The organism is Desulfocurvibacter africanus subsp. africanus DSM 2603, from assembly GCF_000422545.1.
Lineage (GTDB): Bacteria > Desulfobacterota > Desulfovibrionia > Desulfovibrionales > Desulfovibrionaceae > Desulfocurvibacter > Desulfocurvibacter africanus.
Genome location: NZ_AULZ01000008.1, coordinates 57,672 through 112,962, shown reverse-complemented (window position 1 = coordinate 112,962; position 55,291 = coordinate 57,672). Strand labels below are relative to the sequence as shown.

The window sequence follows — 55,291 nt, the reverse complement described above, 5'->3', positions numbered from 1 at the left end:
TACGGGCGCATCAATTCTATCGTGCCCAAGCTGGAGCGCGACAAGGACTTCAGCGTGGACGAGAAGGGCAAGTCCGTATCGCTGACCGAAGAGGGCGTGACCCACGCCGAACAGATCCTGGGCGTGGAGAACCTCTACGATCCCCAGAACATCACTTTCCAGCACCACATCCTGCAGGCCCTCAAGGCTCATAGTTTGTTCCAGAACGAGGTGGACTACATCGTCAAGGAAGGCGAGGTGGTCATCGTGGACGAGTTCACGGGCCGTCTCATGCCCGGACGCCGCTACTCCGACGGCCTGCACCAGGCCCTGGAGGCCAAGGAGGGCGTGGCGGTCAAGGCCGAGAACCAGACGCTCGCTTCCATCACCTTCCAGAACTACTTCCGCATGTACGACAAGCTGGCCGGCATGACCGGCACGGCCGATACCGAGGCGGTGGAGTTCAAGCAAATTTACAACCTGGACGTGACGGTCATCCCCACGCACAAGCCGATGGTGCGCAAGGACTTCGCGGATATCATCTACAAGACGCAACGCGAGAAGTTCGAGGCCATCTGCAAGGATATCGCCGAGCTGAACCGCAAAGGCCAGCCCGTGCTGGTGGGCACCGTGTCCATCGAGAAGTCCGAGCTTTTGTCCAAGATGCTCAAGAAGTCCGGCGTGCCGCACAACGTGCTTAACGCCAAGCAGCACGAGCGCGAGGCCGAGATCGTGGCCGAGGCGGGCCACAAGGGCAAGGTGACCATCGCCACCAACATGGCCGGCCGCGGTACGGACATCAAGCTCGGCGAGGGCGTGACCGACCTCGGCGGCCTGCACATCCTGGGCACTGAGCGCCATGAATCCCGGCGCATCGACAACCAGTTGCGCGGCCGTTCGGGCCGCCAGGGCGACCCAGGCTCATCGCGCTTCTATCTGGCCCTCGACGACGACCTCATGCGCCTGTTCGGCTCCGATCGCATCGCCGGTCTCATGGACCGCCTGGGCATGCAGGATGGCGAAGCCATCGAGAACCGCATGATCACCAAGGCCATCGAGAACGCCCAGAAGCGCGTCGAGGCGCATAACTTCGAAATCCGCAAGACGCTCCTCGAGTACGACGACGTCATGAACCAGCAGCGCCACGTCATCTACGACCAGCGCCGTGATCTCATGACCCTGGACAACCTGGAGGAGCACGCCCTGTCCTTCGCCGACGACCTGCTGGACGAGACATACGCCATGCTGGGCGGACCCAAGGACAAGCCCGACGAGGAAATTCTCAATTCAGTGCGTACACGCCTTGTGGAGGTCTTGGACCTCAGCCGCTTCGAGGAGTTCAAGCAGGATCTTCCGTCCCGCGAGCAGGCCGGCGAATGGGTGCAGGCCATACTGGATAACCTGAAGGGCCAGGCCGGCGACCATTACAACGAGGTGCTGCGTTTCTTCATGCTGGAAGCCCTGGACCGCAACTGGAAGGATCACCTGCTGCAGATGGACCATCTGCGCGAGGGCATCGGCCTGCGCGGCTATGGTCAGAAGGACCCTAAGCAAGAGTACAAGCGCGAGGGCTTCGAGCTGTTCCAGGACATGCTCTTCCGCGTCAAGGAGAACACCATGCGCGCCCTGACCCACCTGCGCATCAAGCAGGAAGTGCGCGAGGAGGAGTTCCAGCACAAGGAAGAGCCCAAGAACGTCCAGTACTCCGGGGCCGATAAGACTGCGGCCGGTAAGCAGCCGGTCAAGCGCGAGGCGCCCAAGGTCGGCCGCAACGACCCCTGCCCCTGCGGCAGCGGCAAGAAGTACAAGAAGTGCTGCGGCGCGGCGGGATAATGCCTGGACCCGCTCGGTTCGTGAGCGGGTTGGAATCGAGTCGTAACAGCGAGTAACGAGAGCAGGAACGGCCGGGAAAGGAAACCTTCCCGGCCGTTTTTATTGCGGCATCATCGAGGAGATCGTTTAGAGCATTTTGCTTTTGAAAATGCTCTGCAAGCCATGCGTCGGCATGGCTTGCCGCCGCGTAGGCGTAGGCGCAATTCACTTGCACTGTCAACGCCGGAGCGGGCGTCTTAAAAGCAATCTGCTCTATTGAGACAGTTCGGTATGCGCTCTATTCGATCGCGGAAAGGGTAGGCTCCAATCCGCTGGCTCCGTGGATGTTTCCCTGCCCTTAAATCTTGGCCAGATTGTTCGTGATGCGGGCATAGAGCGAGTTGTCCATGCCAAGGCGCTTGGCCGTATGCCGCTGGGCCAGGCGGAAGTTCGTTGCCGCCTGGTCGCGCAAGCCCTGGGCCTGCATGAGCAAGCCGAGGTTGTTGCGGATCTTGGCCTGCAGCACATCACTCCCGAGGGCCTCGGCTTTGCGCGCGGCCTGTATCAAAAGTTCAGTGGCGGTCAAGTAGTCGCCACGGTTAAGGGCTTCCATACCAGCTTTGTTCAGCTTGGTCAGGCAGACGCAGGCGCACACGGAGAACCTCCTGGGTTAGTCATTCGTCACGATTAAATTGATAATGAAAATCTTTATCATGGTCAAGCAGTAGAAACGCGGCGTATACTTTAGTCATTTGCGGCGGAAACGGAATGCTTGCGGAATGATGAAAGAAAACTTCATTTTGACAATGATAATCATTTTCATTACTACTCAAATTTAGCATGCAGGTGGGCAAATCGATTTGCCCAAGGAGGTCTTCGAATGAATAAGATTTTGAATTCTAAGAGAAATGAAATGATACCTGCCGAGCGCATAATGGCCAGGCTGGGATATAAGTTGGGCAAAACACCGGCTGGAATAACCGCCTGGCAGGGCGAGGCGCGTCTACGCGGCGAGCAGGTCAAGGTGCTGCTTATGGGAGCCCCTGGCTCGGGCGCGCCCATGTCCCTGACAAAGCCGGTCTGGGCCGGCTATTACGAGTTGGGCGACGGCGGCGAGATGCTCCATGACGAGCGTTTCCAGACTTTGGCAGAATACGTCACGGAACAGCTGCTCGATCATGAGGGCGGCAAGCTGCTGCTGTACGCCAAGCCTCAGGCTAACTGCCGCTCCGAGGACGACGAAACTGAGCATTGGGTGGCGGAATACGCGCGAGCCCGCTGCGCATAGCAGCCTGTTGGATAAAAAGGCCAGCCTTTCTGGCCGGATGCCCGCGAGCGCATTAGCCCGCAACGCTGGCCGGGAGATGCGACCCTGAATGCAATCCGCCAACGAACCGCGCGGTCAGGGGAGCGTCTTATCGAGAATAGTCCTGCTGGGTGAGGCCTGGTGAGGGCAACGCCTTCCCAGCTCTTATGCAATCTGCTCCAAACCTCACCTTCGCTTTCACCTGATATCTTCACGCCTTTTTATGCGGATAGGCTGCGCACGGCCTCGGATCAGGCGTGAGAGGCCGCGTAACGTATTTGCCGGGCGGCGTATTCCCTCCTGCGCCGTTCTAGGCCACAATGCGTGCGGGTAACCCTCCGGATTGGCAGCAAGGAGCCCCGCCGCGATGAAATATATGCCCTCGCAACTGATGTACTTTTTCCAGAGCAGGACCGCGCGGCGCAACGTAAGCAAGCTCCTGCAGTACCTGGCGATCATCGCGGTGCTGGTCGCCGTCTACAGCGTGGTCTTCCATTACCTCATGCGCCTGGAAGGCCGCGATCACACCTGGCTCACCGGCATCTACTGGACTTTGACTGTCATGAGCACCCTGGGCTTCGGGGACATTACCTTCACCACGGACTTAGGCAGGGCCTTCTCCCTATTGGTGCTGCTCACGGGCGTCATCTACCTGCTGGTCATGCTGCCCTTTTCCTTCATCCAGTTCTTCTATGCCCCTTGGCTGGATGCCCAGGCCAAGGCCCGTGCGCCTCGCGAGTTGCCGTCCGGCAAGGCGGGCCATGTCATTCTAACCAGCTTCGACCCGGTCAGCGCGAGCTTTGCGAAGCGTCTTATACAGTATGGCTACGACTATGCACTGCTTCAAGCGGACCTGCCACGAGCGTTGGAACTCTACGACCAAGGTTACAAGGTCGTGGTGGGCGAGTTGGACGACCCCGAAACCTACCGCCGCCTGCGCGTGGAGGGCGCGGCCATGGTGTTCGTCAACAACGACGACATGCGCAACACCAACATCGCGTTCACGGTGCGCGAGCTTACTTCCAACGCGACCGTAATCGCCACCGCGGATATGGATGACTCCCTGGACATTCTGTCCCTGGCCGGCAGCAGCCATGTCTTCCAGTTCACCAAGCTCCTGGGGCAGGCCTTGGCCCGGCGACTCATCGGCTCCAGCACCCGCGCCAACGTCATCGGTCGGTTGGACGGCTTGCTCATCGCCGAGGCCCCGGCCATGCGCACTCCGCTGCAAGGCAAGCGGCTGCGTGACAGCCGTTTGCGCGAGACCACTGGAGTGAGCGTGGTGGGCGTCTGGGAGCGCGGCAACTTCCACATCCCCGGTCCGGACACGCTCATCGGGCAGAGCACGGTACTCGTGCTGGCCGGCACCAACGAGCAGTTCGAACGCTACGACGCGGTCATGGGCAAGGACTTGCCGCACGATTCGCCGGTGATCATCCTGGGCGGCGGCAGGGTAGGCCAAGCCGCGGCCCAGGTGCTCGAAGAGCGCGGCATCTCTTATCGTATCGTGGAAAAGAACCCCAAGGCCGTCAGGGATGCCGACAAATACGTGCTGGGCAGCGCCGCGGACCTGGATACGCTGCTGGTCGCGGGCATCCGGGAAGCGCCCTCGGTGTTCATCTCCACCCATAACGACGACCTTAATATCTACCTGACCATCTACTGCCGTAAGCTGCGCCCGGACATCCAGATCGTAAGCCGGGCCACTCTGGACCGAAACGTGGGAACGCTGCACGCCGCCGGCGCTGATCTGGTCATGTCCGAGGCATCGCTCGGCGCAAATACCCTGATCAACCTGCTGCGGCCGGACAATCTGCTCATGCTGGCCGAAGGGCTGAACGTCATCCGTTTGGCTGTGCCGCCTTCCCTGGCGGGCAAGGTGCTGGCCGAGACCGACATCCGCGCCCGCACTGGCTGCAGCATCATCGCCGTGCAGACCAAAGACGGGCTGCAGATCAACCCTGACCCAAGCCTGCGTTTGGGTCCGCTAGACGAAATCATCATTATTGGAACTGCCGAGGCCGAGCGCTGCTTCTTGCGTGATTACGCGCCCGGAGGCGGGCAGGTGCAGCCGCGCTTGTAAAGCGGCAGCCTTTTCAGGATATCCATGGTGCGAGTTGGCGCAGATCATTTGCGCCAACTCGCGACTGAAGCCAGGCGGCCTCAATACTGTATTAAAGCACTTTGCAAATGAAATGAGAGTCCAGGGAAATCATTTCCCTGGCGGGAGAAAGTCTGAGAGAGGGCAGCGCCCTCTCTCAGGTTAAATGCAAACGGATCTAGATAAGCGAGTGCAGGTTGTCGCGGAGGAAGAAGAGCAGCTCGTAGCGCGAGGCCAGGGCGTCCCTGAGCTTGTTGAGCTCGGATTTTTCCATCTCGTCGATGCGGATGAAGGCTTTACGGTTGGGCTGGCCCTTGGGGTAGACGGTGATGATGGACAGGATTTTGGCTCCGCTGCCGGCGAGATCCTCAAGGATCGGCTTGAGCGCGCCGGGCGTGCGCGGGAGCTGAAAACCCATCTGTACGCCACCGTCGCGCACGCGGGTGATCTCGATCAGGATGTCGAACATATCCTTCTCGGTGATAATGCCCACCACCGAGTCATTGTCGTCAACAATGGGCAGGCCGCCGAGCGACTTTTCGGACAGGAGCACCGCGGCTTTTTCCACGCTGTCCTCCGCCTTCAGGCGCACGGGATTCTTGGTCATGATGTCTTTGACCTTGATCTCCGAGAGCAGATAGTACAACTCGTGGACGTCCAGGGTAGTAGCCTTGGAGGGCGAGGCTTCCTTGATGTCGCGATCCGAAAGGATGCCGATGAGCTTGCCAGTGTCATCCACAACGGGCAGGCGGCGAATGTTCTTGTCTTTCAATAGCTTGGAGGCCTTCATCATGGATTCGTCGGGACCGACGGTGATCACCGGAGTGTTCATCCAGTCCTTTATAAGCATAGTAGGAGCTCCTTCTTTAGCGCGGCCTGAGCAGCCGTGGGGCTGTTTGACTTCCATATCGCACATGATTTTTCTTTAATCAAGCCGGCCTGTTCCAAACACGGAGTCGGAAAGCGCACGGAGACCTCACATGCGAGCCATCTTCCTGGACCCGGCCGGCGGCATCGGCGGGGATATGTTCCTGGCGGCCTTGTGCCACTTGGGTCTTAATCCCGAGAACCTGGGGCAGGCGCTCAGCCAGGCCGGCGTTGAAACCAAGGTATGGGCCGAGCCGCGCAGAGTGGGCGGCCTGGCGGGCATGGGCCTGCGTATAGAGGCCGCTGCCGAACAGCCTCTGCGTCACCTGTCGGAGATAGAGGCCGTCATCGCGCGCCTGCCTCTGTCCGAAGCTGTGCGCAAACTCAGCCTGGAGGCCTTCCGCAGGCTGGCCGAGGTTGAGGCCGGTGTGCACGGCGTGGATATGGCGCAGGTGCATTTCCACGAAGTCGGCGCCGTGGACACGCTGGTGGACGTGGTGGGGGCAATCTGGGGACTGGAGGAACTGGGCGTGGCGCAGGTGGTCAGCGGCCCATTGCCCTGGTTTTCCGGAACGGTCTCCTGCGCCCATGGCCTGTTGCCTCTTCCGGCTCCCGCTACCGCCAGGCTCATGGCCGGCAAACCCGTGTACCCCACCGAGGCCCGTGACGAGCTTATCACGCCCACGGGCGCGCTCATCGTGGATCGCTTGGCGAAGGCCTTCGTTCCTGGGCCTTGCGGCACTGTGCTGGGCGTGGGCGTGGGTTACGGCGACAGGGTTGTTGAAGGCCGAGTCAACGGACTGCGCCTGTTTCTGTACGAGACGGAAGCAGGGCAAGAGACGGAATAGCCTCCGGCGACGCCTATTTCAGGTCGCAGGATTCGCCGCAGCAGGTTTTTAGGAAGCCGGTGTAGGCGTGCAGGATGCGCTCCTCGCGCTGGCGGGCCTCCGCGGACAGAGGACGCTGCTCCACGGCCTCGGCCTTGGCGCGCAGATCGGTCCAGGCCGGCAGGGCGGCCATGCCGTTGGCCAGGACGCGGCCTCGGGATGTCTCCAGCAGCACGGCGTCGCGGGTGTCGGTAACCACCACGAGCGGCGCGGGTCCGCCGTTTATGAGGCGGGCGGAGGCCACGGACTCGCGGTCATAGGTGCCGGGCGCGCCGGCGCAGAAGATGACCAGCAGCAACGGATGGTCGAATTCATCGTACGCGACCAAATCGGCCGTGCGGCTCTGCTGTTCACCATCGATATGGAAAGGAATCTCCACGCGGGGCCGCAGGCTGTCGGAGGGATAGCCTTTCTCTTCCACAAGCATGCGCGCCAGGGCCTGACGCAGATCCTCGTAAGTCGTACGCTCCACTTGCTCGCCGGTCAGGTAGTCGAGCAGGGTTCCACCCAGGCTGACTTCGTGCATGGCATGCCCTCCAGATAAGTATCAGGCCGGAGTGTCGCCGACTTTGCCGGGCTTGTCGGTCTTGCCGGTCTCGTCTGGCTCCTTGGGGAGCAGATCGGAAATGGTCATGAGCTTCTCACCGCAGTCCTCGTTTCGCGAAATCCAGGCAGTGATGCGCGTGAAGGGCCAGATGCGCTTCTTTGTCAGCCCGAAGCCGATGCGCGCAAGCACGTAGAGGGGTACGAACAGGGCCGGATAGCGCAACTCGAAGCCCCATAGGGGTACGACGATTGCGCCGAAGCGAGAGCCCATCCAGGCCAGCGCAAAAACAGCAGGCCAAAGGGAGGATGCGAACAGGGTGAAGCCCGAAAACAGATTGCGGCCAAAAAACTCGTTGGCCAGTCTGTTACAGGCCGTGTAGCTGACCTTGTCCTTCTGTGCCAGGGCCTGGAGGCTTAGGTTGTTGTGCGTGATCATGTCGCGGCGCAGGCTGGCGAAATGGCGGCGGTTTAGCCAATAGACCCCGGCCATGGTCAACTCACCAATGACGGTGGTGATGACGACCAGGGCCAGCGTGCCGAGAATGAAGGCGACAAGCGCATCGCCGCTCAGGGCCAGTGCGGCTTTGTAGGGTGCAATGAACACCGGGTCGAGGAAGCTGCTGACGTTTTCGAGCATGGCTGCAGTCCTAGTATGTTCCCGCTACGGTAGTAGTGTGGTGCAAAGAAAAGGGCAAGACCCGGCGAGCGGGCTTGCCCTTTTATCAGCAAGCTGTATGCGCTGGCCGCTTAAGGGATGATCTTCAGGAAGCCAATGTCGAACCCTCGGCCGATGTAACGCAGGCCCACGTAGAAGGCCAGGACGATGAACAGGATCTTGAGCCAGCGGTCCGGGATGTACTTGGAGGTCTTGGGGCCGATCACGGAGCCGATGACGATGCCGATGATCTCTATGCCCACCAAACCCCAGTCAACCAGCGCGCCCTGGGTGATATAGGTGATGATGGAGGTGATCATGCCGATAAGCACGGCCAGGGCCGAGGTGCCGGCGACCAGGTACATGGGCAGGCCGGCCACGGAGGTCAGGAAGGGCACGAGCAGGAAGCCGCCGCCCACACCCAGGAAGGCCGCGATGGATGCGATGACGAAGCCGCCCAAGATAGGGATGAGCGGGTTGAAGGAGAATTCGACGCCGAAGAAGGTGAACACGACCTTGGACGGCGAAAAGCTGACCACGCGCACGCCCTGGGCCGCCAAGTCGACCTTGCCGCCTTCCTTCTGCTTCTTCACGCTGTCCTGGAAGGCCTTGGCGGCTACCTTGGCCTTCTTCTGGCTGGCCGAGCCGGCCGGAGTGGTCTGGTAGAAGAGGAATACACCCAGCGCCAGAACGAACACGCCGAACCAGCCCTGGTATTGGGAGAAGCTCACCTTGCCTGCGGTCAGGAACGGAACGAGCCAGGAGCCCAGGATGGAGCCGATGGCCAGGGCCACGCCCAAAGGCAGCACAAGGCGCCCCATCTTGTAGTAGTTGAAGGAGGTGATCAGCGCCGAGGTGCCCACGAGGAACTGGTTGGATACGCGGATGGAGTCCGTGACCATTTTGTTGAGCGTGGCGCCCTTGCCGAAGCTCTTGCCGTAGTTGCCCAGGCCGTAGATCGTGATGTGACCAACGCCGGCCATGACGCCGCCGAAGGCGCCGACGGTGGAGAAAATCCAGCCTACCCATATCGCCCACACAAAGGCCAGGATGAGGTTCACATTGGGGGCTCCGGGGATGCCAAGATAACCGGGATCAGCAGTTGGATCGACCTTGCCGGAGGTGATTCCCTCCTGAATGGCGTCGGCCAGCTTATCAGCCCAAGCGGGTTGAACCAAGACCACTGCCACAACGAGCACTAGCGCTGCGACGAGAAAGGCATGTTTACCGATTCTCACGACTCACTCCTCCTTGATCTGAATCCATTTCAGCGTCGTATTCCGAACAGGCCTATTTCGGGCTTGCCTCCGCCGCCGGACCACGAGGCCACGTCAACGGAGGCTATCACTTAGCACAGGTAACTCAAGGATAGGGAACCGTCAGCCAGCACAACTAGCTTGTCGCTTCAGCCGGGCTTCCGCGCTGTGACCTTAGATAGCGACAGGATTATCGCGCCGTCGCGGTCTTAGCGCTCGATCATCTTCAGGCCGATGGCCTTGCGTGTCTTCTCGCTCTCGGTATTGGGCTCCACGAACTCCAGTGCCCGAGCCGTGCAGGCCGTGACACAAGCCGGCTTCAGCCCCTGATCGAGTCTGTCGCGGCAGAAGTCGCACTTGATGGCCCGGCCGGAGGTCTCGTCCCACTGCGGAATCTTCCAGGGACAAGCTACAATGCAGGCCTTACAGCCGACGCACAGTTCCGCATTGACATAGACGATGCCGTCTTTATCGCGTCTGGTCATGGCCCCGGTTGGACAAGCAGCCACGCACCAGGGCTGCTCACAGTGGAAGCAAGGCATGAACAGATTGAGAATCTTGGGATTGTCGCCTTCCTTAACCGGATTGGTGGAAACCAGAATGCCCAGTTTGGCGCCCTTGGGCACACGATTCTTGGCCTTGCAGTGAACTTCGCAGGCCTTACAGGATATGCACCGGGCCTGATTTGTGCGGATATAGTACTTGCTCATGACAAACTCTCCTGCACTATGCCAGGGATAGAACCCCTTTGTTTCAAAAAAAACTGAGATCAAAGCAACAATTACTTGATCCCAACGAATACGTCAAAGCCATTGAAGAAAATTACTTTTTTCACATTGAAGCCGTTATAGTCCTTGTGCAAAATAAAGACTCTGAGACTGCTATTTACAATCCTGCAAGGGGCTGAAATAGAATGAAAAGAGTAGCATTTTTGGATTGCGGATTGGCCTGAATCATTACCTCGTCTGGTTCGGAGTGGATTCATGATAATCTCTGCAGGGATCCACCAACGAAAAACGCGGGCTCAGGGTACCAACCCCAAGCCCGCGTATTAGCGGCTTAATGGGATGGACCCTTCTAAGGCATTAACTGCTGTCCAGCGGCGGCGGCCAGATTGAACATGGGGCTGGGCAGCACGCCCAAAGCAAGTACCACGGCTGCCAGCACCAGGCCGAAAGCATTGGCCCAGGCTGTGGGTCTTGCTAACTGCGCGACGCCGCCCTTTGATTCGCTGGGTTCGTCTGATTCGGCCGTATAGGCGTAGCGCACGAGGTTCAGGTAGTAGAAGATGGATATGGCCGTGTTCACGGCGGCGACCACCACCAGCCAATCAAAGCCCCTGCCCCAGGCCGCCGAAAGCAGGAACAGCTTGCCGGTGAAGCCGGCCGTTGGCGGCAGGCCTACCAGGGCGAAAGCGGCCACGGCCAGCACGAAGGCCAGTATGGGCGCGCGGCGATGCATGCCGGCCAAGTCGTCAAGTACAAGATTGCGGCCGCTCGGCGAGGTCCGGCAGACGACCCAAAAGATAGTAAGGTTCATTACGAGGTAGACAAGGGCATAGAAGGAGGCCGCGGCGAAACCTTCGCTGGTGCCGGCAACCAGGCCCAGCATGATGTATCCGGCATGGGCCACGCTGGAGAAGCCGAGCAGTCGCTTGATGTCCTTCTGAGCCAGGGCCATGAGGTTGCCCAGAGTCATGGACAGCGCTCCGAACACAGCCAGCACCATGGCCACTTCCGGGCCGGGTCCGAGCAGCGAAGCCAGACGCACGAGCACCACCACCGCGCCGAGTTTGGGCAGCGTGGCGATATAGGCCGCGGTCTCGTTGCTCGCGCCGTCATACACGTCCGGGGCCCAGAAGTGGAATGGGAACAGGGCCAACTTATAAAAGAAGCCCACGGCGAAGAGCACCAGGCCCAGAGCCGCCAGGGGAGCGCCGGCAAAGCCGAAATCGCGACCGACCAAGGCCGGCAGGTAGGTGGTTTGGTGCGCTGCCATGATGTAGGCCAGGCCGAACAGCGCCAAGGCCGTGGCCACCGCGCCGAACATGACGTACTTGATGCCCGCCTCGACCGCCTCGGGCTTTTCCGCGCGCAGTGGGACGATGGCATAAAGGCAGAAGGAGGATATTTCCAGCGAGATGACGATGGTGATGAGTTCTACGCTGGAGGCAAGCAGCATGAGGCCGAAAGCGCTCAGGGCCAGGAACAGGTAGTAGTCCGAGCGCTTGTCCTGTGCCAGTTCGGGCGTGCCGCCAAATGATGCGTTGTGCGTGGCGATGGCCAGGCCCACGGAAATCAGTAGTTTGAAGAACTGTGACAGGGCGTCGATCTGGTATGCACCGTAAAACATGAGCCCGGACAGACCCAGTGTGGCGGCGGAAGCCACGGCTGACGCCACGGCCGCGTAGGCCAGCCAGCCGCCGTAGAGGAATCCCCCGCCGGTCCTTGGCTCAGCCGTTTTCCGGGTCGTCAGGGTTTGCACGAACAGGGCCAGCAAGGCCAAGCCGAGCACCAGTTCGGGGGCGAGGAGATCGAGTCTCAGGTTCACCGTGCGTTCTCCTTAGTTCTCGGAATCGCGACGTGCTGCGTCGTGCAGGCCTAATCGGCTAGCGGTGCGCCTGTCGCGCCGGCCTTGTCAATTTCAACGACGGCCAACTCCATGGGCAGCGGGCGGTCGATTTCTTCAACCTGGGCCACAACCGCTTGGCTTTTGGCCTGGAAATCGGCCAGCAGCCGCTCGATGGCAGGGTCTATCGTGCGCAGGACCATGCCCGGCGCAACTCCTAGCCAGATGGTCAGCACGGCCAGCGGCGCGAGATAGACCCATTCGCGGGAGTTCATGTCGCGCCAGCTCTTGCCTGCGGGCGAAGCCGGGCCACCCCAGGCCATGCGCAGGGACAGGCGCAGCATGTAGGCCGCGGCGAGCATGGCGCCAGGCACCACCAGCGCGCCCACCAGCCAGCTGTGCTGGAACGCGCCCGTCATGACCGCTGCCTCGCCCACAAAGCTGTTCAGGCCGGGGAAGCCGAAGCTGGAAAGGGCGAACAACCCCCAGAAGCCCATGTAGGCCGGCAGGAATTTGCCCAGCCCCTGGTTGGCCGTGATCTCGCGGCTATGGCTGCGTTCGTAGATGAGTCCGATCATCATGAACAGCGCGCCGGTGACGATGCCGTGGTTGAGCATAACCAGCAGCGTGCCTTCCACGCCGCGCTGGTTGAACAGGAAGATGCCCAGCATGGCGAAGCCCATGTGGCCCACGGACGAGTAGGCGATAAGCTTTTTGATGTCGCTCTGGCCCAGGGCCACGAAGCCGCCGTAGATGATGGAGGCGATGGCGAAGGCGATCATGACCGGCGCGAAGTAGGCGCTGGCCGCGGGAGTCAGCGGCAGACAGAAGCGCAGGAAGCCGTAGGTGCCCATCTTGAGCAGCACCGAGGCCAGGATGACCGAGCCGGCCGAGGGCGCCTGCACGTGGGCCGCGGGCAACCAGGTGTGGAAGGGGAACATGGGCACCTTGATGGCGAAGGCCAGGGCCATGGCCAGGAAGGCCCAGAACTGGAAACGGAAGGAGTAGCTGCGCTCCATGAGTTCCGGAATGCTGAAGGTTCCGCCAGCGCGGAAGAAGGCAACCATGGCCACCAGCAGCAGCGTTGAGCCGGCCAGGGTGTACAGGAAGAACTTGATGGAAGCGTAGCGCCGCTCCGGACCGCCCCAGACCGCGATGAGCAGGTACATGGGGACGAGCATGGCCTCCCAGAAGACATAGAACAGCACGAAGTCCAGGGCGCAGAACACGCCTATGCAGGCTGCGGTCATGAGCAGCAGGCAGATGTGGAATTCCTTGATGCGCTTGCCGATGTAGGTCCAGGAGCAGAGCACGCACAGCGGCAGGATACCTACCGTGAGCATGACCATGAGCAGGCTGATGCCGTCCACGCCCAGGTAGTAGGACAGGCCCCACTGCGGCACCCAGGCCATTTGCTCCACGAACTGGAAGCCCTGGGCCGGATCGAATCCGAAAAGCGGCAGGGCCAACAGCACCTCGGCCACGGAGGCGGCCAGGGTGATAACCCGCACCAGCTCATCGCTGCGCACGAAGGCCAGCACAAGGCACATGAGCAGCGGGAAGAATATCAAGCTAGAAAGGATCGGGTAGCCAGCATCGATCATTGCCGTCTCGCTCCTCGTGTTTGCGCGCCTAGCGCAGAATCCAGACCAGGATCATGGCCGCGACGCCGACGGCCACAGCGCCGGCCAGGTAATCCTGCAGACGGCCGGTCTGCATGCGCGCGGACACAAAGCCCAGCGCGCGCGTGGTGTAGGCAGCGCCGTCCACCACCGTGTCGATGCCCTTGCGGTCAAATATCGATGCGCCCTTGGCGCCGCCCATGAGACCGCGCAGGCCCAGAACCCGCCACGCCTCGCTCCACAGGGAGTCGAAGAAGGCCATGGGCCGACTGACCAGCGCGACGAAGCCCCGGCCGATGAGCATATACAGGAACTCAAAGTCTACGTTGCGCTGCGCGTGCGGCTTAAGCACCTTGCGCATGAGCATGAAGCCCAGGCCCGTGAAGCCGAGCAGAAGCAGGGTCTGCAACACGTGCCAAGGTGTCCAGGGCACGTAATCAACGGGCTGGAAGGGCAGGAAGACATAGAGCATCTGCGGGAACAGGCCCTGCAGGATACACATGGCCGAGGCCAGGCCCATGGCCAGGTACATATTGCCCGGAATGGGCTTCAGCACCCTGGTCGTATCCTCGGGCTTGCCGCCCCAGAAGGCGAAGTATGGCAGCTTGAGGCCCACGGACAGGAACGTACCAACGGCCGCGACCTCGAGCAGGATGCCCAGAATGACATGATGATCCTCGAAGGCTCCGGCAATGGTCATGGTCTTGGACACGAAGCCGTTGAAGATGGGCATGCCCGAGATGGACAGGCCCGCAACCATGTAGGCCAGCATGACCAGCGGCAGCCGCCCGGCCAGGCCGCCGAGCTTCTCCAGGCTGGCCGTTCCCGCGGAGTGCAGGATCGCGCCCACGCTCATGAACAGCAGACCCTTGTACAGGATGTGGGCGTAGGCGTGGGCCGTTGCGCCGTTCATGGTCAGGGCCGTGCCGATGCCGATGCCGGCCACCATGTAACCCACCTGCGACATGATGTGGTAGGACAGGATGCGCCGCGCGTTGTTCTCCATGGAAGCGTACAAGACGCCGTACAGCGCCATGGCCGTGCCCATGTAGGCCAGGAAATCCCAGCCGGCGAAGCCGCGCGCCAGCACGTACACCGCGGTCTTGGTGGTGAAGGCGCTCATGAACACCGCGCCGGTGATGGTCGCCTCGGGGTAGGCGTCGGGCAGCCAGGCGTGCAGGGCCACGAAGGCCGCGTTGACGCCGAAGCCGAACATGATCAGCCAGTCGTAGTAGCGCGCGCCCTCGAAGCCCACGTGCTCGAAATCGAAATGGCCAAGGGCCTTGTAGCGCAGGAGCACGCCGCCGAGCAGCAGCAAGCCGCCCAGGGTGTGCACCAGGAAGTAGCGCAGGCCCGCGCCGGGAGCGCGTCCGTTGTCGCGCGCGTTGAGCCAGATGAGCATGGTCGAGGCGATGCTCATGATTTCCCAGAAGATGAACAGGCTCAGGTAGTCGCCGGAGAACACGCAGCCGAAGGCTCCGCCCACGTAAAAACAGGCGGCCATGTGCAGTCGCTTGTCCCGCACGTGGAAGGCGTAGATGAAGCCGATTAGGGCCTGGATGGCGAATACGTTGGCGAAGATGAGCGACAACCGGTCCAGGCGGCCCAGTTGGAGCTTCAGGCCAAGGTATTCGAACCCGCCGTAATTGCCGGGCTCGTAGGTGAACACGGCCACGATGGCCAACACCGCCGGCAAGGGCAACAGCCAGCGCCACCAGCTTCTGTCGTCTCCTGGCTTGCTGAACCCCGGAATTTTGCTCGGCCGCCGGCCGGGCAGGAACGGCAGCACAAGCGCCAAGGCGAAGAAGCCGATGGCCGGATGGAGGAAGAAGCTACTGATCTCGGTCATAGATGTCCTCGGAAAAGCCGATAAGCGGGGCGACGATGCCCTTCATGAGCACGGCCATGGCCACGGCCAGCACCAGGCCGAAGACCGCCCAGAAGCCCGGCAGGGCCTCGGCGTCCACGTGCGGGTGATGCGGACGGAGAATGATATTCAACGCTACCAGCAGGGCCAGCGTGACGAAGAACAGCCACTTGAACAGACCGGATTTGCGACGCAGGCCGCTGACAAATGCTCCAAGCGTGTCGCGCATGCATGCCTCCTCAGAACTTGCCGAAGACCTGGATGAAGCTCAGGAACGTCCCTGGGAACAGACCCAGCAGCACCGATATGATGCCGGTGGCGAAGAGCGGCACGACCATGCTCATGGGCGCTTCACCGATTGTCGATAGATCGACGCCGTCCACGGGCTTCTTGAAGAAGGCCCGGTAGACGATGGGGCCGAAGTAGCCCGCGTTGAGAATGGTGCTGCCGAGCAGGGCCACGAGGATGGCCGTCTGGCCGGCCTGCATGCTCCCGGTGATGAGATACCATTTGGTCACGAAGCCGCACACTGGCGGCATGCCGATCATGGACAGGGAGGCCAGGGCAAAGGCGCCGAAGGTCCAGGGCATGCGCCGCCCGAAGCCGTTCATACGGTCGATCTTCTTCTCGTGGGTGGCCACGTAGATGGCTCCGGCGGCGAAGAAGAGCGTGATCTTGGAGAAGGCGTGGTGCGCGATGTGCGCCACGCCGCCCGTGACGGCCAGCGGCGTGAGCAGCGACACGCCCAGGATGATGTAGGACAGCTGGCTGACCGTTGAGTAGGCCAGCCGCGCCTTGAGGTCGTTTTTGGTCAGAGCGATGATCGAAGCTGCCACAATGGTGAAGGCCGCCAGGTAGGCCGTCGGCAGCCCCAGGTTCAGTGTCTCCATGGTCTCCAGGCCGAAACCCGAAAGGATGATGCGGCTTATGGAGAACACGCCAGCCTTGACCACGGCCACGGCGTGCAGCAAGGCCGAGACGGGCGTGGGCGCGACCATGGCCGAGGGCAGCCAGTTGTGCAGCGGCATGATAGCCGCTTTGGCCAGGCCGAACAGGAACAGGAAGTAGGTCACGCTCACGGCTATGGGGTGCTCCTGCACCGGGAAGGGCATGCCCGTGATTATGTCGCCGAGCTGGAAGTCCAGGGTGCCGCACAGCACATAGGTCATGACCATGGCCGTGAGCAGGAAGAGCTTGGACGTGCCCATGAGGTAGACCAGGTACTTGCGCGCGCCCGTATAGGCTTCTTCGTCCTGGTGATGGGCAACCAGCGGGTATGTGAAGACCGTGATGACCTCGTAGAAGAGGTACAGGGTGAACACGTTGGCCGAGAAGGCCACGCCCACGGCCCCGAAGATGGCCACGGCGAAGCAGAAGTAGTAGCGCGTCTGGGCGTGTTCCTTGAGGGAGCGCATGTAGCCGATGTTGTAGCTCGTGGCCAGGAACCACAGGAATGTGGCCACGATGGCGAAAATGCAGGACAGGCCGTCCACAGCGAAGGCGATCTTGATGCCCGGCAGGATCTCCGAGAGAGTGTAAGTCCAGATGTGCCCATCCAGGACCTTCGGCACCATGCTCAGCGTGGCCAGCAAGGCCGCGACCGCGGCTACGAAGGACACGGCCTCGCGCTTGTTCTCGTCATGGCGCAGGAGCCAGACGAACAGCGGCGAGATCATGGTGATGATGATGGGCGTGAGTACCCGCATGCTTTCAATGGTCATGTCCCGCCCCTATCCTTTCAGAAGTGAGATCTTATCGCTTGCCGCGCTTCCGAAGCGCTTGGCCACCACATAGATGATGGCCAGCACCAGCGTGGCCTCGGCAGCCGCCAAGCCCATGACCAGCAGTGCGATCAGCTGGCCCAGCACGTCACTGGCAGGCGTGAGTTGGGCGGCTGAAACGATAGCCAGCCCCGCGCCATTGAGCATGAGTTCCACGCTGATGAGCATGCCGACCAGACTGCGGCGCCAGATGACGCCGTACAGGCCGATGACCAGCATCATCAGAGCCACGAGCTGGTAGAGGAGCAGCGTCTGCCCTCCGGCCGGCGCGTTTTGGGCGAAGAACAGCAGGTTCATTTAGGACCCCCTCTTCCTGAAGGCCAGGATAACCGCGCCGGACATGGCTACGAAGAGCACCACGGAGATAAGTTCGAAGGCCAGGATGTAAGGCTCCATGAGTCCCTGGCCCAACGCCTCCATGGGAGCCTGCACCGGCGTGACATCGCTGAGCACTGGATGCTTGAGCCAGACCCAGCCCAAGGCCGCGCCGGGAAGCATCGCCGTCAGCAGCGCCAGGAGATACTTGCGCGACGGGTTGGGCTGGCTCTCCTCGCCGCCCGTGGGCGTGCGCGTGAGCATGATGGCGAAAAACACGAGCACCGCCACGGCGCCCACATAGACCAGCACCTGCATGAGCGCCACGAAGGGCGCATTGAGCAGCATGTACATGCCTGCTACGCCGAACATGGTCAGGATCAAGCCGAGCAGGGCCCGCACCATGTTGTGCGACAGGGCCGCGGCCAGAGAGCCGCCGGCGATGACGAGCACGTAGAATACGAATGCTGCCTTGGCCAAGAATTCCATACGCCCCTCCCTATGCTGCCTGTCCGCGCTTGCCCTTGGTCACGGCATCGGCTTGGGTTAGCGGGCCCTTGGCCAGCCTGTATTTCTCCGGGTCCACGCGTTCCAGGGTGTCCTCGCAGGCCGGGCTGTTGACCTGCGAAGCCGCTACGCCCAGCACTGCGGCCTGCAGGCGCAGTCGTGCCATGAGGTCGTATTCGAACTCCTGTCGGCTGAAGCCCGCGGCATAGACGTCGGTGGAAAAACGCAGCGACGAGACCGGGCAGTTCTGCACGCACATTCCGCACAGGCTGCACGTATTGAAGTTCAGCTCGAAGGAGCCCGGAGTCTTGATCACCTTGGCTTTGGGCGGCTCGGCCTTTTCGGGCGGCACGAGCGGGCCTTCGGCATGGTCGGGCAGCTTCTTGGCCGGCTCAGGGGGAGGGGCCTTGGCCTTGGTGATGGAGATGCACTGGGACGGACAGACCGTAGCGCACAGCATGCAGGTGATGCAGCGGGGCGTAGCCGGGTCCTTGGGCTGCCCAACCAGCTCGATGTGGCCCCGGAAGGTGGACAGGTTGTCCACGCTCTGACGCGGGTAATGCACCGTGACCTGGGGCTGGAAAAAGTTCTTCGTGGTCACCCTGAGCCCTACGATAAGGCTCCACATGGAGGCGACTTTCTTGGCTATGTCGTACACGACGCTCATTGGCTCTCCTTGGCTCCCGAGGCTAGAATACCTTTACCAGCACAGCCGTAAGGAAAAGGTTCGCGAGGGTGATGGGAATGAGCCACTTCCAGTTGAAGTTCAAGAGCTGGTCGAAGCGCACCCGGGGGAAGGTCCAGCGGCACCACATGATGAGCGCCATGAGCGCGTACATCTTGGCCAGCAACCACCACGGGCCGGGCAGAAACGGCCCCTTCCAGCCGCCAAGGAACAGAATGCTGGCCACGCCGCAGACCACGAGCATGTTGGCGTACTCGGCCAGCATGAACAGGCCGAAGCCCATGCCTGAATACTCGGTATGGAAGCCTGCGGTCAGCTCGCTCTCGCCTTCGGGCAGGTCGAAGGGCGCGCGGTTGGTCTCGGCCAGGCCGCAGATGAAGTAAATAACGAAAGCAACTGGCTGCACCAGCACGTTCCACTGCCAGGGCCAGTTGCCCTGCAGCTCGACGATGCGGTTGAGGTCCAGGCTGCCGGTCATGAAGCTGATGGCCAGCACGGACAGCAAGAGCGGGATCTCGTAGGCCACGGACTGGGCCACGGCTCTGGCCGCGCCGAGCACGCCGTACTTGTTGTTGGAGGCCCAGCCGCCAACCATCACGGCCACGACGTTGATCCCGGCGAAGGCCAGGATGAGCACCAGACCCAGGTTGGTTTCCAGGACGAAGATCCCTTCCCCCCAGGATATGGGCAGGAACAGCACGAACACTGGCAGGAAGGCCAGCAGGGGAGCCAGCCAGAACAGGAGCTTGTCCGCTCCGGCCGGGGTTACGAGCTGCTTGCCGACCATTTTGGCCGCGTCGGCCAGAGTCTGCAGCAGGCCGTGGGGGCCGACCTCGAAAGGTCCTGGCCGGCGCTGGATGTGTCCGGCGACCTTACGCTCCAGCCAGACGAGCACCACGCCGTTGCCGCCCACGAAAGCGGCCAGTAAGACCAGGCCGAGCACCAGGCGGATGAGCTCGATGGATACTTCTCCCAGCATCGGGATGTGCATGCTCGCCCTCCTAACGGTCGAGTTCCGGGATGACCAAGTCCAGGCTGCCCAGTGTGGCTACCGCATCGGCCAGCAGCGTGCCCTGGGCCGCCTCGGCGAAACAGCTCAGGTTGCAGAAGCATGGCGAGCGCAGCTTGACCCGGTAGGGATTGCGACCTTTGCCGTCCGAGACGATCCAGAAGCCGACCTTGCCTCGCGCGCTCTCCACGGCGAAGTAGACCTCGCCGCGAGGCGCGGTCCATTTGGCCTTGGGCGCCTTGGGGTGGATGTAGTCGCCAGCGGGCATCATCTTCATGGCTTGCTCGATGATGCGCAGGGATTGCTCGATCTCGTCCATGCGCACGAGGTAGCGGCCCATGCAGTCGGTCTGCGGATATGTCGGGATCTCGAAGTCCAGACGGTCATAGACACCGTATGGCTCGGCCCTGCGTATGTCGTAGGCTTTGCCCGAGCCGCGCAGGCAGGGACCGGTCACACCATAGCGTTGGCACAGGTCCAGGCTGAACTCGCCCACGTTTTCCAGACGGTTGCGCAGGATGACGTTGTCCGTGACCAGATCCTTGTACATGGGCAGCCGTCCGCGCATGTGAGGCACGAAATCGCGGATCATGCCGAGCGTGGTATCGTCCAGGTCGGCGGAAAGGCCGCCGAAGCGGAAGTAGCAGTAGGTCAGACGCGATCCCGTGGGGCGCTGCAGGATGTCATTGAGGTTCTCGATATCCATGAACGCGTACATGATGGGCGTGACGGCGCCCAGATCCAGCAGGTACGCGCCCCACCAGAGCAGGTGCGACTTGATGCGGTTGAGTTCCGTGACAATGACGCGGATGAACTCGGCGCGTTCCGGCACCTCAAGGCCGGCCAGCTTCTCCACCGCGCCCACGTAGCCCCAGTTCCAGGCCAGGGGGTGCAGATAGTCCACCCGCCCGAGGTTGGGGTAGTACTGGGCCCAGGTCTTCACCTCGCCCATCTTCTCGTGCATGCGGTGCACGTAGCCCAGCACAGGCTCGGCGCGCAGCACGTACTCGCCGTCCAGCTCCACTATGATGCGCAGAACGCCGTGGGTGGAGGGATGCTGCGGCCCCAAGTTGAGGATAAGCGTATCCTCGGTCGGTCCGGGCGAAAAACGCTGTGTATAGAAGTCACCAGACAGATGTTCGGTCATGTCGCTATCCACCTTCAACCTTGACTGATCGAGCTTTCGTCCTACTCTATCCTAGACGCCCGCGCTCTTGCCCGCCTTGGCCGGTTTGTCCGGCTTGCCTGGGCTCGTGTCCGGCGAACCTGGCTCTTGCGGCGCTGGCCGGATGTCACCCTTGAGGAATTCGGGCCGACAATCGACGATGTCGTAGTCGGGGAACAGGTGGTATATGGACACGCGATCCGCCGGCTCTTTAAGCAGCGGGTGGATGTTCGAGTCCTCGGGCAGAAGAAGTGGCTTGAGGTCGGGATGGCCGGTGAACACGATGCCGTACATGTCGAAGGTTTCGCGCTCGTGCCAGTCCGCGGCAGGAAAAACCGAGGCGACGGACGGCGCTTCCGGCTTGTCGTGCGGGATCGCGATCCTGAGCGTGAGACGCCCCGGCTGGTCCCAGCGATCCAGGTGATAGACGATTTCGAAGCCTTCGAGCGTGTCCAGGCCGCAAACGTCCTCAAGGAAATAGCCGTCTTTCAAGGCTTCGCGCATGGCCGGCAGGAGTTGCTCGCTGCTTAGATAGATGCTCGCGACGCTGCCAGTGGTCGCATGGTCCCTGGGCTTGCGGCAGGCGTTTCCGGCACTCAGAAGGCACTGTTGGCCAATCATTTGTGCTCTCCTTCGGGCTGGTCGGGCTGCTCGGGCCACCAGCGGCGGCCCGTGATCTTCTCCTGGAGTTTGAACAAGCCCTCCAAGAAGGCTTCAGGGCGTGGCGGGCAACCGGGCACGTAAACGTCCACCGGGATGAGCTTGTCGATACCCTCGACGATGCCGTACTGACCCTTGAATAAGAAAGGGCCGCCCGAGATGGCGCAGTTGCCTATGGCAATGACGTACTTGGGCGCGGGCATCTGCTCATAGAGCCGTACAACGGCCTGGGCCATCTTGTTGGAGACGGTGCCGGCTACGAGCATGAGGTCGCTCTGGCGCGGGGACGGGCGGAAGACCTCGGCTCCGAAGCGGGAGGCGTCGAAGCGAGGCATAGTCATGGCCATCATTTCGATGGCGCAGCAGGCCAAGCCGAAGGTCATGGGCCACAAAGACATGGCCCTGCAAACGTCCAGGAACTGTTTCGCCAGGGGCAGTTGAACGAGAGGCGGCTCGATGTCCGCGATTGCGGGCCTCAGCGCACGCGTTTCGGCCATGTGAAGACTCCTTTTCGCCAGAAGTAGAGTACGCCCAGGGCCAGCACGGCCAGGAATATGAAGACCTTGATAACGGGCATCAATCCCTCGGCGTGCGGGTAGTAGGCCGCCACCGGGAACAAATAGAGCACGTCGACATCGAAGGCCAGGAACAGCAGGGCGTAAACGTAATAATTGATGCCGAAGCGCATCCAGGAGGCGCCATGCGGGACCATGCCGCACTCGTAAGGGAGCGCGATGTCGCCGCCACGGGCCTTGGGCGCAAGCAACAATGATCCGAGGAGAGGTCCGCCGGCGAAGGCTAGCCCGGCGATGAAGAAAACGATGATCGCTGCATGCAGCCAGGTGAATACCATCGTTCGACCTCCTCGGACTATCTGGTGTAGGGAGCTCGGACTTCAAGTAGCCCGATGTTTTTTAAGTTGTACGTAACCACCATAGGTCGTTGCCAATGTCAAGATTAAAACCATACGTTCGTTTTGGGACAAACTATAAAAAATAAACTAGCACTTGCCCATTCCTTCACAAAAGGAACTTTCGCTTGCCATAAGACTCAAGGATTGTTAGCGGCTTAGAATCGAGAACCCGATTAGATACAAGGGAGACCCCTTACGTCATCCGGAGGACTTTAGATGGCCCCAAAAAAAGTGTATAGCGTGTGCGGCATGTGCACTGTTCGTTGCCTTATCCAGGCGGATGTAGAGAACGACGAGTGCCTTTTCCTTCAGGGTAACCCCAAGAATCTCAAGGGTGCTTTGTGTGCACGCGGCGGCGCCGGCTATGCACTCAGTCAAGATACGGAGCGCCCGCAATATCCGCTTATCCGCGAGGGAGAGCGCGGCGAGGGCAAGTGGCGCAGGGTCAGCTGGGACGAGGCGCTGGATTACGTAGCGGACAAGCTCAAGGCCCTCAAGGCCGAGCACGGCCCCGAGACGCTGCTCTGGTCCGACCGCGGCGGTCCGTTCCCGGACCTGCACCAAGCCTTCGTCAAGGGCTTCGGCTCGCCCAACTACTGTAACCATGACGTGTCCTGCGCGCGCAACGTCCAGCACGCAGCCAAATCCGTCACGGGCATGGGCCGCAAGGAGTTCTCCTACGACCTCAAGAACGCCAAGCACATCGTGCTGCAAACGCGCAACATCTTCGAGGCCATCAACGTCAGCGAGGTCAACAATACCCTCGACGCGCTGGAAAGCGGCTGCAAGCTGACGGTCATCGACGTGCGCGGTACGATTACTGCCAGCAAGGCCGATAACTTCTTCATGATCCGTCCTGGCGCGGACTACGCCTTCAACCTGGCCGTCATCAACGTGCTGCTGGAGCGCGGGCTGTACGACAAGGAATTCGCCGCCACGCAGATCAACGGCCTGGAGCAGCTCAAGGCCTTCGTGCGGCCCTACACCCCCGAGTGGGCCGAGGCAGAGACGGGTATTCCGGCCAGCCGCATTGTGCACTTCGTCAAGGAGCTGGCCGAGGCCGCTCCGAGCGTCATCTGGCACCCGGGCTGGATGGCCGCGCGCTACAAGGATTCCTTCTGGGTCTGCCGCACGGCCTACATCATCAATGCCCTGCTCGGCTCCATCGGCTCCAAGGGCGGCCTGCCCTTGACCATGAAAGCCGCCGACGCGGGCCGCAAGGGCCTCAAGAGCCTGGCCGGCCAGTTCGAGAAACCAGCGGCCAAGCGCGCCGACGGCGCGGGCTGGAAGTACAAGCACATCGATCCGGGTCCCGGCATGATAGACAAGGCCTACAACGCCATCGAGAGTGGTGATCCGTATCCCGTGCGGGCCTACCTCTGCTTCCGCCACGACCCGCTCATGGCCCTGCCGGACCCCGAGGCCATCAAGAAGAAGTGGGAAAAGCTCGACCTGCTCGTGTCCGTGACCTTCTCCTGGTCCGAGACGGCCTGGCATTCGGACGTGGTGTTGCCCCTGTCGCCCTACCTGGAGCGCGAGTCCATCATCGCGCACAAGGGCGGGCTCAAGCCCATGTTCTTCGTGCGCAAGCGGGCCATCTCGCCGCGTTACGAAACCAAGGCCGATTGGGAGATCCTGTGCGGCCTGGCCAAGCGGCTGGGCATCGACAAGCTGGCTTTCGATTCCATCGAGGACATCTGGAACTACCAGTTGCAGGACACGGGCGTGAAGATCGAGGACTTCGACGAGTGCGGCTTCGTGGAGTTGAGCGCCAAGCCCATCTACAAGCCCCGCTCCGAGATCAAGTTCAAGACTCCTTCGGGCAAGATCGAGATCATCAACCCGGTCTGGGAGGAGATGGGCTTCAGTTCGCTCAAGCCCTACGAGAGCCCGGAGCGCCCGCCCGAGGGCAGGTTCCGCATCGTGTTCGCGCGCGTGGGCGTGCATACGCAGGGTCACACCGTGAACAACCCGCTGCTCAACGAGCAGATGCCCGAGAACACCGTCTGGCTGAACACCAAGGTCGCTAAAACCCTGGGCATCGCCGACGGCGATCTGGTGGAGGTGTCCAACAACGGCTACTCGGCCAAGATCAAGGCCACGGTGACGGACCTGATCCATCCCGAGGCGGCCTTCATGGTCCACGGCTTCGGTCACAAGCTGCGCCCCGAGTCCCGCGCCGGCGAGCGCGGAGCGGCCGACCAGCGGCTCATGCCCGGCGGCCTGGACAAGGACTGTCTGGCCGGCGGCTCCCTGGCCCTGCAGGAGCACTTCATCAGCGTGAAGAAAGCCTGATCTCGCCCCGCCCTGTGGCGAGTTGGCAAGGCCTGGCCGGTTAAACCGGCCAGGCCTTTTTGTTTCTGACAGGCAAAGGCTGTTTGAACGAGAGCTGGGCAGGGTTAGGTTATCCCGAATAGACGAGGAAGCACAAAGGCTGATGGCCCGGCAAAGCTGTCGGGCCATCAGTCAAAAAAATTCGCAGGTCCAGGAGGCCGTCGCCTCCTGGCGGGGTGCAGGGGCGGAGCCCCGCTATTTCTTGGGCTGGAGCATGACCGCCGTGCCGTAACAGCTATAGAAACGGTCGCCCTCGGGATGGAAGGCCACGTTTTCGCGGTAGCCGAGGACCGCTTCCGCGCCGGCGTCCATGGCGCGGGCGATGAGGCCGTAGAAGGCCGTATCGAAGTTGTAGCCGCGGGCCACCACCAGGCCGAAGACGAGCTTCACGTCCCGTCCGTCTATGGAGTCGGTGGTCACGATCTTGAACTTGCCGCTCAGATAGGCGTCGCGCGCCTGATCATTTTGCAGGTCTCGGCTTTCATCTTCCCCGGCGTTTTTAAACTTTTTGCTGCCGCCGAATATCATCACGCCTCCCCGCTTGCGTTCTCCAGTTTCCGGGCGGAACTTTGACGCCCGGCGCTCTACTTCGGCCTATATGTGCATTAAGCAGGCCAATATAGGATCAGGACCCTCTGAAACCGTCGGTGTACTTGATTCAGGGGAGTATGGGAACCACGGGGATTTGCCTTCTCCTGAAAAAGAGAAGCGAAAGATCGAACCGTCCGATTCCACAAGCCTGTTGCATTTCATCGCAACCTGCCGCTTATGGAACTTGGCGGCCTCCGGCTCCGCCGCTCTTGGCGCGGGCCTTGTTGCGGGCGATGATTGCCTGCACCAGGTCCGGGCGCGAATCCTTGCTTTCGGGCGAGCTCGGGGGCTGTTCGCGGTGCGTCACCGTGGAAGGAGCGGGGGAAGAACACCCGGGCCGTTCAACCACATGTTTTCGCAGAGAGGCCAATTCGGCGCGGATGAGCCGCAGCTCGGCGAGCACGGCCTTGTTCACTTCCACCAGCTCGGCCAACAGCGGATCGGCGGAAGCGAATCCGCTTGGACCGACCGATCCCTGGGCCGTCTCATGCGGGTCCATGCAGGCTCCTAGGTCCGGGAAGCAAGGATGGTTCCTCGCAACTCCTCGCTTACAGGCGGACGTGGCGAATTGCGCTGGCTGAATGTCTCCGCGTAGTTCAGGCGATTCTTGGCCAGCTCGACTTCACGCCGTATGGCAGCCCAATTGATGCTTTGGACCTGCCGGACGCTCGCGTTCGAAGAATCTCGCATAACGTCACCTCCACTTGCATGCTAACGCGCACTCTGGCATTTAACAAGCTGAGGCCTCTCGGCTTTACTCGATGCGCGCCCGGCGGTAAGGACCGGATGCAGCCGGTATCATCAACTCTGGCCAATTTCGGCCAGTCCCGGCCAAATCCAGCCAGCAAGACCAGCGCAGGAGAACGCCATGCAGATATCCATTCACGCCCTGCTGGGGGGCGCGCACCATGCCAGGGGGCTGACCGTGGTCATTGACGTGTTCCGGGCTTTTTCCACGGCCTGCTACGCCATCAACGCCGGGGCGGCGCGCATCATCCCCGTAGCCGAACTGGAGCAGGCCTATGCGCTCAAGCGCGAGCACCCCGACTGGCTGCTCATGGGCGAGCGCGATGGCATCAAGCAGCCGGGCTTCGATTTCGGCAATTCGCCCACGGAGGTCGAGGCCGTGGACCTTTCGGGCCGCACGGTGGTGCACACCACGAGCGCGGGGACTCAGGGCCTGGTCGCCGCCATGTCCGCGCCCGAGGTCAGCGAGGTGCTGACCGGCAGCTTCGTCAACCTAGGCGCCACGGTCGAATACATCAGGTCCCGCGAGCCCGAGGCGGTCACGTTCGTGGCCATGGGCACGGCGGGCCGGGAGCGCAGCGGCGAGGACGACCTGTGCGCCATGTACATGAAGAACGAGCTGCAGGGCGTGCCCAATCGGTTCGAGGTCATCAAGGGCTACCTGGCGACCATCGAATCGGCCCGCAAGTTCTTCGACTCCAAGGCCGACTACGCGCCGGAGCGCGACTTCGAGCTGTGCACAGCTCTGGACCGTTTTGATTTCGCGCTAACCGCCAGGCGCGACGAGGATGGACTTCTAACATTGCGCGCGGCAAAACCCGCGCCCGCCTGAACATGCTACTGAAAAACACCCTAGCCTTCCTGGCCGCGGCCTGCCTGCTGCTGTCCGCGGCCCCCACCTTGGCCACCACCAAGATCCAGACTCCCCCCGAAGCCATTGCCTTGCCCTTCGAGCCAGGCGAACGCCTGCACTTCGCGCTCAAGTGGGAGCGCATCACGGTGGCGGACGCGGTCTTGGCCGTGGAGAACTTCGTTGACCTGGAGGGCCGCCCGGCGCTGCACATTTCCATGACCGCCCAGACCCGGCCATTTTTCGACTTCTTCTACAAGGTGCGCGACCGCATTGATTCCTATGTTGCCCCGGACGCGCGCAGTTCGCTCCTGCTGTCCAAAAAACAGCGTGAGGGCGGCTACCGCCGCAGCTATACCGTGCGTTTCGACCAGCAGGACGGCAAGGCCTTTTACGAGAGCTCCAGCGGCAACAAGCGGGTCACGGAGATCATGCCGGGCCGCACCCTGGACGAACTGGCCGTGTACTACTTCTTCCGGCTTATCCCGGAACTGGAGGCGGGCCAGACCCTGACCAGCCCGGTCACGGACGGCAAGAAGTTCGTCGTGGGCGAGGCAAAGGTCATCCAGCGCGAAACGGTAACCGTGGAGGCCGGCACCTTCGATACATTTCTCGTGGAGCCGGACCTCAAGCACCTGGGCGGCGTGTTCAAGCAGAGCGACGACGCGGTGCTGCAGATATGGGTCACGGACGACGAGCACCGCATACCGGTCAAGATTCGCGGCAAGGTCGTGGTGGGGCACTTCAATGCCGAGCTGACCAGGACCGAGGGGCTGAAGACCTCATCCTAGCTGCTACTTCGGCAGTTCCAGGCCGAAAAACTTGGCGGCCGTTTGTCCCATGTGCCGCCAGGCGTCCTCCACGGTCAAGCCCTTGAGCTGCGCGATGCGCGCGGCGGTGAATACTGCCAGAGCGGGCTCGTTGCGCTTGCCGCGCCAGGGTTCGGGCGTCAGATAGGGGCAGTCGGTTTCCACCACCAGCCGGTCCATGTCCACGGCGGCCACGGCGCGAGCCAACTCCACGTTCTTGGGATAGGTCACCGGACCGGGGATGGACAGCAGCCAGCCGCGCGCGAGCAGTTCGCGGGCCATGGCCTCGTCGCCGCCGAAGCAGTGCCAAAGCAGAGGGCGGTCCTTGAAGCCCATGTCGTCGAGCACGGCCAGCGTCTCGGCAAAAGCGTCCCGGCTGTGCACCACCACGCGCAGGTCCCGTTCGCGGGCCAGGGCGAGCTGCGCGCGAAAAATCCTTTGCTGCGTTTCCGGCGGCACGTCCTTCCAATAGAAATCCAGGCCGATCTCACCGATGGCCTTGATCCGCGCATCCGAAGCAAAGGCCGCGCCCATGGCCTCTAGTGCCGCATCCGAGCATTTGTCCGCATCGGTGGGGTGCACGCCGAGCAGGAAAAAGACCTCGGGGTGGCCCTCAAACAGTGCTTTATTGGCCTGATATGCCTCTGGACCCAGGAATACCTGGCCCATGGCCACGATGCCCGAGGCAGCCGCGCGGTCCAGGACCTGCGGCAGATCGTCGCGAAACTCCCTGCTGTCCAGATGGGCGTGAGTTTCCACGCCCACGCGCGGCAGGTGCAGGCTTTCGGGCGGAGTGCGCTCCGGGGATTTCTTGGACATGACTGCTCCTGATTATACCGGGGTGGACGCCTTTCGCCCCAAGCCCGCGCAGCCCATGGGCTGATCAATAATGGCCTTCACGCAATGGCAATGCCCGCTCAGCTCCTCGGGCCCAAGGGCTTGCGGGCGATTGGCTTTGTTTCGTTATCTTGGGTCCGCCGTAGACCCAAATTCACTTCATGGATTTAGTGCAGTTGCATTTGACCTGGGAGAGGGCGCTGCCTGCCAGGGCGGCTCGTTTCTCTCTCGGGCTCTCTCCCGCCAGGGAAATGATTTCCCTGGACACCTCATTTCACTTGCAAGGTGCTCAAGAAAAGGAATCTAAACTAGGCCGCTGCTTTGTTCATTAATTATACCAGAAAACTCTCCACGCCCCAAGTTGACTGGAGCCGGCCTCATAAGAGCCAGGATGCACCTGCCGAGGTTGGAAATCGCTGGCGTAATCTGAGGCGATGTGGCTTATGAAAGCGCTTCTACAGTGCCTTCAGGCCAATCTATTTCTGTATTTATTCCTGGTTTCTCTTTCACTGCTTCACGCAGGCTGGCCGAGCGTAGCCCACAATGCTGCGACCGCCTCGCGTTGACGATCCAGGGAATAGGCCTGCGTGGTGCGCTGGCCGGACTCCAGAGCCGCCTGCAGGCGCGGATCATCCGCAAGCCACCAGTGCGCGGCCGTCTCCAGGGCCATGGCCGCTGCCAGCACGTCGCCGTCGGCGCACCACAAGCCGTTGCCGCTCCAGTCAACCTCGCGCAGGGGGAACCAGGGCGTATACGCGCCGGGGACGTCGGCCGCCTGGCGCATGTAGTCGAAGCCGCCGAAGCCGGCGAAGCCCACGGGCAGACAGCCGCAGGCCATGGCCTCCAGTGGCGGCAGGCCAAGCCCTTCGGGAAAACCGGTTGCCAGGAAAAGATGCGCCGAGCGCAAGGCCTCGGCCACGCCGCACGCGTCCAGGCCGGCGATGGGCAGCCACTCCACATTCAGGCGTCCCGCTGTGCGCGCGCTGAAAACCTCGCGCACGCGATCGAGCACGGCCTTGTTCTTGCGCGGCATGCAGGCGATGCGCAGCGCGCCCGACGGCTTGGCCGTGGATGGGTGAAATGCGGTCAGGTCGATACCCGGCCGCAGCACCGGGCAGTCCAGGCCCAGGGTCTGGCCGATGTACCAGGCCACGGGTTGCGACACGGCCAGCATGCGTACGGACAGCTTGCGCCAATCCACCCCGGCCGGCAGGGAGGAAAACAGGTAAGCCTGGTTCTGGCAGTAAACTAGACAGCGCGCTCCGGCCGAAAGGCCAGGCAGCAGAGCGTTGGCCCAGCCCTCGGGCGTAAGCCATATGTCATCCGGCTTGAGGTTCAGCTCCTGCCAGGCCAGCAGCGGAACATTTTCCGCCAAGCCTTGAGGCCGCCAGCCTCGCTCGCGCAGCACGAGCCGAACCGGAAAGCCCTCGGCGTGCAGGTGCGCGGCCAGGGCGCAGAGCACTGCCACGCCACCCGTGGCCTGCTTGACCGGAGGTATGAAGATGAAGGTGCGCATGGCGTTCACGGGTCCGTTCGTGTCGCGGTTCTTGGCAGCGGATTGCGCTTGCGGGCCAGGAACGTCTCCCGGCGGGCCCTGGGCTTGTCGCGGCGCTCCAGCGATGCCGTGTGCATGTAGTACAGGCCAAGACACTCAGGGATGAGTTTGAAGCGTTCGCCGCCGGCAGCCAGCCGCAGCCAGAAGTCGTAATCGCCGGCCGAGGTGAAGTCTCGGTCGAACCAGCCGTAGCGCTCGTGGAGGCTTTTCCGCCACATGGGCTGGGGTCCGAGGTAGCAGTAGGCCGAGAGCGTGCGCGCATCGAACGCGGGCCAATCCGTGCGGCCGACGGCGTGCGGCTCCTGCCACGAGGCATTCTCGGTCATGGTGATGATGGCGTTGGCGTAGACCAGGGCCAATTCCGGATCGGCGTCCAGTTCGCGGGCCATGCGCTCCAGGGCCTCGGGCGCGTGGCGGTCGTCGGCGTTGGCGCTGGTCACGTAACGGCCGCGCGCCGCGCGGATGCCGCGGTTCCAGGCGCCGTAGATCGTCTCGGTCCGCTCCGTGCGCATGTAGACGATGGTGTCTGGCCAGCGCTCGCGGTAGGCGGCCACGATCTCCCCCTCGTTCTCGGGCGAGCTCGAGTCCACGACGATGATCTCCAGGTTCGGCATGAGGCTCTGGGCCAGCAGATCGTCCAGGCAGCCGCGCAAGAAGCGCTCGCACTTGTAGGCCGATACGATGGCCGAGACGATGACTGGCTGGTCGTGCATGCTTTCCGGGTCGGGCGGTTGGCGATTGGGGCCGGGTGGCCGGTGTAGGCTGTTTAGCGCATCCGCAGGGAAAAAAAAAGGAGCCCGCAGGCGGGCTCCTTAATATGAACGAACCAATGGAACCAATTATCCGATCGCATGGGCTGCGAAAGGTGCTTCTCTCGCGGAGAAATGCCCTGGGCTATCCGGCCTGAATCTCGATGCGTTTGGGCTGCATTTTTTCCGCCTTGGGCAGGTGCAGCTCCAGCACGCCGTTCTTCATATTGGCCTTGATGTTCTCGCGGTTCACGGTGTCGGACAAGGTGAAGGTGCGCGTGTACTCGCCGCTGGTGAATTCCAGGGCCAGGGTTTCGCCCTTGGCCTGGGTCGGGTGCACGGCCTTGCCCGAAACCTTGAGCTCGTTGTCCTTGAGGTCGATGATCAGGTCTTCCCTGCGCACGCCGGGCAGGTCCATGAAGATGTGGAAGCCGTCCTCGCGCTCTATTATATCCGTGGCCGGGCGCACGAGGGGATAGCGCTTTTCTTGCTGCTGGACCTGCTGCTCGCTTTTCTTCACGTCGTTGGGCATGTCCGCCTCCTTACCCTACGTCGATGCTGATCTTCTTGGGTTGTGCTTCCTCGGCCTTGGGCAGGGTGATCTCCAGGATGCCACTGGCAAGTCTGGCCTTGATGGCTTCGCGGTTCACCGGGATGCCCAGGGTAATGACGCGCTGAAAGGCGCCCACGGGCCTTTCCTGGCGGAAGTACTTGCCTTGCTCGCCCTTGCGCTCGCCCTTGATGACCAAGCTCTTGTCCGTGAGGGACAGCTCAAGCTCCTCCATAGCCACGCCGGGAATTTCGGCGCTTACGTAGAGGTTCCGGTCGTCCTCGGTGATGTTCAGGGGTGGGTAGGCCAGGCGGCGCTCGCTCAGTGCGTAGGGCCGGGTGAACTCCTCAAGGAGCCGATCGAACTGTCGCGGGAAATCGTAGAGTGTACTGAAATCGATGACCATGAGTATTCTCCTCCTGAAGGCGAAGAGGTTGATCTTGCACTCTTCACAATAAAAGCGGAGGAGTAATAGTCAAGTATCTTCCTAGACTATGTGCATCATCCCGGCCAGGGGCCGTGGCTGCGGCCCGTCAGGTCCAACAAGTCAATCTGGCCGGTCAGATCGCCAGCTCGATCAGGGTGAACTAGACTCAGGTCATCAAGACTCACGCGGCTCGCGCGCGGGGCGGCGCTCTTCCCATGTGGTCAGGGGAATGGCCTCTTCCACGAGCATAATGGGGATCTCGTCGCGGATGGGGTAGGCCACGCCGCACTTTTCGCAGATCAGGCCGTCCTCCTCGGGCGTCAGCCGAAGGTCGCCCTTGCATTTGGGGCAGGCCAATATATCCAGCAAGTCTTTGTTCAGCGTCATGCTCGACTCCTTTGTACGGCGTTTGGCCGGGTTGGCATTCTAAACGGCTTCGGCCGGTCGTGCAATGCGCGGGCGCTCGACTGGGCTGCTCCCGCTCCAGTGGGCCAGTGGCAAGGAGACGGAACATTGACGCCCGTCCGGCATTGGCCTAGCAAATCTGTCTCGGCTTCGGTTTTTCCGGCCTCTACCGCCAACACTTCCAGAAGGAACGCATGCCCGGCATCGATCTGCATATTCATTCCACGGCCTCAGACGGCACACTGACCCCGACGGAGATAGTAGTGGCGGCCAAAGCCGCAGGCCTGGAGGCCCTGGCCCTCACGGACCACGATACCGTGCAGGGACTTGGCGATTTCATGGAGGCCGGCCGCGATAATGGCCTGGAGGTCATCCCCGGAGTGGAACTCTCGGTGCGGTCCGACCTCGGGACCATGGACATCCTCGGCTATTGGGTGCCGACGGGCCAAAGCGGCCTGACCGAAGCGCTTGAATACCTGAATCTACAGCGCGCCGAGCGCAATCGCGAGATCGCCGCGCGCCTGCAACGGCAAGGCCTGGACGTATCCTACGAGGAGATCGCGGCCAAGGCCGCAGGCGGCACCATCGGCCGGCCGCACATCGCCCAGGTTCTGCAGGAGAAAGGCTACGTGAAGACCCTGCAGGACGCCTTCGAAAAATATCTGGCTTCGGGCGGCAAGGCCTACGTGCCCAAGGTCGTGCTGTCGCCCGACAAGGCAGTGGCCATGCTCAAGGCCGAGGGCGCCACGGTCTGCCTGGCGCATCCCAGACTGTACAAGAAGGTGAACCTGGCCACGCTGGAAGGCTTTCTCGCGCGCATGAAACCCCTGGGCCTGGATGGACTGGAGGCCCGCTACCCCGAGCACTCGCCCGAGGACACCCGTAATTACGAGAACCTGGCCGCCCGCCTGGGCCTGGTGGTCAGCGGAGGGTCGGATTTCCATGGGCTCAACAAGCCGCACCTGCGCTTGGGCAAGGGCCGGGGCGACCTGTACGTGCCCTATTCCGTGCTGGAAGGCTTGAAGGCCCTGCGCCGCTCCCAAGGATTGCCGGCATAGCATGCGGAAATCACTCAAATTCGCGCTGCCCGAACTACTGGCTCCGGCCGGCAACCTGGAAAAGCTCGCCGCGGCTCTGACCTATGGCGCCGACGCCGTGTACCTGGGCGGGCCGGGGCTCAACCTGCGCGCCGCGAACGCGCACATGAGCTGGGAACAGATCGCGGCGGCCGTGGCCCAGGCCCACGCCACGGGCGCGCGGGTCTACTATTGCCTGAACGCGCTGCCCATGCCCGGCGATTTGCCGCATTTGGCGGAGCATCTGGAGCGGTTGGCGGACATGCCGGCCGGCGGGGTGGACGGGATTATCGCCGCCGACCCCGGCGTCATGGCCATGTCCAGGCGGCGGCTGCCCCACGTTCCCCTGCATGTGAGCACCCAGGCCAGCACCATGAACCCGGCCGCGGCCATGGCTTGGCACGACATGGGCGCAAGTCGCGTGAACCTGGCCCGCGAGCTGGAGTTGGGCGACATGCGCTCCCTGATGCGCACCCTGCGCAAGGAGTGCCCGGAACTGGAAACCGAGGTTTTCGTGCACGGGGCCATGTGTCTGGCCATCTCGGGCCGCTGCCTGCTCAGCGCTTGGCTCACGGGCCGCTCGGGCAACCAGGGCACCTGCTGCCATCCTTGCCGCTTCGAGTACAAGCCCGCGCCCGGCGCTTCACTGCGCCTGGAGGTCGAGGAGAAACTGCGGCCCGGCGAGACGACCTGGGAGATCGAGGAGCAGCAAGACTTCTCCATGATGTTCGCGCCCGAGGACCTGTGCCTGATCAAGTATGTGCCTGCTTTAGTTAGGCTGGGCGTGGCCGCGCTCAAGATCGAAGGCCGCATGAAGAGCCCGCTCTATGTGGCGCAGGTCGTGGACGTGTATCGTACGGCCCTGGATGATTTCGGCGAGGGCCGCTTCCGGCCCGGACTCTATCTGACCGAGTTGGCCCTTGCCTCCACCCGGCCCATGGGCTCGGGTTTGTTCTTGCCCGGCGCGCGCAAGGCGGGCCGCAGGGCGCGCTATTTCGATGGCGTGCCCGCCCTGTGCAGCAATGTCCTGGCCAAGGTGCAGGAGCGTCTGGGCCCGGACTCCTGGCGCATCGGCTGCCGTGGGCGCTGGACGTCCGGCCGGCGCGTGCAGGCCATGCTGCCAGGCCTGCGCAGGCCCGAGCTGCCTGCTTATGCATTGGAAAGCGAAGATGGCGGCCGACTGGACGTGCTCAACCCTGGCCTGACGGCCGTGCTGCGTTGCGAGTCGGACCTGCTCCGGCCGGGCATCTTCCTGCGCGCCGCGCCGGAATAGACTGCTAGGCAACCGAGAGAGGGCGCTGCCCTCTCTCGGGCTCTCTCCCGCCAGAGGAATAATTCCTCTGGACCCCTAATTTTCAAGGAATTTCGCAAATGAACTTCGCGGGTCCAGGGGCGCGTCCGCCCCTGGTGGGTCGGGCCTGGGGAGGGCAAAGCCCTTCCCAGTTCTCATGTAAGACGAGCTACTTGATCCGGCTCTCCAGCCGATCGATGAAGCGCTCCAGGTCGTTCGGGTCGCCCTCGCGGTAGTCGTCGGGATAGAGCAGGGCGTACATGTAGAAGATGCTGTTCAGGGACTTGGCGCTACCGGCACGGGCGGCGAAGCCTTCCACCTCGTGGGCTAGGCGATCTGCAAGAGGTTCGGGCAGATCGGCCAGGTGCGGCTCAACCAGGTCGGGCAAACCCAGAAGAATATCGACCTTTTCGGCGTAGAGCTGGCGGTAGCGGGCTTCGTCGCCGCCGTCGATGGCTGTGCGGGCCTCGGATTCGACCTGGCGGATGCGCTCGGCGGCCTGGCGCAGGTCGTCGAGAAGTTGCCGGCTCATAAGGAAGCCTCCTTGGGTTCGGGACGCAGGGGCAGGGCGATGCGGAATGTCGTGCCCTTGTCCGGAGCGCTGTCGAAGCTGACCGTTCCTCCCAGATAGCCTTCACCCAGCAGCTTGAGGCTGTAGGTTCCGAGGCCTCGGCCTTCTCCCTTGGTGCTGAAGGAGTGCTGGAACAGCTGCGTGGCAATATCCGGGGGCAGGGGCTCGGGATCATGAACCCAGAAAATCGGCCCAGCAAACTGCCCATCCATGCACAGATGGCAGCCCAGGGTCACGGTTTGGCCTGGCTCGGAGGCCTCCAGGGCGTTGAGGATCATGTTGCCCAGCACGCGCTTGAGCAGCACGGGATCGCTCTCGAAGGTCACCTCGGCGGCGGAATCGTCGACGGCCAGCGTCTTGCCCCTGGCCGCGTTGCGCAGGCTGTAGCTTTCCCGAAGCCAAGCCAAAATCTCGCGCGAGGATATACGGGCGGAACGCACCACCAGTTCGCCGCGTTCGGCCGCAGCCAGGTCGCGCTGGGAGGTGATCTCCTCCGAGAGATGCTCAACGGCGGTGCACAGCAGCGTCAGGTCCTCGGGGGCGATGGTTCCGCCGTCATCGACAATGAGCCCCACGAGGTTTTGGATGCCCGAGAGGGTGTTGGCCACGTCGTGGAAGAAGATGCGTTCGAGCATGCGGGCCCTGTTCTCCCGGCTGACATCCCGGAAGGAGAGCATGGAATATGGTTGGCCTTTGATGCGCAGCGGGCTCGTCCAGATCATGAGGTCCAGGGTGCGGTGCAGGCCGCCCTGGCGCGTGGTGAGGCGGCATTCGCGCACGCCGCCCAGCCCTTTTTGGCAAGCTGTAAGTGCCTGGTGGGCTCCGCATAGCTGGCAGGCGTCGCTTGAGCCGCAGGGAATGTCGCTTTCGCCGAGACGTGCGCAGTCGAAAGCCTCGCCCGCGAGCATGCCGCGCACGTCTTCGGGATTCATGATATCGAGGAAACGGAGCGCGCTCGCGTTGGTGTGAACGATGCGGCGCTCGGAATCCAGGATGAGCACCATGAACGGCATGGCGTCGAGCAGGCTGGAGGCCACATCATCAAAGGGGCTGGCCGGACTTGCCGCGCCGCTTCGCAGTGTTTTGCGGGCCATGGCGCCTGCCGAGCTTTTTTTGGTGCGATCCATGCATTCCTCTTTGGAATCATGGATAATGGGGCAAGATGCCGTCCTGGTCAAGACTGGGGCTGGGCGTCGGCCAGGAGAACAGAATGATATGCACGAGCTGTGGGCTGGAAAACAGCGATGACCAGCGCTTCTGCAACCGGTGCGGCAGGAAGCTTCAATCCTCCTTCACCATTCCTGACATGGACGGCGAGGAGGAAGGGCCGGCGGTCACGCGGCTTCGGCTGGAAATGTTGGGGCTGAGCAGGCTGGCGATCGGGAAGTTCCTGGAGGCCTGGGCCTACGCCTTGGCTTTGCTGGCCGTAACCCTGTGGTGCGGCCGCAATGAATTGTACTGGCCCTTGTACGTCATCGTTCCGGTACTGGGCCTCATGCTCTGGCGGCGCAGATTCTGAAGGTATTTTTGACGGCGATCGGTGGCGGACGGACCTAGCGCTGTTCGTCGCAGACTCGCAAAGCCTTGCTTCCCCCGCAGGCTTCGGTGGACACCGTGGCCTTCAGGCAGCGTTTTTCCTGATCCTGCTCGTAGGGCACGGTGATCCGCTTGCTTCCCCAGGCTTCGCTGGAGATGCTGATGCGTCTGTCATCGGTTTGGCAGTAGAACTGCGCATTCGACGCCCCATAAAATCCACTGAAGACCAGGACGCGTTCCTTGGTGCGCGCCTTTACGCCCTGCCTTGATTTGAGGGGGGTGGGCTCCTGCTCGCGCACGAAGTTGTAGTTGCCTTCGGGCTTGCAAGTCGCGGCGGCCAGCGCTTGGCGGCACAGCTCTTCCATGTGCTGAGCCGAATCGAAGAGATTGATGTCGAACAGAAATGGATCGGTCCCCTGCAGTGTCTGGCTTGGGGCGAAGGGATCGCCCTCCAGGCGCGGCAAGGGTTCCTGAGCCTGCCCCTGACAAGGTGCAAAACACAAGGCCGCCACTGTGAAAAGGCACGCGAGGCGGGCCACGAGGTTTACGGAGTGCTGCATTGTCGGCTCATTTTAGGTCAAGGAAGATTTGGAAACCCCTGGGGGAGTCTGTCTCACATTGTTCCTTGCAGCCGGCGCACTGGAAGCTGCCTTCCTTATGCAACCAGACAGCCTTGCGCGGAGTCTTGCAATGGAAATCCTCGTATACGGCTGCATCAACCGTGCCGAGAAAAAGCCTGTAACCCGCGTCCTTGAGTTGCTCCCTGAAGCGCATGGCCGTGCCGACTCGCTGATCAGTCGGCGTCGAAGCTGACTTCCACGGTAAAGTCGCCGTGCTCGGTCGTGAATGGAACAGCCATAATGGGACCGCCGCTGATATGGGAGATGGTGTGGTTGTTGCCCATGATCACCGAGGGCGTAGCGGCCTGGAATACGTAGCCCATCTCCGACAGTCCGCGCCGGGCTTGGCCTGAGATCATGTTGGTTATCTCGCCCACGGCATCCTTGACGTCGTTCAGCACGTCCTGGATGTCGTCGCCGAGCATGTTTTTCACTATGGCCAGGGCGCACTTCTTGGAAAAGGTCACGGAAATGGTGCCGTTGTGCTCGCCGGTTATGCCGATAATGCCCGATACGTCACCGTGAGCCACGGCATCCTTCTTAACGTAGGGCTTGCCTGCCGTGGGAGTGATCATGGCCATGGTAGAAAGAACGTCCACTGTCGCCTTGATGAAAGGCTTCGCCAGATTAATGTCCACCTGGTGCGCTCCTTGCCTGCCAGTGCGGCGATTTGCTCAACCGCACCGTGGCTGTTCGTTGTCCTCGATATTGGTCTAGTACTTGAATTGGCGTTGCGATTAGCGTTCCAAGTATCATGAACCGCGCCGCAAGCCAACCGCTGGCAAAGCGGGACAGGCGGCAGTCCGGATCTTTACTTTGCCGGAGGCGTCATGATAGATAATCCTAAAGTCTAAAAGTCGATCACCTGTATCTTCCTAGAAAAATTGATTATGCAATCCCTTGAACTCAAGGAATTTCTTGCAAGACAGGCGGTTCTCTATGTCGAGGACGACGCCATCATCCAATTTTCCGTATCCACCCTGCTGGATAAGGTGATCGGCAGGCTATATACGGCCTCCGACGGCCAGGAGGGGTTGGACATTTTCCTTGAGAAACGGCCGGATATCGTGATCACCGACATACGCGTGCCGGGCATGACCGGCCTTGAGATGGTCGAAGCCATCCGCGAGCGCGACAAGGACGTGCCGATCATCGTCACCACGGCCTATAACGAAACGGATAATCTTCTTCGGGCCATCGAGCTCGGTATTGACAAATATGTGGTCAAGCCCATCGAGCGAGGCCAACTTCTTCAGTGCGTCGAACGTTGCGCCGAAGGATTGCGCCAGCGGCGACAGGTGGAGGAGGCTAATCGCTACAACCGATTTCTGCTCGATATCAATCCAAATTTCATGGTCACTTTCGAGTCCGGGCGCATCGAGTACGTCAACAAGACCTTCCTGGAGTTCATAGGCTTTGGCTCCATGGAGGAGCTTCTGCGCTCGGGACGGCAATTGCACGAATGGATGCTCAGCGTGGATGACGTCCAGGATCCCGAGGCGCTCGAGGGTTGGCAGGATCTCGTCATCCGCGGCCATGACCGGGATGTCCTGGTCACCTTCCGCAGCGGCGATTCGGACGTGGAGAGCCGGGCGTTCCTGGCTACGTCCAACCGTCTCCCGGATTCACCTAAGTACGTGCTCTGCTTCACGGACGTGACCCGCCTGGAGAGCGAGAAACGCGGACTCATCTACAAAGCCAGCACCGATCACCTGACCGGGGCCATGAACCGCATGAGTTTTCAGGAATTCCTGTCGGAAGAAATGAAGCGCGCGACTCGCTACGGTACGCCCCTGTCCGTGGCCATGTTCGACATCGATGATTTCAAGCGCATCAACGACGAGCTTGGGCACGACGCTGGCGACAGGGTGCTGGTGGGATTGGTGAAACTCGTGGAGGCCAATATCCGCGAGCTTGACCGGCTGGCCAGGTGGGGCGGAGAGGAGTTCATGCTGCTGGCGCCCGGGTGCGGTCCCGAAGAAATGGCCAAGCTGGGCGAGAAGCTGAGGGCGCTCATAGAGTCAGGGCAGCCGGGCGGAGTCGGACGGGTTACCTGCAGCTTTGGAGTGTCGGACTTCGCCCCGGGCGACACCGGAGCCGATCTTCTGCGGCGCGCCGATGAAGCCCTGTACTTGGCCAAGCGCAGGGGCAAGAACACCGTGACCACGCTTTAAAGCTGTTTGCGTTTGAACCGAGAAAGGACGTTGCCCTCTCTCGGACTCTCCCGGGAGCGGCATTCCCTGCACCCCCCATTGTTTCCATGTCATCCGCAATATGTTGTAGCCGGAAGGTCCGGCCCGAGCCGGCAGACCGTCACGGGGAGGTTGCTGGTGGATGGGCAAGGCCAAGAAAAATGGTGCGACGTGAGCGCAGCCCCCATGCTCTTCGAGGGCCGTTCGGCCCTGGTCTGCTCGGCCATGGACTTGACCGGCCGAGCTGATGCCCCCGCGTCCCGTGCGGACAAATCCCTCTCCAGATCCTAGAGCAGATTGCTTTTTAGACGCCCGCTCCGGCGTTGACGGCGCAAGTGAATTGCGCCTACGCCTACGCGGCGGCAAGCCATGCCGACGCATGGCTTGCAGAGCATTTTCAAAAGCAAAATGCTCTAATTGGGCGTTAGCCGGCTTTGGCTTCGCCGGTTGAGGACTCCTCGGCCTTCATGCCCGGAGCATAGACCCTGTTCCTGCCCTTGAGTTTGGCTTGATAGAGCGAGCGCGAGGCCTCGGCCAGCAGGTCGAGTGAAGTCGTTTCATTGCTTGGGATGAAGGAGGCCACGCCGACGCTGATGGTCAGCTTGCCGGCGAGCCGTGCGCCCTCGTGCAGGATGGCCTGATCGGCCACCCCTTGGCGCAGGGTCTCGGCTACGATGAGTGCGCCGAATTCGTTGGTATCCGGGAGCACTGCTGCGAATTGCTGCTCCGAAAGCCTGGTCGCGAAATCCGCCGGGCGGCGCAGAGAACTCTTGAGGGCCTCGAAAATGCGCTGCAAGGCCTCCTCGGCATGCTTGCGGCCGTACATGCCGATGTAGGATTCGAAATGGTCCACGTCGGCCAGGATGAGCGCAATCGGATCGCGTTTGCGCAGCGCGAGCACCCACTCCCGATCCAGCAGCTCCTCGAAGGAGCATTCGCCCACGGAGGCGCGCGGCGAGGTGCGCACGGAGGTGGTGGTGGACGGGGCCAGCCTGCGTTCGGAGAAGAGCATGCCGCCCTCGCGCGAGAGACGCGGCAGGGAGGCAGTGAACACGGACTGCCCGGATTCCATGGAGAAGGTCAAAAGCCCGCCCATGTTCTGCACCAGGCGATAGGCCAAAGCCAGTCCAAGGCTCTGGCCGCCTTGGTCGAAAGGCATGAAAAGCTTTTCCGGATCCTGGGAGCCCGCGCCGGCGGCGGCCTGGTAGCGGAACTGGACCTGCACGGCGCCGCCCGAGGAGAAGCTGCGGATAGTCAACACTTGGCCGCTCGGCATCTCGCGCAGACTGGTGAGCATGAGGTTGACGCAGACCTGGCTGAGCAGATCGGGATCGGCGAAGACCTGGGGCAGATCCTGCGCCAGGTCAAGCACACACCACACGCCTTGCTTCTGGAGATCCATGAAAAGCAGATGCACGCACTCGGTCAGCAGGGTGTTCATGGCGCAGGCCTGCTGCGTCACCCGCACCGGGCTGAGGTAGTTGCGGATGCGGTTCAAGAGCTTCTCCAGCCGTCTGGCCTCCATGAGGATGATCTCGGTCGTCTCGCCCGATTCGGGGTGCTTGCGGCCCAGGCGCGTGGCGAACCCGGCGATGGAGGTAAGCGGATTGCGCACTTCGTGGGCCACCTCCTCGGAGATGACTTGCAGCGTCTTGAGCTTCTCTTCCTGGATAAGGGCCTGCTCAAGGAGCACGCGGTCGGTGATGTCAAGGATGACGCCTTGCAGGAGAGGCCCCTCGTCCTCGGTCGCGGAGCAGGAGATGCTTTTGATGAGCGTGTGGATGGTCTGGCCCGAGCGGTGGATGAGCCTGCATTGGGACGTGAAGGGCGAACGGCAATCCATGGCGGCCGCGAGTTGGACCAGCATGCGCTCGCTGTCGTCCGGGTGCAGGCGGCTGGGTAGCCAGCGCGGCTCGATGACCGCCTCGAAGGGCTGATAGCCGAGTAGCTCCTGGCTGGCCTGGTTGACGAAGGCCAGGGACATGTCCGGCCGCAGGGAGAATACCAGCACGGGAATGTTCTGCACCAGGCGCACGTACTGCTTCTCGGCTTGCAGAACGCGGGCCCGCAGGCGCTTTTGCTCCTGATAGCGGTTCAGGGCCAAGGCCAGCTCGTGCCCGTCCACGGGTTTGCGCAGAATGTCGTGGGCGCCGCTACGCATGGCCTCCACGGCATCATCAAAGCTCGCCTGACACGACATGAGGATGGTGACGCAGTGGGGCAGCTTGTTTCGCAGCCGCCGAGCCAACTCTATGCCGCCCCGGCGCGAGGCGGTGATATCGATGAAGGCCAGGTCATAGTTCGCGCGTTTCATTGCCTCGTCGGCGGAATCGGGCGAGAGGCAATCCGGCGTCGCATAATTCAGAGTCGCCAACAGCCTGCTGACCAGCGAACAGGAGGCGTTATCCTCGTCGATGACCACCACGCGGTCCTGGGGCTGCTGGTCCATGCTCTTTTCTCCCGAGCCCTGTACGGGGCCGCAAAATTGCGGTCCTCCAGCCAATAGCCCCTGCTTAGCCCTTTCACCCGGCTTTGGAAAGGCCGCTATAGATTTACGTCAGGCCATTGACCACGTTGAGCGGCTTGCCGGCGAGAAAGGCGCGCACGTTGTCGGTGGTGACGACCATGAGCCGCCTGCGCGCCTCGCGTGAGGCCCAGGCCATGTGCGGGGTGATGATGCAGTTGCGCGCCATGAGCAGCGGGTTGTCTGGCCGGATGGGCTCGACCGAGACCACGTCCAGGCCAGCGCCGCGTATGGCTCCGGCATTGAGCGCGCCGGCCAGGTCGGCCTCGTTGACGAGCCCGCCGCGGGCCGTGTTGACGAGCATGGCTTCGGGCTTCATGCGCTCAAGCAGCGTTTTATTCACAAAGCCCGCGTTGTCCTTGGTCTGGGGGCAGTGCAGGGAAATCACGTCGGACACGGCGAACAGCTCGGGCAGATCGAGCCAAGCGAAGCCCGGATAGGGCAGCGGGTCACGACGGCTGCGAGAATTGGCCACCACGCGCATGCCGAAGGCATGGGCAAGATGCGCCACGGCGCGGCCGATGGAGCCGAGGCCCACGATACCCATGGTTCTGCCGGCCAGCTCCAGCACGGGACGTTTCCAGAAGCACCAGTCCGGGCCGCGCCACTCGCCGGCCTTGACCGCCGCGTCATGAACGCCCGCCTCGTTGGCCAGCTCCAGGATAAGCGCGAAGACATGCTGGGCCACGGAGGCCGTGCCGTAGCCCGGCACGTTGGAGACCGGAATCCCGCGCCTGGCGCAGGCCGCTACGTCCACCACGTCGTAGCCCGTGGCCAGCACCGAGACGAGCTTCAGCTTGGGCAACGCCTCGATGACTTCGGCAGGCAGGCGCGTCTTGTTGGTCAACAGGATATCCGCATCGCGGGCGCGCTCCACAACCTCGGACGGCGCGGTGCGGTCATGCACCGTCAGCTCGCTAAGGCCGGCCAACTCATCCCATGGATTGTCTCCGGGGTTCAGGGTCTTTCCATCCAGGACCACTATGTTCATTCGCGCCTCCATATTTTCGTATTGCACCTGTTTGACTTACTGTCGGTCCAGCGCCCTTGCAAGCCACTCTCGCCACGTATGGGCCATATCCAGCAATGACTCGCGCCGCTCATGCGAAATGTGCAGCCCAGGCAGGACAGGCCCGCCGCTTGCCGCCAATGGAGCCGCCACGGCTACGGCCAGCCGTTCCCGCCCATCGCCGACGAGCGCGAAAGCCGTGAAACTACGAATACCCGTGCCGTTGCGTCGCCCGGTCGTGGCGGCCCAGGAAACTTTCAGATCGCCAACCGCATCATGCCCGCGATCCACGAGCAGAAAGCCAGGTCCCACGGGAGCTGCCACCGGCAGAAAGCCGTCTTCGTTGCGTTGGCTCTCAAGGCTAAGGATTGCGCCTTGAAGACCATGGTATCTGTACGCGCAGGACATGGCCGGTCCTAGGCCGTGAAGCGAACGCTCCACCAGGACAAACCCTTTGGGTGGCTGAACTTCCTCGCCGGCCAAACTTGGCGCGTCGGTGCAATTGGCCTGGGCAAGAGTTGGGGAGGGCGTTGCCCTCCCCAAGCCCCTCCCATCAGGGGCGCGCGCGCCCCTGGACCCGCGATGTTCATTGCTGGAGAGCAAGGGTGTGTCGGAGTCATCGACTTTGTCGGCCACCCAGCCTTTGCTGGACATGCAGCGCAGATAGATGCGCCAGGCCGTGTCAGGAGGTGGCCGCTGCCTTAGCGCGGAGGCCTCGCGGGCCATGGCTTCGGCCGTGGCCCGGCAATCGGCCTGGTCCAGGTCCAGGGCCATGAAAGATGCGCCAGGCTGGGTCCACCTTGGCTCCTTGGGCGCGCAAGATAGGCATATCAACAAAGCCGCCAGACAGGCCGCGCCCAAAACTGCGCGGGTAAGGTTCGGACGGCTACGGCCGTTACGGTGCATTATGATTGCGTGTACAGCCCTTGGCGTGCTTCCCCCTTAATATTAGCGGAAATGCATTTAGGTTAGCTGGCCCTGCGCAGAGGGCCGGCCAAGCGGAACATCAAGCCGGGATAGTTCGGGAGGAGTCAAGAAAAAACCCGGCAGGGCCGGGTTTCAGGAAGTCGTCTAATAGCGGGGATGCCGCCTAGGTAGTCTGGGGACTGGCCTCGATGATTCCAAGCTTGCGCAGTTCAGCCAGGAGCATGTTTTCGTCGATGGGTTTGACCAGGAAGGAGGTGGCGCCGCCCAGGAAGAAAGCGTCGTGGGTCTCCTTGCTATTGTCGAGCACGGTGGTGATGATGATCTTGACCTGCTTGTCCTTGGCTAGGCCCATCTCTTTCTCGATGGCCCTTATCTCGCGCAGGGCCTTGTGGCCGTCGATTTCGGGCATGACCAGATCAAGGCAGATGAGGTCGTAGGGCTTGTTCTCGGACCAGGCCCGGCGAAAGGCGAAGATGGCTTCATCGCCGTTCACGGCGATGTCGCAGTATGCGTAGGGATGCAGAATTTCCTGCAGGTAGCTGCGGCAGTAGAAATCATCGTCCACGATCAAGGCGCGCAAGGCTTTGTCCTTCACGGTATCCTCCATGTCGTCCCATGGACGTGCAGGCACTATGTCCGGTTTGGCCGCGAAAATCAATGTCTTCACTTGCCGCAGATCGGTCGGATCGCCTTGGCCCAAGCCGTATGCCCATATCAGGCCGGAAGCGGTGAAACGCCGGACTTGGCGGCGGATTTGCCGCAGGGCTGGGAAGGGCATATCATTCCCGCGAAAATTGCCGGAGGGCAGCCGGGAGGCCGGGGTTGCCGGACCAATTTGTCAAAACTTTCAGGAAACTCCTGTCCGGTTCAACAAAACGCTGGCCATCCCAACAGCGAAAAATCATCAAACATCGCAAAGCAGCATGCAATAGTAAATTGATCGCGACGCAACCGTAACAGTCGAAGCGGCATATGCCTGGTCGAAGACCTGAATCATACGGCGAATAATAACCGTCTTGCAGGGGATTCCATGCCACAGGCACATCAGGAAAAGTTGTTGCGTCTCGACGTCCCGATCCGGGGAAGCATCAAGAAGCGGCTCTTCCATCTGGTCAGACCGCCTCTCAGCAGGCTGCTTTGCCTGTCCAAGCTGAACGACATCTATTCCGCCGTGGACAAGCGCGATCTGCCCACTTTCATGACCGATTCGCTCCGGCATATGGGCGTGCGCATAAACCTCTCCTTCGAGGATGCTTCGCTTATCCCGACCCAAGGGCCGGTGCTCGTAGTGGCCAACCATCCCTTCGGAGCCATCGAGGGCGTGGTGCTCGGCTCGGTATTGCGCTCCGCTCGGCCGGACGTGAAGCTCATGGCCAACTACATGCTGTCCGTGATTCCCGAGATGCGCGAGCTGCTCATCCAGGTGGACCCCTTCGGGGCCGGCGGCTCCCACAAAAGGAACATCGGCCCGCTCAAGGAGAGCCTGCGCTGGCTCAAGAGCGGCGGCATGCTCGGCGTGTTCCCGGCCGGCGAAGTCTCCTCGCTCAACGTGCGCAAGCGCAGCGTGGAGGACCCGCAGTGGAGCACTACAATCGCGCGCATGGCCCGCAAGGCAGGCGTGCCCGTGCTGCCCGTGTACTTCGATGGCTGCAACAGCCCGCTCTTCCAGATGCTCGGCCTCATCCACCCCCGTTTGCGCACGGCCATGCTCCCGCGCGAACTGCTCAACCGGCGGGAGGGCGTCATCGACGTGCGCATCGGCAGCCTCATTCAGCCTTCCAAGTTCGAGAGCTTCGATACGGACGAGCAGTTGGTGGATTTCCTGCGCCAGCGCACCTACATCCTCAAGCACCGCAAGCCGGAGGTCGCCCCGGCGGCCCGAATCGCGCGCAAGGCCGTGGTCGGCGAGCCCATCGCCCCGCCCGTGGCTCCGGCCCTCATCGAGGCCGAGATCGCCAGCCTGTCCAAAAAATCCATCCTTTGGGAGAACAACGAATATACCCTGTTCCTGGGCCGGCGAAGCGAGTTGCCCAACACGGTCCTCGAGTTGGGGCGGCTGCGCGAAGAGACCTTCCGCGAGGTGGGCGAGGGCACGGGCAAGGCCAGCGATCTGGACCAGTACGACGACTACTACTGGCACCTGTGCCTATGGCATCGTCAGGACCGCGAGATCGCCGGCTCCTACCGTCTGGGCCCCACGGACGAAATCCTGGCGCGTGTCGGGCCAAGCGGGCTCTACACCAACACGCTCTTCCGCTACAGGCGCGAGTTCCTGGAGCAGATCTCTCCTGCCCTGGAGCTGGGCCGCTCCTTCGTGCGCAAGAAGTACCAGAAGAGCTACCTTCCGCTGCTCACTTTGTGGAAGGGCATCGGCATCTTTCTGGGCCGCAACATGCAGTACCGCTACCTGTTCGGTCCGGTGAGCATCTCCAACAGCTACGCGCCGTTCTCCAAGGCCCTGATGGTGAAGTTCCTGAACACCCACGCCCGCGAGCGGGTGGGCGGCATGGTCAAGGCCAAGCTGCCGCCCAGGCTCGATGCCGGCCCCAACTGGCGCGAGCTGTGCCGGCTGTGCTGCAACATCGAGGATTTGGGCGACTTCATCAGCGAGATAGAAAAGGACCGCAAGGGCGTGCCCGTGCTCCTGCGTCAGTACCTGAAACTCGGCGGCAAGATTCTGGCCTTCAACGTGGACCCCGAGTTCGCCGGCGCCCTGGACGGGCTCATCCTGGTCGATCTGCTGCAGACCGATCCCAAAACCTTGGGCAAGCACATGGGTGTCGAGGCCGCCACGCAGTTCCTGGCCCTGCACAAGGGTCAGCGTACGGACAAGGCGAGCTGAAGCAGAGCGCATAAGAACCGGGGATGGCGTTGCCTCCTTCTGGCCTCAGAGGCAGTTCGCCCTGAGCCGGGCGATCACGCGAATTCATTGAGCAAGCGCAGGCGCGGTTTCCGCACGGAGGCCGCGCCTTTTACATTTGAGCGGGCGGGCTGCGCCACCCGGAAAATGTTTGCCCAGCCCATCACCCTGGAGTAGGCTGCCCTGATTTGCAGGCCGGCGGCCGCAGCTGCCTCTGTCTGCCAAACAAACAACCGTCCGGGGGCCGCCCCGGCGCAGCGGAGGAAACATATGGCGCAGGCGAAGAACGGCGATACCGTCAAGGTTCACTACACGGGCAAGCTTGAAGACGGCACGGTTTTCGATTCGTCCCTCGAACGCGACCCTCTGGAGTTCACCGTGGGCGGCGGCATGGTCATCCCCGGTTTCGAGGAAGCCATAGTCGGCATGAAGGAAGGCGAGAGCAAGGAAGTCACCATCCCCTCCGGCGAGGCCTACGGGGACTATAACGAGGAAATGCGCATCGAGATCCAGAAGGCGCAGATTCCGGAAGACATCCAGCCCGAGGTCGGCCAGATGCTGCAGTTGCGCGGCGAGGACGGCGGCGCGACCACCGTCACCGTGACGCACATCACCGACGATACCGTAACCCTGGACGCCAACCATCCCCTGGCCGGCAAGGATCTCATGTTCGACCTCAAGCTCGTGGAAATCTCCCAAGCCTGATGCCTTCGGGTGTTGGGCATGCTGCTGCTCCCCGGCCGGTCGCCGGCACGTCCGGCCGGGGGCTGATTTTGCGTGCGGCCGGAGCTTGCGCTACGGCTCTGACCGTAGTCCTGCTTTTGTCGTTTTTCCTGACGCTGAACGGGCCGGCATACGCGGCGCGCCCCGGCGTGCCCGCCGATGCCCTGGATGCAGCCATGGACTGGCTGGTGCTTCTGGATGCAGGCAAGTACGCCGAGAGCTGGACACAGGCCGGTAGGGACTTTCGTCAGGGTCTGGGCAAGGCGGAATGGGCGCGGCGCATGGCCGCAGCCCGGAGCGAGCTCGGCGCGAACACCAGCCGCAAGCCCCTCGATGCGCGCGAAACCGGCCCGACCGGCGCGGCAGGCGAGTGTCTGGTCATCCTCTTCGGCGCGGTCTACGATAAAGTTCCCTATACCACCGAAACCTTGACCCTGTGCCGCGAAAACGGGCGGTGGCGCGTGGCGGGCTACTTCATCCGTTGACGGCCTGCGCTTGATTCGGCGCGGACCGCATGCGCAAGGGTTTTGCCAGCCAGTGCGCCGCCCGGCCCGAACAGGCCAATCAGATCTATCAGTCCGCTCCGGTCGTCAGGCCGATCAGGCCTTCTCGTCTTCCTTTTTGATCTTCATGAGCAATGACGGAGCGTCGCCCTGCCTGTCCTGGCCCATATACATGGTCACGTGCGGGTAGGGGATCTCTATGCCCTCGGCGTCGAAGCGTTTCTTGAGCCGGCGGTTGAACTCGCGGCCCACAGCCCACTGACGGATGGGTTTGGTCTTGAGCCGCGCCTTGATGATCACGGCCGAGTCCGCGAATTTGTCCAGGCCCAGGATCTCGATGGGCTCCAGGATGTCCGTCCCAAGCTCCGGGTCGGCGCACAATTCCGCTGCAACTTCGCGTATGACCTCCATGACCTGGTCCACATCCTCGCGGTATCCCACGCCGATATCCATGGCGTAGTACGAGAAATCCTTGGTCATGTTCGTTACCGTATCGATCTGGCCGTTGCGCACGTAATGCACGCTTCCGGTCATGTCGCGCAGCACCACGGTGCGCAGTGTGACGCGCTCCACCAGGCCGCTCTTGCCCGCGATTTCCACTACGTCGCCCACGCGAATCTGGTCCTCCAGCAGGATGAAGAAGCCGCTGATGACGTCCTGCACGAGCTGCTGGGCGCCGAAGCCCACGGCCAAGCCCACGACGCCGGCCGCGGCCAGGACCGGGCCGATCTGCACGCCCAGTTCGCCCAGGATGCTCACCAGGCCCACGGCCATGATGGCAATGGTCAGGCCCACGCGCACCACCGAGGACAGCGTGTCGGCACGCTTCTTCATCTCGATGTCGTCCTTGTCCGCGAAGAGCGTGAACAGGCGCAAGGCCACGATGCGCGCGGCGCGCAATGCGACGTACATGATCGCCGCGACGAGCACGATGCGCAGACCGCTCGAAAGCAGCCATTCGCCTGCCGTGCTGAGGTGCGTGCCGAGTGTGTTTCCGAGCAGTGGCTCCGCTGCCATTGCCGTCCTCCCTTAATGTTTGCGCAGCCTTGTCGGACATGGCCGCATAATGATCTATGGCGTGCGCTCGCCGCCGTCGGCGGAGAACAAATCGTCGAGTGTTTCCCAGAGCGGTGAAAATCAAGCGCGCAAGGATGGCGCAGAACTAGCCGTCAGTGCGCGTTTCAGTCAAGTTGCGGAGATGGCGTGATCAACGCGAGTGCTTTTTACCGACCTCTTTCTGGCCTTGCAGCAGATTTTCCTCGCTGGAGGCGGCAAGCTCGTCTCTGATCTGTTTGTCGATGTGCTCCTCGCGGCTCACATCGGCCTTGCGGGCCTCGTCCTTGACGGGAGGCTTGCCGGACTGCCTGGCTGCGGGCTTGGTTGGGGGAGGCGTCACGGTTTCGGCTTCGGCTTGTTTCGGCCTGCGCACGAGGATGTCGCGCATGGGCATGGGCATGACCACGCCTTCCTCGTCCAGGGCTGCCTTGAGGATGCGCTTGGCCTCGCTACGCACCTTGAGGAAATCGTATCGGCGTTGGTCCACCCAGCCGTGGAAGCGCACGATGACGTTGTACTCGCCGAGGCTCTCCACGAACATGACCGGGGGCGGGTCCTCCATCACGCCCTTCATTGCCGCCAAGGCGGCGCAGCCCAGCTCCTGCACGCGCCGCAAATCCTCGCCGGTGCCAACGCCCACCTCGATGCCGAAGCGCCGCAGCGGGTTGCGCATGTAGTTGATAATGGTGCTCTTGAATACCTCGGCATTGGGGATGCGCACGTGGTTGCCGTCCAGGGTGATCAGGATCAGCTCGCGCGAGGTAAGGCGCAGCACGCTGCCCTCCAGGTCGCCCACGGCCACGTAGTCGCCGATCCCGAAGGGGCTGCGCAGGCCGAGCAGCATGCCGGACAGGTAGTTCTCGGCCACGTCGCGGAAGGCGAAGCCCAAGGCCAAGCCGAACAGGCCTGCCGCTCCGATCACCGCGCCCACCAGGGCCGTCAGGTCCAGGAGCTGTAAGGCCAGTAGCACTCCGACGATAATCACGAGCGTGGCCGTCAGGTTGCGCAGGATATTGCGCAGGAGCAAACCAGCGCCCATACGCTCCCAGAGCCAGTCCCAGCGTAACAGCAGACGGGACAGCACGGCAAACGCCAGCAGCACGGCCAGGGCCACGCCCAGAATGGGCAGGGAGGCCAGCAGGCTGTCCCAGAGCTCTCCCAGGCGGCGCAGGGCCGGGGCCAGCCGGCGTTCCAGCTCGGCCTGGGCCTGTACATCGTTGACCACATGGGCCACGCCCTCGAACCTGGAGGCCAGCTCCTCGGCCCTTTGAGCCGCGCTGGCCCGCTCTGCCGCTCCGGACAGGCGCACGACCCCGTCGGTGACATCGACCTGGATGCCCCGGAATGCCTCGATATGCGAAAAGGTCTGACGGATGCGCGTTTCCAGCCGGTCATCCGGCGCGGACTCCAGGGGGATGGGGCGGGCGGGTTCGGCGGCATCCCGTGGAGCCTGCACAGTGACCTGCCCCCAGGCCGTCGCCCCCCAGGTCAGCAGCGTAAGCAGCACGCACAAGGCCGCCGCATGACGCTGCAACCATCGCGGATAAGAGATGCGTCGGGAGCGGTCCGGCCGCTTAGGGGCGTCCGGGCTGCATCCGTCGGGTAAATAGTGTGCGAATCCCTTCCGTGATGGCCGCAAGGCCGGGAACGCCCGCCTCATGTGAATCATCCGTGGCAAGAATGGGGCTCCGTGTCGTTACCGCCAGGTTGGAAAACCCGGACAGGTTTTCCGGCAGCCAGACGGATACTGCGGGGGCTGGCATCATCGATGAGCTTTCCGGGTTGACGGAATTTTGTCAACTCGGATGGACGCGGCGGGATGGCGAAATCTGGAAACGGTGCGGACGGTCGGTCAGTTCAGGCTCGGAACAGTGGGCTGGTAAGCCAGGATAAGGCGCAAACGGGAGCGGCCCAGCCGCAGGATCGTATGGGTCAGTCGCATGGTTATCTCCACCTCCAGGCGGCCGATGGGGGAATGGGGGCTTAGAATGGAGAGTTGCGGGTGCTGCCTGCTCATGACGATTCCTCCTGCGCTGTATGCTCCGTTGCCGGTGCAGGCGGGAGTATACGTCCCTTGCTGGCGGGGTGGAAGTCCTATTTCCTTGCCTGTGTGGTGGCGGACAATCGATCGGTTATTCAATGGAAGGATGGGCGGATATACGTGGTGGCAATGGACGATGGGCGTTTAGCATATGTTTCACAAGGTCCCAAGGGTCTGTATGCACAGAGAAATTGCGTGAAACGCCTGCCGTGTCTTGTCAGGCCCGCATGAAACATGCAATTTTTCATGTACTCGGATACGGCGTGAAACATATTTGTGTTGAAATAGTCGTTAAGCCGGGATATGAAAACTCGCACAGGGAATTTGCCGCAAGTGATACTTGCATTCTGGGGAGGGATAACCATGAACCGCCATGCTGGTCTGCAGCGCAACGGCTTCATCGATGCAAATCGCATCCTGAACGCACGTGAGAAGACGTTCTTCAACCGCATCTTCAAGAGGGAAGTCTTCGCCCTGAAGCCGGGCCCAGTTGGTGCTGCACAGAAGATCCAGGCTGCACCAAAGTTCTTGAGGAAGTTTTAATCTACAGTGTCGAAGCCCTGCAAGGCTCCGCCTTCCGGCAGATTCCTGCCGGAACATATCGCACTACAGCCGTACGCTCGGAATAGTTCGTGAGCTGGTGATGCTCGCACCGTGAGCCGTTGCATGTCCAGCGGGCACGGCTTTGGCGTCCATTCGGGGACTGTCCATTCGGGCGGGGTCAGACCGCTACGTTGAAATCTAGTCTTCCTTGCCGATCTTCTCCAAGAGATAGCGTTCCAGCTCCCGACGGTCCTTGCGCAGCCTGACGAGCTCCTGTTCCAGCACGCTGAGCTTGGCGCGCAGGTCCTGGTCTTCCTCTCGCCTTGGCCCTGCCTCGATGGCCGCCTTGCGCTGGCGCATGAGCACGAGCAGGATCTTCTTGATCTTGCGGTTCTCGTCCTCCAAGGCCTGGCGGCAGGCACGCTCCTCGGCCAGCTCGCGCCGCACTTGGCCGAAGTCGTCGCGTAGGGAGGTAATGGCCCTTTTTTGATCGACCACATGCCGCAGGAACTCGGCCAGCCTGCTCCGAATGTCTTCGCCTTGCGGGCTGGGACGGCGGTCGGCATGGGCGGGAATGTTTGCCCTGTCTTGCATTGCGTTCACCTCGATGCACTGGAACTCGGCGTATAATGCCTCACGCACCTGGCCGGCGGTGCAGCCTTCGGCGAAGAGCTGGCCGATCCGGGCCAGGACCGCGCCTGCCTGCGGAGCATAGAGCAAGGCGCGCCCCTCCCGCCTGTGCGGCAGGGCGTTCAGGAAAAGCCTGGCGTAGCGCCGCGCGGACGTCTCGGGTATATCGCTACGCCGGGCCAACTCAGCCAGGGGAAGCCAGTTCTCCTCGGCCATTGTTCTCCCTTTCGAATCGTAAAGTCTGTTGGGAACCGCAGGAAGCGGCAAAAAGAGACTAGCAGGAATCGGGCCGTAGTTCAAACAGCAGGGTCGGGCGCTTGGCAGTCCTGCTCCTTTCGGCCTGTGCGGCTCACTCGCTCCAGCACCGCTTCCAGCACAACGGGATCAAAGGGCTTGGGCAGGTAGTCATTCATGCCGGCTTCCAGGAGTCGTTCGCGATCACCCGCCATGGCCTGCGCTGTAAGGGCCACAATGGGCACCTTTGGGTCCACGCCGGGTGGAGGCGCGTGGCGGATGATGCGCGTGGCCTCCAGGCCGTCCAGGCCCGGCATGCGCACATCCATGAGCACCAGATCGAAACGCTCGCGGGACAGGGCCTCAACGGCTTGCCTGCCGTCAATCACGGCCAGCACCTGGTGGCCCATGTTGCGCAGCAGCTCCTCGGCCACCAGCCTGCTGATGGCGTTGTCTTCGGCTACCAGAATGCGCAGCGGCCTGTCGATTATTGGACCGCGCTCTTCTTGGGCGCATTCCCGTGCTTCCTTATCCAGACTGAATTCGGCGTCGAAGGAAAATCGACTGCCCTTGCCGGGCGTGCTCCGCACCTCCAGCCTGCCGCCCAGCAGGGCCACCAGCTTGGCGGAGATGGACAAACCCAGGCCGGTTCCCGCGTAGCTCGCGCCGTCCAGCTGGCCGAACGGCTCGAAGATGGTCTGCAGCTTGTCTTCCGGGATGCCGATGCCGGAGTCGCTGACCGTGAAGCGCAGCCGCACGTATCCGCTGTCCTTGGCGGAGGGCTCCGCCAAATCCACATCCAAAGCCACCTCGCCCTCGTGCGTGAACTTGATCGCGTTGCCCAGGAGGTTGACGAGCACCTGGCGCAGGGAAGCCGCGTCGCCCAGCAGAGCCTCGGGCACATCCCGGGCGAGGTGCTTGCTCAGCCGCAGGCCCTTGTCAACGGCGGTTTGGGCCAGGAGGTCAAGGGTGGGGCGCAGCAGTTCGCGTAATAGGAAGCGTTGTTCCTTGCGCTCCATCTTGCCGGCCTCGATCCTGGAGAAGTCCAGGATGTCGCCGATGATGTCCAGCAAAGCCCTGGCCGACTGACGCACCAACCGCAGGCTTTGGGCGACGGCCGGCGATGACTCCTGGCGCATGGCCACCTCGACCATGCCCAGGATGCCGTTCATGGGCGTGCGTATCTCGTGGCTCATGGTGGCCAGGAAATCGCTTTTGGCCAGGTTGGCGGCCTCGGCTGCGCTCTTAGCGGTCCGGAGCTCCCGCTCCATGCGCACCCGCTCGGTCATGTCCTCCACGAAGCCTTCCAGGTAGCGCGGCCGGCCGTTTTCGTCCCACACGGGGTGCATGTTTATGCGCAGGGTCAGGATGCTTCCGCTTTTGTGCCTGACTTGGATTTCGGTCGTGACATGCTGTCGGCGCTCTTCGAGCAGCATGCGCATGATGGCGTCCCGCTGTTCGGGATTGACGTAAACTTGGCTGCCGATGTCCTTTACCTCGCGTATGAATTCTTCGGGCGAGGAATAGCCGAGAATGCTGGCCGTGGCGGGATTTGCTTCCAGGAAGCGGCCCTGGGGAGTGCTGCGAAAGATGCCCAGGGAGGAGTTCTCAAAGATGCTGCGCAATTTTTCTTCGGAGGTGCGCAGGGCGTCCTCCGTGCGTTTGCGCTCGGAGATGTCGAAGGCTACGCCGCCGATGAGCCTATGGCCGTCGGCGGTATGAATGGGGAAGATGTAGCGCACCCAGCGGCGCAGGCTGCCATCCGTGAGCGGATAATCCGCCTCCTCCCGCAGGGGGTGTCCAGCCTGCATTGCCCTGCGTGCATGCTCCATATAGGAGTTAAGTTGTGCTCCTATGGGAAATACGTCCCAGGTCGACCTGCCCAGGTAGTCTTCCCGCCTGCCGCCCATCTGCTCCATTGTGGGTTTGTTGATGTATAAGTAGCGATGCTGCTCGTCCGTTATCCAAGCCGGAGCCGGGATTGTATCCATGAAGGCGTGGAAGCGCTGCTCGCTGTCGCGCAGGGCATCTTCCATACGCTGGCGCTCGCTGATGTCGCGCGTGGAAGACACGATCAAGGTTTCAGCGTTAAGCTGGGCAGTCTTGGCGGTAATCTCCACGGGGAAGACCGTGCCGTCCTTCCTGCGATGGTAGCGCAAAGGAATGTGATTCCGAACCTGCAGCGTCGCCTCGGCCGTCTTTACCGGCTCGACCGAAACATCCACGTTATGCATTTCGAGAAATTCTTCCCGACTGTAGCCGTATTGGGCAACGGCTGCCTCGTTGACATCCAGGATGCGGCCGTCCCGTTGTCGCACTACGAACAATGAATCCGAGACAGCCCGGAAGAGGGTGCGATATCTGGCCTCGCTCTCGCTGTGCAAACACGAGACATCAGGAGGTCCAACAACATGCATTGCCGGGCGCGTCCGACAGAGCGCGGCTTGCCGAGCTCTGCGGAGCCGGAGCATGAGGGTTCTGCTTCCCTGTCGGTGTAATTTCATCTTGTCTGTTCTGCTCATGTCAGATGGCCATCCGAACCTTCGTAAGGATGCATAAGGCTTTACTATAACCACTTTTGCACAAAAATAATAGGGCTT

The 55,291-nt window shown here is 62.1% G+C and carries 57 protein-coding genes (1 of these 57 running past the window's edge); 16 read left to right on the top strand and 41 right to left on the bottom strand.

Going from position 1 to position 55,291, the window contains the following annotated elements; all coding sequences use genetic code 11:
* On the top strand, positions 1-1,812 hold the 3' portion of the coding sequence (gene secA, locus H585_RS0106030; protein ID WP_027367161.1) for a preprotein translocase subunit SecA. The gene continues 705 nt to the left of window position 1, outside the view; the window shows 1,812 of its 2,517 coding nt (coding positions 706-2,517); its start codon lies beyond the left edge, outside the window; it ends in the stop codon at positions 1,810-1,812.
* 337 nt (positions 1,813-2,149) lie between these two features.
* On the opposite strand, the gene H585_RS0106025 is transcribed toward secA, so the two are convergent.
* Positions 2,150-2,446 (bottom strand): hypothetical protein, encoded by a 297-nt coding sequence (locus tag H585_RS0106025; RefSeq protein ID WP_027367160.1) that lies wholly within the window; start codon positions 2,444-2,446, stop codon positions 2,150-2,152.
* Positions 2,447-2,704: 258 nt separating this feature from the next.
* Here H585_RS0106025 and H585_RS0106020 point away from each other — a divergent pair, with 258 nt between their 5' ends.
* Both H585_RS0106020 and H585_RS0106015 read left to right on the top strand, forming a co-directional pair.
* Complete coding sequence (locus tag H585_RS0106020; protein WP_244432487.1) at positions 2,705-3,079, top strand: hypothetical protein; 375 nt, start codon at positions 2,705-2,707, stop codon at positions 3,077-3,079.
* A 385-nt stretch (positions 3,080-3,464) separates the two neighbouring features.
* On the top strand, positions 3,465-5,180 hold the full coding sequence (locus H585_RS0106015; protein ID WP_027367158.1) for a potassium channel family protein: 1,716 nt from the start codon (positions 3,465-3,467) through the stop codon (positions 5,178-5,180).
* A 196-nt stretch (positions 5,181-5,376) separates the two neighbouring features.
* Here the strand turns inward: H585_RS0106015 and H585_RS0106010 are convergent, their stop codons facing one another.
* Positions 5,377-6,048, bottom strand: a complete 672-nt coding sequence (locus tag H585_RS0106010; RefSeq protein ID WP_027367157.1) for a CBS and ACT domain-containing protein — start codon at positions 6,046-6,048, stop codon at positions 5,377-5,379.
* A gap of 130 nt (positions 6,049-6,178) precedes the next feature.
* On the opposite strand from H585_RS0106010, the gene larC reads away from it, so the two are divergent.
* Positions 6,179-6,913, top strand: a complete 735-nt coding sequence (gene larC, locus H585_RS0106005) for a nickel pincer cofactor biosynthesis protein LarC (RefSeq protein WP_027367156.1) — start codon at positions 6,179-6,181, stop codon at positions 6,911-6,913.
* A gap of 13 nt (positions 6,914-6,926) precedes the next feature.
* Here the strand turns inward: larC and H585_RS0106000 are convergent, their stop codons facing one another.
* The 17 genes from H585_RS0106000 to H585_RS0105920 form a co-directional block, all read right to left on the bottom strand.
* Positions 6,927-7,478: a type I restriction enzyme HsdR N-terminal domain-containing protein gene (locus H585_RS0106000; RefSeq protein ID WP_027367155.1), complete on the bottom strand. Its 552-nt coding sequence runs from the start codon at positions 7,476-7,478 to the stop codon at positions 6,927-6,929.
* Positions 7,479-7,499: 21 nt separating this feature from the next.
* Positions 7,500-8,135 (bottom strand): hypothetical protein, encoded by a 636-nt coding sequence (locus tag H585_RS0105995; protein WP_027367154.1) that lies wholly within the window; start codon positions 8,133-8,135, stop codon positions 7,500-7,502.
* Positions 8,136-8,245: 110 nt separating this feature from the next.
* Positions 8,246-9,391 carry a sulfite exporter TauE/SafE family protein gene (locus H585_RS0105990; RefSeq protein WP_027367153.1) on the bottom strand — a complete coding sequence of 382 codons (1,146 nt, stop codon included), beginning with the start codon at positions 9,389-9,391 and terminating at the stop codon, positions 8,246-8,248.
* Positions 9,392-9,618: 227 nt separating this feature from the next.
* A complete protein-coding gene (locus H585_RS0105985) occupies positions 9,619-10,119 on the bottom strand; it encodes a 4Fe-4S dicluster domain-containing protein (RefSeq protein ID WP_005989000.1) in 501 nt (166 codons plus the stop codon).
* A 367-nt stretch (positions 10,120-10,486) separates the two neighbouring features.
* Positions 10,487-11,953 carry an NADH-quinone oxidoreductase subunit N gene (locus tag H585_RS0105980; protein ID WP_034627293.1) on the bottom strand — a complete coding sequence of 489 codons (1,467 nt, stop codon included), beginning with the start codon at positions 11,951-11,953 and terminating at the stop codon, positions 10,487-10,489.
* A 56-nt stretch (positions 11,954-12,009) separates the two neighbouring features.
* Complete coding sequence (locus H585_RS0105975; RefSeq protein ID WP_027367151.1) at positions 12,010-13,581, bottom strand: complex I subunit 4 family protein; 1,572 nt, start codon at positions 13,579-13,581, stop codon at positions 12,010-12,012.
* Positions 13,582-13,609: 28 nt separating this feature from the next.
* Positions 13,610-15,448 carry a Na(+)/H(+) antiporter subunit D gene (locus H585_RS0105970; RefSeq protein WP_027367150.1) on the bottom strand — a complete coding sequence of 613 codons (1,839 nt, stop codon included), beginning with the start codon at positions 15,446-15,448 and terminating at the stop codon, positions 13,610-13,612.
* On the bottom strand, positions 15,432-15,695 hold the full coding sequence (locus H585_RS0105965; RefSeq protein WP_005988996.1) for a hypothetical protein: 264 nt from the start codon (positions 15,693-15,695) through the stop codon (positions 15,432-15,434). The genes H585_RS0105970 and H585_RS0105965 overlap by 17 nt, the downstream gene beginning before the upstream one ends.
* Before the next feature lie 10 nt (positions 15,696-15,705).
* Positions 15,706-17,187, bottom strand: coding sequence for a monovalent cation/H+ antiporter subunit D family protein (locus H585_RS0105960; protein WP_014259728.1), 1,482 nt, complete (start codon positions 17,185-17,187; stop codon positions 15,706-15,708).
* A gap of 9 nt (positions 17,188-17,196) precedes the next feature.
* Entirely contained in the window at positions 17,197-17,544 is a 348-nt protein-coding gene (gene nuoK, locus H585_RS0105955) for an NADH-quinone oxidoreductase subunit NuoK (RefSeq protein WP_005988993.1), read from the bottom strand.
* Positions 17,545-18,051 (bottom strand): NADH-quinone oxidoreductase subunit J family protein, encoded by a 507-nt coding sequence (locus H585_RS0105950; protein WP_014259729.1) that lies wholly within the window; start codon positions 18,049-18,051, stop codon positions 17,545-17,547.
* 10 nt (positions 18,052-18,061) lie between these two features.
* On the bottom strand, positions 18,062-18,736 hold the full coding sequence (locus tag H585_RS0105945) for a 4Fe-4S dicluster domain-containing protein (RefSeq protein ID WP_027367148.1): 675 nt from the start codon (positions 18,734-18,736) through the stop codon (positions 18,062-18,064).
* Positions 18,737-18,758: 22 nt separating this feature from the next.
* A complete protein-coding gene (nuoH, locus tag H585_RS0105940) occupies positions 18,759-19,745 on the bottom strand; it encodes an NADH-quinone oxidoreductase subunit NuoH (protein ID WP_005988986.1) in 987 nt (328 codons plus the stop codon).
* A 10-nt stretch (positions 19,746-19,755) separates the two neighbouring features.
* Entirely contained in the window at positions 19,756-20,910 is a 1,155-nt protein-coding gene (locus tag H585_RS0105935) for an NADH-quinone oxidoreductase subunit D (RefSeq protein ID WP_014259731.1), read from the bottom strand.
* 51 nt (positions 20,911-20,961) lie between these two features.
* A complete protein-coding gene (locus H585_RS0105930) occupies positions 20,962-21,549 on the bottom strand; it encodes an NADH-quinone oxidoreductase subunit C (protein WP_027367147.1) in 588 nt (195 codons plus the stop codon).
* Positions 21,546-22,085 (bottom strand): NADH-quinone oxidoreductase subunit B, encoded by a 540-nt coding sequence (locus tag H585_RS0105925; protein ID WP_014259733.1) that lies wholly within the window; start codon positions 22,083-22,085, stop codon positions 21,546-21,548. Before H585_RS0105925 ends, H585_RS0105930 begins: the two co-directional genes overlap by 4 nt.
* Positions 22,064-22,441, bottom strand: coding sequence for an NADH-quinone oxidoreductase subunit A (locus tag H585_RS0105920; RefSeq protein ID WP_005988978.1), 378 nt, complete (start codon positions 22,439-22,441; stop codon positions 22,064-22,066). The genes H585_RS0105925 and H585_RS0105920 overlap by 22 nt, the downstream gene beginning before the upstream one ends.
* A gap of 276 nt (positions 22,442-22,717) precedes the next feature.
* Here H585_RS0105920 and H585_RS0105915 point away from each other — a divergent pair, with 276 nt between their 5' ends.
* Positions 22,718-24,796: a molybdopterin-dependent oxidoreductase gene (locus H585_RS0105915; RefSeq protein ID WP_027367146.1), complete on the top strand. Its 2,079-nt coding sequence runs from the start codon at positions 22,718-22,720 to the stop codon at positions 24,794-24,796.
* A gap of 234 nt (positions 24,797-25,030) precedes the next feature.
* Here the strand turns inward: H585_RS0105915 and H585_RS0105910 are convergent, their stop codons facing one another.
* The 3 genes from H585_RS0105910 to H585_RS0105900 form a co-directional block, all read right to left on the bottom strand.
* A complete protein-coding gene (locus H585_RS0105910; protein WP_005988974.1) occupies positions 25,031-25,363 on the bottom strand; it encodes a hypothetical protein in 333 nt (110 codons plus the stop codon).
* A gap of 238 nt (positions 25,364-25,601) precedes the next feature.
* Positions 25,602-25,925 carry a hypothetical protein gene (locus tag H585_RS0105905; protein ID WP_027367145.1) on the bottom strand — a complete coding sequence of 108 codons (324 nt, stop codon included), beginning with the start codon at positions 25,923-25,925 and terminating at the stop codon, positions 25,602-25,604.
* An 8-nt stretch (positions 25,926-25,933) separates the two neighbouring features.
* Positions 25,934-26,116 carry a hypothetical protein gene (locus H585_RS0105900; protein WP_005988970.1) on the bottom strand — a complete coding sequence of 61 codons (183 nt, stop codon included), beginning with the start codon at positions 26,114-26,116 and terminating at the stop codon, positions 25,934-25,936.
* 178 nt (positions 26,117-26,294) lie between these two features.
* Here H585_RS0105900 and H585_RS0105895 point away from each other — a divergent pair, with 178 nt between their 5' ends.
* Positions 26,295-27,005 carry a 2-phosphosulfolactate phosphatase gene (locus H585_RS0105895; RefSeq protein WP_027367144.1) on the top strand — a complete coding sequence of 237 codons (711 nt, stop codon included), beginning with the start codon at positions 26,295-26,297 and terminating at the stop codon, positions 27,003-27,005.
* Positions 27,006-27,007: 2 nt separating this feature from the next.
* Positions 27,008-27,814 carry a DUF3108 domain-containing protein gene (locus H585_RS0105890; protein WP_027367143.1) on the top strand — a complete coding sequence of 269 codons (807 nt, stop codon included), beginning with the start codon at positions 27,008-27,010 and terminating at the stop codon, positions 27,812-27,814.
* A 3-nt stretch (positions 27,815-27,817) separates the two neighbouring features.
* On the opposite strand, the gene H585_RS0105885 is transcribed toward H585_RS0105890, so the two are convergent.
* The 6 genes from H585_RS0105885 to H585_RS0105860 all read right to left on the bottom strand — a co-directional run bounded on the left by H585_RS0105885 (position 27,818) and on the right by H585_RS0105860 (position 32,337).
* Positions 27,818-28,651, bottom strand: a complete 834-nt coding sequence (locus H585_RS0105885) for a TatD family hydrolase (RefSeq protein WP_027367142.1) — start codon at positions 28,649-28,651, stop codon at positions 27,818-27,820.
* Between the two features lie 532 nt (positions 28,652-29,183).
* On the bottom strand, positions 29,184-30,185 hold the full coding sequence (locus H585_RS0105880) for a glycosyltransferase family protein (RefSeq protein WP_027367141.1): 1,002 nt from the start codon (positions 30,183-30,185) through the stop codon (positions 29,184-29,186).
* Positions 30,186-30,190: 5 nt separating this feature from the next.
* Complete coding sequence (locus H585_RS0105875; protein WP_027367140.1) at positions 30,191-30,937, bottom strand: glycosyltransferase; 747 nt, start codon at positions 30,935-30,937, stop codon at positions 30,191-30,193.
* A 181-nt stretch (positions 30,938-31,118) separates the two neighbouring features.
* Positions 31,119-31,505, bottom strand: a complete 387-nt coding sequence (locus H585_RS0105870) for an Hsp20/alpha crystallin family protein (RefSeq protein WP_014259741.1) — start codon at positions 31,503-31,505, stop codon at positions 31,119-31,121.
* 10 nt (positions 31,506-31,515) lie between these two features.
* On the bottom strand, positions 31,516-31,929 hold the full coding sequence (locus H585_RS0105865; RefSeq protein ID WP_014259742.1) for an Hsp20/alpha crystallin family protein: 414 nt from the start codon (positions 31,927-31,929) through the stop codon (positions 31,516-31,518).
* Positions 31,930-32,124: 195 nt separating this feature from the next.
* Positions 32,125-32,337 (bottom strand): Trm112 family protein, encoded by a 213-nt coding sequence (locus tag H585_RS0105860; protein ID WP_027367139.1) that lies wholly within the window; start codon positions 32,335-32,337, stop codon positions 32,125-32,127.
* Positions 32,338-32,549: 212 nt separating this feature from the next.
* On the opposite strand from H585_RS0105860, the gene H585_RS0105855 reads away from it, so the two are divergent.
* A complete protein-coding gene (locus tag H585_RS0105855) occupies positions 32,550-33,413 on the top strand; it encodes a PHP domain-containing protein (RefSeq protein ID WP_027367138.1) in 864 nt (287 codons plus the stop codon).
* Position 33,414: 1 nt separating this feature from the next.
* Positions 33,415-34,704 carry a peptidase U32 family protein gene (locus H585_RS0105850; RefSeq protein WP_027367137.1) on the top strand — a complete coding sequence of 430 codons (1,290 nt, stop codon included), beginning with the start codon at positions 33,415-33,417 and terminating at the stop codon, positions 34,702-34,704.
* A gap of 187 nt (positions 34,705-34,891) precedes the next feature.
* On the opposite strand, the gene H585_RS0105845 is transcribed toward H585_RS0105850, so the two are convergent.
* Positions 34,892-35,254 carry a hypothetical protein gene (locus H585_RS0105845; RefSeq protein WP_027367136.1) on the bottom strand — a complete coding sequence of 121 codons (363 nt, stop codon included), beginning with the start codon at positions 35,252-35,254 and terminating at the stop codon, positions 34,892-34,894.
* A complete protein-coding gene (locus H585_RS0105840) occupies positions 35,251-36,420 on the bottom strand; it encodes a PAS domain-containing sensor histidine kinase (RefSeq protein WP_027367135.1) in 1,170 nt (389 codons plus the stop codon). The genes H585_RS0105845 and H585_RS0105840 overlap by 4 nt, the downstream gene beginning before the upstream one ends.
* A gap of 83 nt (positions 36,421-36,503) precedes the next feature.
* On the opposite strand from H585_RS0105840, the gene H585_RS0105835 reads away from it, so the two are divergent.
* Positions 36,504-36,812, top strand: a complete 309-nt coding sequence (locus H585_RS0105835) for a zinc-ribbon domain-containing protein (RefSeq protein WP_014259747.1) — start codon at positions 36,504-36,506, stop codon at positions 36,810-36,812.
* Between the two features lie 34 nt (positions 36,813-36,846).
* On the opposite strand, the gene H585_RS0105830 is transcribed toward H585_RS0105835, so the two are convergent.
* A complete protein-coding gene (locus H585_RS0105830; protein WP_027367134.1) occupies positions 36,847-37,389 on the bottom strand; it encodes a hypothetical protein in 543 nt (180 codons plus the stop codon).
* Positions 37,390-37,622: 233 nt separating this feature from the next.
* Positions 37,623-38,087, bottom strand: coding sequence for a chemotaxis protein CheX (locus H585_RS0105820; protein WP_014259750.1), 465 nt, complete (start codon positions 38,085-38,087; stop codon positions 37,623-37,625).
* Between the two features lie 252 nt (positions 38,088-38,339).
* On the opposite strand from H585_RS0105820, the gene H585_RS0105815 reads away from it, so the two are divergent.
* Positions 38,340-39,623 carry a GGDEF domain-containing response regulator gene (locus H585_RS0105815; protein ID WP_014259751.1) on the top strand — a complete coding sequence of 428 codons (1,284 nt, stop codon included), beginning with the start codon at positions 38,340-38,342 and terminating at the stop codon, positions 39,621-39,623.
* Positions 39,624-39,779: 156 nt separating this feature from the next.
* On the top strand, positions 39,780-39,932 hold the full coding sequence (locus H585_RS23220) for a hypothetical protein (RefSeq protein ID WP_154658845.1): 153 nt from the start codon (positions 39,780-39,782) through the stop codon (positions 39,930-39,932).
* 133 nt (positions 39,933-40,065) lie between these two features.
* Here the strand turns inward: H585_RS23220 and H585_RS0105810 are convergent, their stop codons facing one another.
* The 4 genes from H585_RS0105810 to H585_RS0105795 form a co-directional block, all read right to left on the bottom strand.
* Complete coding sequence (locus H585_RS0105810) at positions 40,066-42,090, bottom strand: diguanylate cyclase domain-containing protein (protein WP_027367133.1); 2,025 nt, start codon at positions 42,088-42,090, stop codon at positions 40,066-40,068.
* 103 nt (positions 42,091-42,193) lie between these two features.
* A complete protein-coding gene (locus H585_RS0105805) occupies positions 42,194-43,156 on the bottom strand; it encodes a D-2-hydroxyacid dehydrogenase (RefSeq protein ID WP_027367132.1) in 963 nt (320 codons plus the stop codon).
* A 36-nt stretch (positions 43,157-43,192) separates the two neighbouring features.
* The gene (locus tag H585_RS23215) at positions 43,193-43,948 is read right to left on the bottom strand and encodes a hypothetical protein (RefSeq protein ID WP_027367131.1); all 756 of its coding nucleotides are present in this window, start codon (positions 43,946-43,948) and stop codon (positions 43,193-43,195) included.
* 316 nt (positions 43,949-44,264) lie between these two features.
* The gene (locus tag H585_RS0105795; RefSeq protein WP_027367130.1) at positions 44,265-44,681 is read right to left on the bottom strand and encodes a response regulator; all 417 of its coding nucleotides are present in this window, start codon (positions 44,679-44,681) and stop codon (positions 44,265-44,267) included.
* Between the two features lie 450 nt (positions 44,682-45,131).
* Between H585_RS0105795 and H585_RS0105790 the strand changes: the two genes are divergently transcribed.
* From H585_RS0105790 to H585_RS0105780, 3 genes are all read left to right on the top strand, one after another.
* The gene (locus H585_RS0105790; protein WP_027367129.1) at positions 45,132-46,943 is read left to right on the top strand and encodes a lysophospholipid acyltransferase family protein; all 1,812 of its coding nucleotides are present in this window, start codon (positions 45,132-45,134) and stop codon (positions 46,941-46,943) included.
* Between the two features lie 288 nt (positions 46,944-47,231).
* The gene (locus H585_RS0105785; protein WP_014259755.1) at positions 47,232-47,666 is read left to right on the top strand and encodes an FKBP-type peptidyl-prolyl cis-trans isomerase; all 435 of its coding nucleotides are present in this window, start codon (positions 47,232-47,234) and stop codon (positions 47,664-47,666) included.
* On the top strand, positions 47,666-48,169 hold the full coding sequence (locus H585_RS0105780) for a DUF4019 domain-containing protein (RefSeq protein WP_027367128.1): 504 nt from the start codon (positions 47,666-47,668) through the stop codon (positions 48,167-48,169). The genes H585_RS0105785 and H585_RS0105780 overlap by 1 nt, the downstream gene beginning before the upstream one ends.
* Before the next feature lie 114 nt (positions 48,170-48,283).
* Here H585_RS0105780 and H585_RS0105775 read toward each other — a convergent pair whose 3' ends face one another.
* From H585_RS0105775 to H585_RS23460, 3 genes are all read right to left on the bottom strand, one after another.
* The gene (locus H585_RS0105775) at positions 48,284-49,204 is read right to left on the bottom strand and encodes a mechanosensitive ion channel family protein (protein ID WP_027367127.1); all 921 of its coding nucleotides are present in this window, start codon (positions 49,202-49,204) and stop codon (positions 48,284-48,286) included.
* Positions 49,205-49,394: 190 nt separating this feature from the next.
* Positions 49,395-50,750, bottom strand: a complete 1,356-nt coding sequence (locus H585_RS0105770; protein ID WP_244432486.1) for a mechanosensitive ion channel family protein — start codon at positions 50,748-50,750, stop codon at positions 49,395-49,397.
* Positions 50,751-51,095: 345 nt separating this feature from the next.
* Positions 51,096-51,260 (bottom strand): hypothetical protein, encoded by a 165-nt coding sequence (locus tag H585_RS23460; RefSeq protein ID WP_005988807.1) that lies wholly within the window; start codon positions 51,258-51,260, stop codon positions 51,096-51,098.
* Positions 51,261-51,647: 387 nt separating this feature from the next.
* Between H585_RS23460 and H585_RS0105760 the strand changes: the two genes are divergently transcribed.
* The gene (locus H585_RS0105760; RefSeq protein WP_014259759.1) at positions 51,648-51,827 is read left to right on the top strand and encodes a hypothetical protein; all 180 of its coding nucleotides are present in this window, start codon (positions 51,648-51,650) and stop codon (positions 51,825-51,827) included.
* Between the two features lie 198 nt (positions 51,828-52,025).
* Here the strand turns inward: H585_RS0105760 and H585_RS0105755 are convergent, their stop codons facing one another.
* Together H585_RS0105755 and H585_RS0105750 are read right to left on the bottom strand one after the other, a co-directional pair.
* The gene (locus H585_RS0105755) at positions 52,026-52,673 is read right to left on the bottom strand and encodes a hypothetical protein (protein WP_027367125.1); all 648 of its coding nucleotides are present in this window, start codon (positions 52,671-52,673) and stop codon (positions 52,026-52,028) included.
* An 80-nt stretch (positions 52,674-52,753) separates the two neighbouring features.
* Positions 52,754-55,108, bottom strand: a complete 2,355-nt coding sequence (locus H585_RS0105750) for a PAS domain S-box protein (RefSeq protein WP_027367124.1) — start codon at positions 55,106-55,108, stop codon at positions 52,754-52,756.
* Positions 55,109-55,291 lie beyond the last annotated feature (183 nt).

Bases quoted from the DNA above. Each gene is read 5' to 3' on its own strand.
- H585_RS0106020 (WP_244432487.1), top strand. From the start codon at position 2,705: ATGATACCTGCCGAGCGCATAATGGCCAGGCTGGGATATAAGTTGGGC.
- H585_RS0106015 (WP_027367158.1), top strand. From the start codon at position 3,465: ATGAAATATATGCCCTCGCAACTGATGTACTTTTTCCAGAGCAGGACC.
- H585_RS0106010 (WP_027367157.1), bottom strand. From the start codon at position 6,048: ATGCTTATAAAGGACTGGATGAACACTCCGGTGATCACCGTCGGTCCC.
- larC (WP_027367156.1), top strand. From the start codon at position 6,179: ATGCGAGCCATCTTCCTGGACCCGGCCGGCGGCATCGGCGGGGATATG.
- H585_RS0106000 (WP_027367155.1), bottom strand. From the start codon at position 7,478: ATGCACGAAGTCAGCCTGGGTGGAACCCTGCTCGACTACCTGACCGGC.
- H585_RS0105995 (WP_027367154.1), bottom strand. From the start codon at position 8,135: ATGCTCGAAAACGTCAGCAGCTTCCTCGACCCGGTGTTCATTGCACCC.
- H585_RS0105985 (WP_005989000.1), bottom strand. From the start codon at position 10,119: ATGAGCAAGTACTATATCCGCACAAATCAGGCCCGGTGCATATCCTGT.
- H585_RS0105975 (WP_027367151.1), bottom strand. From the start codon at position 13,581: ATGATCGATGCTGGCTACCCGATCCTTTCTAGCTTGATATTCTTCCCG.
- H585_RS0105970 (WP_027367150.1), bottom strand. From the start codon at position 15,448: ATGACCGAGATCAGTAGCTTCTTCCTCCATCCGGCCATCGGCTTCTTC.
- H585_RS0105965 (WP_005988996.1), bottom strand. From the start codon at position 15,695: ATGCGCGACACGCTTGGAGCATTTGTCAGCGGCCTGCGTCGCAAATCC.
- H585_RS0105960 (WP_014259728.1), bottom strand. From the start codon at position 17,187: ATGACCATTGAAAGCATGCGGGTACTCACGCCCATCATCATCACCATG.
- nuoK (WP_005988993.1), bottom strand. From the start codon at position 17,544: ATGAACCTGCTGTTCTTCGCCCAAAACGCGCCGGCCGGAGGGCAGACG.
- H585_RS0105950 (WP_014259729.1), bottom strand. From the start codon at position 18,051: ATGGAATTCTTGGCCAAGGCAGCATTCGTATTCTACGTGCTCGTCATC.
- H585_RS0105945 (WP_027367148.1), bottom strand. From the start codon at position 18,736: ATGAGCGTCGTGTACGACATAGCCAAGAAAGTCGCCTCCATGTGGAGC.
- nuoH (WP_005988986.1), bottom strand. From the start codon at position 19,745: ATGCACATCCCGATGCTGGGAGAAGTATCCATCGAGCTCATCCGCCTG.
- H585_RS0105935 (WP_014259731.1), bottom strand. From the start codon at position 20,910: ATGACCGAACATCTGTCTGGTGACTTCTATACACAGCGTTTTTCGCCC.
- H585_RS0105930 (WP_027367147.1), bottom strand. From the start codon at position 21,549: ATGATTGGCCAACAGTGCCTTCTGAGTGCCGGAAACGCCTGCCGCAAG.
- H585_RS0105925 (WP_014259733.1), bottom strand. From the start codon at position 22,085: ATGGCCGAAACGCGTGCGCTGAGGCCCGCAATCGCGGACATCGAGCCG.
- H585_RS0105920 (WP_005988978.1), bottom strand. From the start codon at position 22,441: ATGGTATTCACCTGGCTGCATGCAGCGATCATCGTTTTCTTCATCGCC.
- H585_RS0105915 (WP_027367146.1), top strand. From the start codon at position 22,718: ATGGCCCCAAAAAAAGTGTATAGCGTGTGCGGCATGTGCACTGTTCGT.
- H585_RS0105910 (WP_005988974.1), bottom strand. From the start codon at position 25,363: ATGATATTCGGCGGCAGCAAAAAGTTTAAAAACGCCGGGGAAGATGAA.
- H585_RS0105905 (WP_027367145.1), bottom strand. From the start codon at position 25,925: ATGGACCCGCATGAGACGGCCCAGGGATCGGTCGGTCCAAGCGGATTC.
- H585_RS0105900 (WP_005988970.1), bottom strand. From the start codon at position 26,116: ATGCGAGATTCTTCGAACGCGAGCGTCCGGCAGGTCCAAAGCATCAAT.
- H585_RS0105895 (WP_027367144.1), top strand. From the start codon at position 26,295: ATGCAGATATCCATTCACGCCCTGCTGGGGGGCGCGCACCATGCCAGG.
- H585_RS0105890 (WP_027367143.1), top strand. From the start codon at position 27,008: ATGCTACTGAAAAACACCCTAGCCTTCCTGGCCGCGGCCTGCCTGCTG.
- H585_RS0105885 (WP_027367142.1), bottom strand. From the start codon at position 28,651: ATGTCCAAGAAATCCCCGGAGCGCACTCCGCCCGAAAGCCTGCACCTG.
- H585_RS0105880 (WP_027367141.1), bottom strand. From the start codon at position 30,185: ATGCGCACCTTCATCTTCATACCTCCGGTCAAGCAGGCCACGGGTGGC.
- H585_RS0105875 (WP_027367140.1), bottom strand. From the start codon at position 30,937: ATGCACGACCAGCCAGTCATCGTCTCGGCCATCGTATCGGCCTACAAG.
- H585_RS0105870 (WP_014259741.1), bottom strand. From the start codon at position 31,505: ATGCCCAACGACGTGAAGAAAAGCGAGCAGCAGGTCCAGCAGCAAGAA.
- H585_RS0105865 (WP_014259742.1), bottom strand. From the start codon at position 31,929: ATGGTCATCGATTTCAGTACACTCTACGATTTCCCGCGACAGTTCGAT.
- H585_RS0105860 (WP_027367139.1), bottom strand. From the start codon at position 32,337: ATGACGCTGAACAAAGACTTGCTGGATATATTGGCCTGCCCCAAATGC.
- H585_RS0105855 (WP_027367138.1), top strand. From the start codon at position 32,550: ATGCCCGGCATCGATCTGCATATTCATTCCACGGCCTCAGACGGCACA.
- H585_RS0105850 (WP_027367137.1), top strand. From the start codon at position 33,415: ATGCGGAAATCACTCAAATTCGCGCTGCCCGAACTACTGGCTCCGGCC.
- H585_RS0105845 (WP_027367136.1), bottom strand. From the start codon at position 35,254: ATGAGCCGGCAACTTCTCGACGACCTGCGCCAGGCCGCCGAGCGCATC.
- H585_RS0105840 (WP_027367135.1), bottom strand. From the start codon at position 36,420: ATGGATCGCACCAAAAAAAGCTCGGCAGGCGCCATGGCCCGCAAAACA.
- H585_RS0105835 (WP_014259747.1), top strand. From the start codon at position 36,504: ATGATATGCACGAGCTGTGGGCTGGAAAACAGCGATGACCAGCGCTTC.
- H585_RS0105830 (WP_027367134.1), bottom strand. From the start codon at position 37,389: ATGCAGCACTCCGTAAACCTCGTGGCCCGCCTCGCGTGCCTTTTCACA.
- H585_RS0105815 (WP_014259751.1), top strand. From the start codon at position 38,340: ATGCAATCCCTTGAACTCAAGGAATTTCTTGCAAGACAGGCGGTTCTC.
- H585_RS0105810 (WP_027367133.1), bottom strand. From the start codon at position 42,090: ATGGACCAGCAGCCCCAGGACCGCGTGGTGGTCATCGACGAGGATAAC.
- H585_RS0105805 (WP_027367132.1), bottom strand. From the start codon at position 43,156: ATGAACATAGTGGTCCTGGATGGAAAGACCCTGAACCCCGGAGACAAT.
- H585_RS23215 (WP_027367131.1), bottom strand. From the start codon at position 43,948: ATGGCCCTGGACCTGGACCAGGCCGATTGCCGGGCCACGGCCGAAGCC.
- H585_RS0105790 (WP_027367129.1), top strand. From the start codon at position 45,132: ATGCCACAGGCACATCAGGAAAAGTTGTTGCGTCTCGACGTCCCGATC.
- H585_RS0105785 (WP_014259755.1), top strand. From the start codon at position 47,232: ATGGCGCAGGCGAAGAACGGCGATACCGTCAAGGTTCACTACACGGGC.
- H585_RS0105780 (WP_027367128.1), top strand. From the start codon at position 47,666: ATGCCTTCGGGTGTTGGGCATGCTGCTGCTCCCCGGCCGGTCGCCGGC.
- H585_RS0105775 (WP_027367127.1), bottom strand. From the start codon at position 49,204: ATGGCAGCGGAGCCACTGCTCGGAAACACACTCGGCACGCACCTCAGC.
- H585_RS23460 (WP_005988807.1), bottom strand. From the start codon at position 51,260: ATGAGCAGGCAGCACCCGCAACTCTCCATTCTAAGCCCCCATTCCCCC.
- H585_RS0105760 (WP_014259759.1), top strand. From the start codon at position 51,648: ATGAACCGCCATGCTGGTCTGCAGCGCAACGGCTTCATCGATGCAAAT.
- H585_RS0105755 (WP_027367125.1), bottom strand. From the start codon at position 52,673: ATGGCCGAGGAGAACTGGCTTCCCCTGGCTGAGTTGGCCCGGCGTAGC.
- H585_RS0105750 (WP_027367124.1), bottom strand. From the start codon at position 55,108: ATGCATGTTGTTGGACCTCCTGATGTCTCGTGTTTGCACAGCGAGAGC.